Source organism: Mycobacterium sp. Aquia_216 (assembly GCF_026723865.1).
In the GTDB taxonomy this organism is placed as follows: Bacteria; Actinomycetota; Actinomycetes; order Mycobacteriales; family Mycobacteriaceae; genus Mycobacterium.
In genome coordinates this window covers 519044-576714 of the sequence record NZ_CP113529.1, presented here as the reverse complement: position 1 = coordinate 576714, position 57671 = coordinate 519044, and the positions used below count along the sequence as shown (strand labels likewise).

Sequence of the window (57671 nt, the reverse complement as noted above, 5' to 3'; positions counted from 1 at the left end):
AGGTGACCCAGGCGGGTCAGCGATTCCGAGGTGCGGCGGGCGGTCATCCACGAAGTCCTTCGATGGGCGGGGCTGATTCCGAAGGAACCACGATCCACGCCGTGATCGCGTTCACATCTGCGATCGCTGGAGCCCGACCACGATGAGCTCCAATCCGAAGGCGAACTCCTCGGCGAGGGAAACGAGAAGATCGTCGGCAACGGCGGCCGTAGCGGAAAAGCGAGACTGGGCTCGGGCACGGTCGCGTGGGACGCCGGCGACCCGATCTGACCTACGTCGCGGCGTAGCGGTCCCGCAGCCCGGCCAGCGTCGCCTCGATGCCGGACGCGTTGGCCTTCGCGAACCCCATCCGCTCGTAGTACTTCAGCTTCTTCTTCAACGCACCCGCGTCGCGGTAGTCGAACGTCTCGGTAACCCGGGTCAGGGTGGGCGACAGGGCCTCGAATTTCCAGCGCCAGCGATGACCCAGCGGATGGCGCCATTCGATCAATTCGTGCGGCTTCAGCTCGGTCACGGTGCTGGTAATGCGGTACGGCACGCCCAGCATCTTCATGCTCGTGCAGAACTTCGACCCGACCGCCAGTGCCTCCGGCACTTTGATGTTGCCTTGGACGGTGCCCGATCCGTCCAGCTCAGAATGACGTCGGGGGTCGGCAGCCAGCTCGTAGAGCTCCGCGGCCGGCGCGGCGACGTCAACCGAACGGCTGACCTGATGGGGACCCGCGTCGACGATGACGACAGTCATGATGTCTCCTTCCATCTACCCGGCAGCGTAGACCCGCTCAATCTTGCGGCTCCGGAATATTGGGATCCCACACGGGCGAGGGCACGAAGCGCGCCGGCCAAAACCCGGATTTGGTCAGCCGCGCGACCTCTTCGCGCAGCACGATTCCGATCTTCGTCGCGAACTCGCGCGGCAGTTCCAGCGCCGCGGTCGCACCCACCCCGAGCTGATGGTTGATCTCGGGCTCGCAGATCGGCGCGCTGCGCAACCGCCCGGCTTCGACGTCGGCGCCACACGCCGCCGGCGGCAGCACCGTGTACCCCAGTCCCGCCTCGACCAGATGCTTGGCGACTTCCAGCGAATCCGTCGAAAAGCGGGCCGTGATAGCGACTTTCATGCGCAGCGCGGTGTTTTCCAAGGTGTTGCGAATTCCCGTCTGCCCGCTGGGCATGACGAGCGGCAATGCGGCCAGGACCGTGAAGGGGACCGGGCTCGCGGGCGAGAGATCCGATGCGGGACCGCCGACGAGCACGAGGTCTTCGACGACGAGGTTGCGGTAGAAGAGCCGGTCGTCGGATACCGGATTGATCACCGCAAGGTCGATCGCACCTTTGAGCATGCGCTGCACGAGGTCGTCGGTTTCGGCGACGGCGACGTGGAAGTGCACGTTCGGGAATGCCGCGCCGAGGCTGGCCAACAGCGGCGCGGCCAGAACACCGGCGGCGGTAGGCACCATGCCGAACAGCAGCCCGCGCTCGATGCGCGCCAGCGGTGATCCCGCGTACCGGACCGCGAGCTCCAGCTGACGTAGCGGCGCGGCCGTCGACGAACGCAAGCGCTCGCCCTCTTCGGTCAGATGCACGCCGCGGCGAGTCCGCTGAAACAGCGTGATGCCCAGGTCTTCCTCCAGCAGTCGGATCTGGCGGCTCAGCGCGGGCTGAGCGATGCCCAGCACGGTGGCCGCACGCGAGATCGAGCCTTCCTCCGCGATCCGCAGAAAGTACTTGAGCCGGTGGGTATCCATCGCATCAGATCTACCAGCTATACAAAACCGGCATGACTGGTTTCCCGAATTGGTATTACCTGACGCCCCCTATCCGGTCATATCGTCGGCCATGGGGGCATCGCGCCGCCATGCGATGCCGTGCGGGTCTGGCTGCCCAATCGCGTCAAGCATCTGGACGGAGGTCGGCTTTTATGCAAAACGAGACACTGCAAGACGAACAGAACTGGGTGCAATTGCTGGGATTGGACCGGCTGCCGGAGCACATCATCGGCAAGCGGGTGACCGAGCTGATGGACCTGTCCGGCAAGAAGGCCTTCGTGACCGGTGCCGGAGGCGACGGCCTGGGCCAGGCGATCGCGAACCGGCTGGCCGGCTGCGGCGCCGACGTGGCGCTGATCGGCCGGACCTTCGAGAAGGTGGAGCGCCGCGCCAAGGAGGTCGAGCAGCGCTGGGGTGTGCGGGCCGTCCCCGTCAAGGCCGACATGTCCGATTGGGACGAGGTGCACGGCGCGGTCGCGCAAGCGCACGACGAACTCGGCGGCCTGGACATCATGGTGAACAATCCGGTGATGGTCGCCGCCGGCCCTTTTGAGAACCAGACCAAAGAGGAAATCGACTACACCGTGCTGGGCAGCCTCACGATGATGATGTACGGCGCCCACGCCGCCTTGCAGTACCTGCTACCGCAGGGCTCGGGAAAGATCATCAACATCGGATCGGTGGGCGGACGCATTCAACAACGCGGCCTGGTCGTCTACAACTCGTGCAAGGCCGGTGTCATCGGGTTCACGCGCAACCTCGCCCACGAGGTCGCGCTGCGGGGGGTCAATGTCCTGGGCGTGGCTCCGGGCATCATGATCAAACCCGAGATGCGCCAGTACCTGCTCGATCCGCAGGACGACAAGCAGCGCGCCGGTCGCGGCGCCATCCACGAGGCGATTACCAACCAGGTCCAGCTGGGGCGCGCCTCGCTGCCCGAGGAAGCCGCCAACATGGTCGCCTTCCTGGCGTCCGAGGCCGCCGACTACATGTGCGGTCAGACGATCGATGTCGCCGGCGGCCAGTGGATGGGTTGACCATGGCAGCAACGACTTTCGGAGAGACCCGGCCGTGCTGACGATCACCGAGGTCACCGATGAAGCCAGGGCGCAGACCCGGCTGGCCGACTTTGGCGGGGATTCCTACGCCGAAGGGCTCGAGATCCTGCTCCACGCGCTGCGGGACGAGGCGCGCCTCAACGACCGCGGCAGCGCGTTCCTGCACCAACGCATCGTCGGCTACCTGTCGCAACGCCTGCAGGTCGAGGATTGGTATCGCCGGCACCCTGAGATCGACGACGTTGCGATTACCGCGCCGTTGATCGGCTTGGGACTGCCGCGCACCGGGTCCACCGCACTCTCGATGCTGCTGGCTCAGGATCCCGACGTGCGTTATCTGCGGCGATGGGAGTCGTCGCAACCGTGTCCCCCGCCTGCCACGGTGCAGGGCGTGGATCCACGCATCCCGGCCGACAAGGGTGAGATGGTCGGCACCCGCCATCACGTCCCCGGCGACACGCATGGGCCGATGGAGTGCCACGAACTGATGGCGTTGGATTTCAAGTCGCACATCTTTCAGTCTTTCGCGGAAATCCCCTCGTATTCAACGTGGTTGGTCAATCAGGCCGACCTCATCTCGGCCCTGCGGTATCAGCGCCGGGTGATGAAGCTGCTGGCCTGGGGTGAGCCGCCGCGTCCGTGGCGGCTGAAATGCCCGTCGCACGTGTTGTGGCTCGACGCCCTGGATGCGGTGTTTCCCGACGCGCGGTTCGTGATGACGCACCGCGATCCGACCGATGTCATCCTGTCCGTCGCCGATCTGTATGCCGACATCATCGGGACATTCAGCTCCGAGATCGACCGTCCTTACATCGGACGGCTTAATGTCGAGCATTGGTCGCTCGGCATGGAGCGGGCGCTGCGGTTCCGTGCCGGCGGCGCCGAGGATCGGTTCTACGACATCGACTTTCGCGCCATGCAGGACGATCCGATCGGAGAGGTCACCGCTCTGTACGCGTGGTTGGGCGCCCCGGTGGGCGCGCAGTTCGAAGCACAGATGCAAAGCTGGTGGACGCACGCTGCCGCAGATCGCGAGCCGAGTTCGCACGCCGACCCGCAGGAATTCGGCATTGACCTCGACGAGGTGCGGCCTCGCTTCGCCTGCTACGTGGACAGCGCGCGCCGCTGGACTGCGCACTGAAAAGCACACGGACAAAGGATATTCGATGGCTGTTGATCTGACCGGGGGTATCGATCCGGCGCGCGAATACATGCTCGCGCAGCGACCGCAGGACCCGGCGATGCGTGACTCGGTGAGCTTCTGGGTTGTCGACAACCAGGGCGATATTGGTTTGCCGCGCATCGGAATCGAAGCGGTGGGGGCAAACTGGGAGTCGCACGACGTACAGGTCAACGTCGCCTTCCCCGACGGCCGGGTCTATCGGCTGCGTACCAACGAGCCATCACTGCCCGCCGCGGGACCCGACGGGCGGCCCAGCGTGTTGGGCGCCGGCGGGCTGGCGTTCCGCTGTATCGAGCCGTTCCGGAAATGGACGATGTCTTATGACGGCCCGGCGGTGCGCACGTCGTCGTCCGATTTGGTGGAAGGCAAGAAGGCCGGCCCGGGCGTCGACGTCAAATTCCACGTCGAGGCGACGATGACCGTACCGCCGTGGGTGCAAGGGGCGCTGCAACCCGACGCCGACACACAGCTCAAGACAACTGCCGTGGGCGACATCATGGGCGGCCCGCGCTACGAGCAGTTATTCACCGCCACAGGCGAATTCCGGGCTGACGGCAAACAACACAAGTTCACCGGCAGCGGGCTGCGCATCCGTCGTACCGGGGTTCGCAAGCTCGCCGGATTCTGGGGACACTCCTGGCAGTCCGCGGTGTTCGCCAGTGGTCGGGCTTTCGGCTACATCGCATACCCGCCGCGGCCCGACGGCGAACCCACCTTCAACGAGGGGTTCGTCTTCACCGGCGATGGCGGCCTGATCGCGGCCCGGGTGGTGCAAGCCCCGTGGTTGACCCGGCTGCAACCACTCGGCGAGGATGTTTCGCTGGTGCTCGAGACCGTCGACGGCATCGTCGAGATCGCCGGGCAGACAGTCTTGTCCACGCACGACATCCACCACGACGACGACATGTATTCGATGAACGCCCTCAAGCAGGAGATGCCTAGCTTCCCCGCCCTGCAGCAGGCCGGCGTGCGCTATACGTGGGACGGCGAACAGGCCTACGGAATGCTGGAACGGTCCAACCCGCTCGACAAGATCACTCGTGACTAGGAAGGGCCCATGAGCCAATTACTCCCAGGCAAGGTGGCATTGGTGACCGGCGCCGCTCGCGGACAAGGCCGGGCGCACGCCGTGCGGCTGGCCGCCGAAGGCGCCGACGTGATCGCGGTGGACATCGCCGGCCCGTTGCCGTCCAGCGTTCCCTACGATTCGCCGACGCCCGACGACCTGGCGGAGACGGCACGACTGGTGAGCGCGAGTGGACGAAAGGTCGTCACCGCGGCGGTCGACACTCGCGACCTCGACAAGCTCAGGGCGGCGGTCGACGAGGCCGTCGGCGAGCTGGGCCGGCTCGACGTCATCGTCGCCAACGCCGGAATCTGCAGCCCGGCCGCGTGGGATCAGATCAGCGCGCAGGCGTTCCGGGACACCATAGACACCAACGTGATTGGTACCTGGAACACCGTGATGGCCGGTGCGCACCACATCATCGACGGCGGTCGCGGCGGCTCCATCATTCTGATCGGATCGGCCGCCGGCATCAAGATGCAGGCGTTCATGATCCATTACACGGCCAGCAAACACGCGATCGTCGGGATGGCCCGCGCGTTCGCCGCCGAACTCGGCCGGTACAACATCCGGGTCAACAGCCTGAACCCGGGTGCGGTCTCCACTCCGATGGGCACCGGCCGGATGCGTGAGGCACTGCAGTCGGCCGCCGACGACTATCCGCACCTGCGCGGCCTGCACAAACCGCTGCTGCCCGAAGGCATCGCGCAGCCCGAAGACATCTCCGACGCCGTCGCGTGGCTGGCCTCCGACCAATCCAGATTGGTTACGGCAACCCAGGTTTCGGTCGACATCGGCGTCGGATACGTGTGAGCTGCGGCTGATGCGCGGACTGAAGGACAAGGCGTTCCTGGTGGCCGGGGGCGCCACGGGGATCGGCGCGGCCACCGCCAAACGCCTTGCCGAAGAGGGGGCCCGGGTCGCGATCGGCGATATCAACATCGCCGGCGCCACTGCCGCCGCCCAACAAATCAACGAGTCCGGCGGCCGTGCCATTGCGATCGAATTCGACCTTGCCGATGAGCGGTCCGTGCAGGATCTCGTCGACCGGACCATCGGCGAGTTCGGTGGTATTCACGGTCTGCACAACGTCGGTGCCGATCTCTCGGAGGGCAACCTCGGCCGCGATACCACGATCCTCGATACCGGCTTGGACGTCTGGCAGCGCACACTCGACGTCAACCTGCTGGGCTACGTCCGAACCATCCAAGCGGTTCTCCCTCATTTGCTGGAGGCGGGCGGTGGCAGCATCGTGAACACGTCCTCGGGGGCCGCGCTGGGCAGCGACCCGCAACATGTCGCCTACGGCGCCTCCAAGGCCGCCGTCAACCACCTGACCCGGCACGTCGCCGTCAACTGGGGCAAACACAACATCAGGAGCAACGGTGTGATGCCCGGTCTGGTGATGGGCGAGACCCAGGAGCGGCAGAACGACCTTCAACTGCAGCAGGCCTTTCTGATGTTCGGCAAGACCACGCGACTGGGCAAACCCGACGACCTCGCCGCGGTCACCACTTTCCTGCTCTCCGAGGACGCGGAGTGGATCACCGGTCAGGTGTGGTACATCGGCGGCGGATCGCATCTCCGGCAATGATGTTCGACAAGCCATCGTCGACATGATCACCAGCTAAACTCACCGCGATCGTCTGCAGCCCTTAGGCGCAATGTGGTTTAAAGCGCAACGCACGATCGCCGCGCTACCCGTCGTGACCGTACTGTCCAGGGCACGGTGGCATCCCAAGCCGTCTATTGGGACGTCACGGCCGACCAGCGGAACTACTACGGCATCGATCCGAGCGCCGTTCCCGAGGCACCGCCGGAGGGCCGGGTGATGCTGTTGTTGTCACGGCCGTCAACCCGGGCGCCCCGCCACCGACCCCACGCCGCCGAGCAGGCAGAATCGTCGGGACATCTGGCGATGACACGGCCTTGACGAAGATACCCCCTAGGGGTGTATAACGGAGCCGTGGTACGAGTACCCCTGGGGGGTATTAGGAAGGAGCGTCATGACCACGAGTGCGGTCAGCAACCTGGAGCTGGACATCACCGGGATGACGTGTGCCTCCTGCGCGGCGCGGCTGGAAAAGGCGCTGAACAAGCTCGACGGCGTGACGGCGACGGTGAATTTCGCCTTGGAAAGGGCGTCGGTCACCGTCCCGGCGGGGTACGACCCGCAGTCGCTGGTCGCCGAGGTCGAAAAGGCCGGCTACACCGCCGTTTTGCCGCAACGCCGGGAGGAACCCGCGGCGACCGCCGATGACGTCGAGCTGGCCTCGCTGCGCAGTCGGCTGATCACCTCGATCGTGCTCGCCACCCCGGTGATCGCCATGGCGATGATCCCCGCGCTCCAGTTCCGCAACTGGCAGTGGGCATCGCTGGCCCTGGCCGCACCGGTAGTCGTGTGGGCGGGCCAGCCATTTCATGCCGCCGCCTGGGCCAACCTCAAGCACCGCGCCGCCACGATGGACACGCTGGTGTCGATCGGAACCCTCTCGGCGTTCTTGTGGTCGCTGTATGCGCTGTTCTTCGGGACGGCGGGCCAGCACCATCTACACCACGGCTTCTCGCTGACCTTAGCCACTGCGCCCGGTGACGGCGCGGGCAACATCTACCTCGAAGTGGCCGCCGGTGTGACTCTGTTCGTCCTGGCCGGCCGCTACTTCGAGAAGCGCTCCAAGCGCCGCGCCGGCACCGCCTTGCGCGCCCTGATGGAACTCGGCGCCAAGGACGTCGCGGTGCTGGGCCGCGACCTGCTGGGCGGCGAGACCCGCATCCCGATCGAGGCCCTCAAGGTCGGCGAGGAGTTCGTCGTGCGTCCCGGCGAGAAGATCGCGACCGACGGGATCGTCATCGCGGGCTCGTCAGCCGTGGACGCCTCGATGCTCACCGGTGAGTCCGTCCCGATCGAGGTCGGCGAGGGCGACATCGTCACCGGCGCCACCGTCAACGCCGGCGGGCGTCTCGTCGTGCGCGCCACCCGGGTCGGCGGCGACACCCAGCTGGCACAGATGGGCAAGCTCGTGGAAGCGGCTCAATCCGGCAAGGCGAAGGTCCAGCGGCTCGCGGACCGCGTCTCGGGAGTCTTCGTTCCAATCGTCATCGCCATCGCCGTGGCCACCCTCGGGGGTTGGCTGGCCGCCGGATTCCCGATCGCCGCGGCCTTCACGGCGGCGGTCGCGGTGCTCATCATCGCCTGCCCGTGCGCACTGGGGCTGGCGACTCCGACCGCGCTGTTGGTCGGCACGGGTCGCGCGGCCCAACTCGGTGTGCTGATCAAGGGACCCGAGGTGCTGGAGTCCACCCGCAAGATCGACACGATCGTGCTCGACAAGACCGGCACCCTGACCACCGGCAAGATGACGCTCGTCGAGGTCGTCACCGCGCCGGACACCGACCGGGCGACGCTGCTGCGCTACGCCGGCGCGCTGGAGGACGCCTCCGAGCACCCGATCGCCCAGGCGATCGCCAAGTCCGCCACCGCGGAACTCGGTTCCCTGCCGTCGCCCGAGAGCTTCGGAGAAGTGGAAGGCAAAGGCGTGCAAGGCACCGTCGACGGCCATGCCGTGGTCGTCGGGCGCGAAAGCCTGCTGGCCGATTGGTCCCAGCACCTTGACCCAACGCTTTCGGCAGCCAAGGTTCGCGCCGAGAGCGAAGGCAAGACCGCCGTCGCCGTGGGCTGGGACGGCAGCGCCCGCGGCGTGCTGGTGATCGCCGACACCGTCAAGCCCACCAGCGCCGAGGCCGTCCGGGAATTCAAGCGGCTTGGGTTGACGCCGGTGCTGCTGACCGGAGACAACGAGGTCGTGGCGGACCGCATCGCCGGAGAGCTCAGGATTGCGCACGTCATCGCCGAGGTCATGCCCGCCGACAAGGTCGCCGTGGTCGAGCGTTTGCAGTCCGACGGCAAGATCGTCGCGATGGTTGGCGACGGGGTCAACGACGCCGCCGCTCTGGCCACCGCCGATCTAGGCATCGCGATGGGCACGGGCACGGACGTGGCGATCGAGGCCGCCGACCTGACGCTCGTCCGCGGCGACCTGCGCGCCGCCGTGGACGCGATCCGACTCTCCCGCAAGGCGCTGGCCACGATCAAGATGAATCTGTTCTGGGCGTTCGGCTACAACGTCGCCGCGATCCCGCTGGCCGCGCTCGGCCTGCTGAACCCGATGCTCGCGGGCGCCGCGATGGCCTTCTCCAGCGTCTTTGTGGTCGGCAATAGCCTGCGGCTGCGGTCCTTCGCGAGCTCGATCCATTCCGGCGATATGGGATAGTTGGTCTGGCCTACCGGGTTCCATAGCTTTTAAGGTCTCGACGTTTGCCCCAATTCCTTGGACAACTGTCCTTGCTGCACGGCTGGTTGCCGCTCGCGGCGCAAGCACTCGCACTGCTCTTGGCGCTGATCGTGATCGACTGGCGCCGGCGGGGCTGGTTGAAGCGTGCGCTGCCGGTGGCGCTGATCGCCGCGGCCGCGCTGACCGCGCTGGCCTATTGGTACATCGTCTCGATCGGGGTGGCCGGTGACCCGGCACCGACGACGCTGTGGCTGTGGATTGGGATGAGCGGGTTGACCGCCGCCGTGCTGGTGCTGGGGTGGCAAGGCGCCCGCTGGTGGCGTCGCGGGCTCGCGGTCCTTTCGGTCCCGCTGTGCGTGTTGTGCGCGTCCATGGCCCTCAACCTGTGGGTCGGCTATTTCCCCACCGTGCTCGCCGCCTGGAATCAGCTGACGTCCAAGCCGTTGCCCGATCAGATCGACCGGCTGCAGGTCACCGCGATGCAGGTCGCCGGGACAAAGCCGGACAAGGGCGTCGTGGTGCCGGTCAATATCGACTCCGGCGCATCCCACTTTCCGCACCGCCAGGAACTCGTCTACCTGCCCCCGGCGTGGTTCAACACCAACCCGCCGCCCCGGCTGCCGACGGTCATGATGATCGGCTCGGCGTTCAATCTCCCTTCCGACTGGCTAGGGCCCGGCGGCGCCTTCACCGCCATCGACGGCTTCGCGGCGCGCCATCACGGGTTCGCCCCGGTCTTCGTGTTCGTCGATCCGACCGGCTCGTTCGACAACGACACCGAGTGCGTCAACGGGACCCGCGGTAACGCCGCCGACCACCTGACCAAAGACATAGTGCCGTTCATGGTCTCGAACTTCGGGGTCAGCGCCGAGCGCGCGAATTGGGGCGTCGCGGGCTGGTCGATGGGCGGTACCTGCGCCGTCACCCTCAGCGTCATGCATCCGGAGCTGTTCAGCGCGTTCGTGGACATCGCCGGCGATTTCCGGCCCAACATCGGGACTAAGGACCAGACGATCGCGGAGTTGTTCGGCGGCAACACCACCGCCTGGGCCGACTTCGACCCGCTGACGGTGATGACCCGACATGGCCGCTATACCGGGCTGACGGGATGGTTCGACATCCCCGCGCCGCCCGGTGCCCACAACGTCGCGCAAGCGGCCAACCCCACCCTCGGCAGTACCACGGCGGCCAACCCGGAGGGCCAGGACGCCGCGGCCAACGCGCTGTGCACGATCGCCGGCGCCAACGGGATCAGCTGCGCGGTGGTGACCCAGCCGGGCAAACACGACTGGCCGTTCGCCGCCCAGGCATTCGACGCGGCATTGCCATGGCTCGCGTCCACGCTCGGCACCCCCGACGTCGAGCCGGTGCAATTGCCGCAACGTGGTAGCGGCGAACCACACTGATCCGATAGCGGGTCGTGACGCCATCGTGACCTCCGCAGCTCCACGCCATTTTCGCCAGAGAATTCACAGCCGACCCTCCCGTAACGTCACCGACATATTCGGGCTGGCAGTGGTACGGTTCGCTGCTGTGGCTGCGAAGTTTGGCAAGGTCGGCAACCCGGACGCGGGGCCGCCTTACGCCCCCCGCACCGCAAACTCGTTGCCCGGTCGTTCGAGCGGTGGTGCGTCATGGAAGAGATGAAGCGCCGTCGATTCCTCGGGTCGCTCGCCGCCGCCACGGTTGCCGCGGTGGGGACGGCGCGCCTGATCGTCGACCCGCAACCGCGAACGTTTGCCCAAGTGCCTCTCGACTCGGCCGCGACCTCCGGCCCCGTTGCCCCGTCGCCGGTCGGTCTGTTGCCGCCCCCGCCCCTGAGTGCCCGGATCCCGCTACCGGGCGGCGGTGCCCTGATGAAGATTCCCGGAGACGGCGACCTGCTCGCGCTGACCCTCGACGACGGGGTCAACAGCGACGTGGTGCGTGCCTACACGCAGCTCGCCAAGGACACCGGTGCGCGGATGACGTTTTTCGTCAACGGCATCTATGACTCCTGGGCCGAGAATCTGGATCTGTTGCGGCCACTGGTCGAGTCCGGGCAGATTCAGCTCGGCAACCACACCTGGTCGCACCCGGATCTGACGACGGTGTCGCAAAGCAAGGTCGAAGAGGAACTCAAGCGCAATGACGACTTTCTGAAGAAGACCTTCGGCGTCGGCGCGAAACCGTACTACCGGCCGCCCTATGGAAAACGCAACGGCGCCGTCGACGTGGTGGCCAACGAACTCGGCTACACCGTCCCGACTCTATGGTCGGGATCGTTGTCGGACTCGACGCTGATTACCGAGGAATACATCCTCAAAATGATCGACGAGTACTTCACCCCGCAAAACATTGTGATCGGTCATCTGAATCACCTGCCCGTCACGCACGTCTATCCGCAACTCATCGACACCATCCGCGAGCGGAATCTCCGAACCGTCACGCTCAATGACGTGTTCCTCAGAACTCCTTAACGACAACGCGATTGGCCGCAACATGCCCGATCCGGATCGGCTTGGCGGGCTCGGCTGGACACGTCGCACCGGCGGCCGTCTGTCGCGCGCGGAGCGGCGCCGTCTCCTGCTCGTGACCGCGGTGGGGCAATGGACGAACGCCGTCGGACGCATCAAGCTCGCACTCGGCCGGATTCCGGAGGAGGCCACGCGCGTCGACCTGCACGCAACACCCGGAATCACGGTTGACGCCGACGGCGCGATGGGGTGCTATCTGCAATGGGGAGCGATGGTCGACGGCGTTAGGCTGCGCATCTGGGACATCGCTCCCGGTAACGTAGCCGAGACGTTACGACGTTACCCGCGAGGCGATTTCAAACGCGATCTGGTGAGCATCATCCGTGCGGAGGCGGGGGCGGTACCGGCAGGACGCATGGGCCTGCTCGTTCGTTGTGGATTGCCGCTGGCCGTGCGGCTGGCGCCGTTCGACTCCTGATATTCAGGCAAACTCACTATTTGCCGCTTGCTCGGCGTCGGATTTGATCGTGTTAAGCGTCGCACACATGATGTGGGCGACAAACGGACGGACCAGCCACCAATACCGCCGGAACCGCCTGCGCGAATCCAGATCGGTTGTCACAGTCCGGCATTGGTAGCTGAGCAGCGTGTGGCTCGCGCCGTAGGGCACGACCGAAAAGTTGGCGGCGATCTTTCCCCAGCCAGGTTCGGCAAAGGCGGCGAATTCCGCCGGCGCCACGTCACGCCACTCGATCACCGGCTGCCAAAACTTCCCCACCGCACCGAAGGCGATTTCCCGGTCCGGTTGCTCACCGAGCAGTAGCCAGCCCGGCAAGCCGACGCCCTCGGCGACAACCAGTCGGGGCGGCGGCGGGGCGACCTTCCCGCGTAGTCGCGACGGCAAGACGCGCAGCCACATGGACGCCGCCAGCAGCGGCGTGCGCACCGAAAGGAAATCCAGGGACTTGGCCGCCTGTAACGTAGTCGCCGGGTCGGCCGCTACCACTGCATGCTCGACGATCATGGCGTCGAATGTCGGAGCGGCCGATTCGATGCGCATACGTTCTGCACCAATTGTTGACATGGTGCGATTCTCGATCGGAATGCCGCACAGCCCTAGGGTCACAAGTCCTCTAGCCCGAAGGCCGCATGTAAGTATCCGACGAAGCCGCGGATCCGAGAAACCAGTAAGCGACCGCGGCGGCGAAAATCCGGACATACCAATACTTTTGATCAGCCCGTCGGGTCGTGCAACATCCCGTCGATCAGCCGATGCAGTACTTGGCGGGTCTCGCGGCGGGCACGCTTCGGATCTTCGGAGGTGGCGATCAACATCGCCGCCTCGTCGAGCGCCCCGATCAGCACATGCGCCAACGGTCGCACCGGTTGCCGCGCCAGCTGACCGGCCTTGATCGCCTCGGTGAGCATTTGCTCCGTCATGCCCAGGCTGTACCGCTGGGCGACGTCGCGGAAGGCCGCCCAGCCCAGCACGCTCGGCGCGTCCAGCAGAATCAGCTGCCGCACCTCTGGGTCACCGGAGACCTCGAGCCAGGCGTCGACGGCGGCGCGGAGGATGTCTGCCGGTGTTGTCCCTCCCGACGTGGCCACAATCGTGGCCATCCGGGCCATCACATCTTGCTCCACCACCTCTACGACCTCGCTGAATAGCGTTGCTTTGTCGGCGAACTGGTGATACATCGCCCCGCGGGTAACGCCTGCGGTCGCGGCGATCTCGGGCGTTCCCACCTCGGCGTAGCCCCGCTCGCCCCACAGCCGGCGCGCAGCCGAGATCAGCGCGTCGCGGGTAGCCGCGGAGCGCTCCTCCTGGGTCCGCCTCTTGCTTTCCATACAACCTGTTGGTAACTTACGAACAGACAGCCTGTTTGTAAATGACCACCTCTGAGTAGGAGTTATCGATGTCGACGATCGACATTAGCGCCGGAACCATCCATTACGAAGCGACCGGACCCGAGAACGGCAGACCCGTCGTATTCGTGCACGGCTACATGATGAGCGGGCAACTGTGGCGCCAAGTCAGCGAGCGACTCGCCGAGCGCGGCCTGCGGTGCATCGCCCCCACCTGGCCGCTTGGCGCGCACCCACAGCCGTTGCGCCCCGGCACCGATCGCACCATCACCGGCGTCGCCGGCATCGTCGCCGAGACGCTTGCCGCCCTGGACCTCGACGACGTCGTACTGGTGGGCAACGACACCGGCGGCGTTGTCACCCAACTCGTCGCGGTGCATCATCCCGAGCGACTCGGTGCCCTGGTGTTGACGAGCTGCGATGCGTTCGAACACTTTCCGCCACCGATACTCAAGCCGGTGATCCTGGCGGCCAAGTCGAAGACGACGTTTCGGGCCGTAACGCAGGCCATGCGAGTGCCGACGGCACGCAAGCGCGCGTTTGACGGCCTGGCGCATCGCAACATCGACGACCTCGCCGAGGCCTGGGTACAACCGGGGCTCACTGATCCGGCCATAGCCGAAGATCTGCGTCAGCTCACCCTCTCGCTGCGCACCGAGGTGACCACAAACGTCGCGGCCCGGCTGCCGGAGTTCGACAAACCGGCGCTCATCGCATGGTCCGGCGACGACGCGTTCTTCGAACTCGCCGACGGCGAGCGACTGGCCGCGACCATTCCGAACGCCCGCCTCGAAGTCATCGACGGCGCGCGGACGTTCTCGATGGTGGACCGGCCGGATGTGCTTGCCGACCTGTTGTCCGCAATCGCGGTGCGCGCCTAGCGGGCGTTCTTCTCCAGGTGGTGTCATGGCAGCTGCGCCGGACGTATAGCGTTTCGGCCATGTCAGACGTGACAGAAGCTCTCAAAGACCGACGAATCCTGGTGACCGGCGCAGCGACGGGAATCGGTGCGGCCGCCGTCGCAGTTCTGACCGCGGCGGGGGCCAAAGTCGCCGCCACCTATCACCGGAGTCCGCCACCGGATGGCCTCGCGGCCAACTGGATACAGTGCGATGTGCGTGACGCCGATGCCGTCTCGGCGATGGTCCAGCAGTCCGCCGAGCAGCTTGGCGGACTCGATGTCCTGGTGAACGCCGCGGGGCTGTGGCAAGCCGGGATACCGGGCTATATCGGCGCCGACGACATTTCGTTCCTGTTGGACACCAACGTCAAGGCCACCATCCTGACCAATCAGGCTGCGTATGCGGTGATGAAGGACCAGGATCCCAAGGGCGGCCGGATCATCAACTTCGGATCCTCCGAAGCCATTATGGGCAGCCCGATTTCGGCTGTTTATGCCGCGACCAAGGGAGCGGTGCAGGCGTGGACCCGATCGGCCGCTAAGGCCTGGGCGTCCGACAACGTGACCGTCAACGCCCTCGCGCCGGCGGTGCAGACGCCGGGTGCTGACCGGCTGCGGGATTTCCTTGGGCCGGAGGCCGCCGCGCTGATCGACCAGCAGATGAAGATGATGATTCCGCTCGGCGGCACGTTGGGAGACCCGGCGCGCGATGTCGGACCCATGCTGGTCTTCCTGGCCGGCCCGGGATCGGGCTTCATCACCGGGCAACTGCTGGCCGTGGACGGCGGCCTGATGATGGTGGGCGGGTAGCGAGCCACGCGCTCATGCCCGCGGCCGGGTGTGGCGGCAGCGCGTGAATTACTCGCGCCAATCGACCGCTAAGCTAAGACGGACCGTCTCGTCTCGCAAGGATGAAGGTGAATCTCGATGACTGACGACACCATGCAGGCTTTCTTACGCCGCCGCCTGTCGGATTCGAACGTCGCCGTGAAACATCATGATTTGCAATGGAGTTGGAGCCAGCACCTGGCGCAGGCCACCGCGCGAGCGGCGGCCTTGATCGGCGGCGCCGATCCGCGACGGCCGATGCACGTCGGCGCTCTGCTGGGCAACACCCCCGAGATGCTCAACCAGATGGCGGCGGCGGGCCTGGGCGGCTATGTGTTGTGCGGTCTGAACAACACCCGGCGCGGCGAGGCGCTGGCCGCCGACATCCGGCGGGCTGACTGCCAGTTCGTCGTAACCGATGCCGAGCACCGGCCGCTGTTGGACGAATTGGACCTCGCAGGGACGCAGATCCTCGACACCTCGACACCGCAGTGGGCTGAATTCATCGGCGGCGCCGGCGAACTCGTTCCGCACCGTGAAGTCACCCCGACCGACGCATTCATGATGATCTTCACCTCTGGAACGAGCGGAAATCCCAAGGCAGTTCAGGTCTCCCACCTGATGGCGATGTTCGCCGGCACCAACCTGGTCCAGCGCTTCACCCTCTCCGAGCAAGACACCTGTTACGTGTCCATGCCGCTGTTTCACTCCAACGCCGTCGTCGCCGGATGGGCGCCTGCGGTGTGCTCCGGGGCCGCGATCGTGCCGGCGAAGTTCTCGGCGACCAACTTTCTCGAGGACGTCCGCCGCCACGGCGCGACGTACATGAACTACGTCGGCAAGCCGCTCGCCTACATCCTGGCCACCCCCGAACGCGACGACGACGCGGACAACCCGTTGCGGGTGGCGTTCGGCAACGAGGCCAACGACAAGGACATCGAAGAATTCGGGCGCCGGTTCCGGGTCCGGGTCGAGGACGGCTTCGGCTCGACGGAGAACGCGGTCATCGTGGTCCGCGAAGAGGGCACTCCGAAGGGCTCGATCGGCAGAGGCATCGACGGGATCGCGATCTACAACAGCGACACCGTCACCGAGTGTGCCGTGGCCCGCTTCGATGCCACCGGCGCGCTCGCCAACGCCGACGAGGCGGTGGGTGAGCTGGTCAACACCGCGGGATCGGGTTTCTTCACCGGCTACTACAACGACCCCGCCGCGAATGCCGAACGTATGCGCCACGGCATGTACTGGTCCGGGGACCTCGCCTATCGCGACGCCGACGGTTGGATCTACCTCGCCGGGCGCACCGCGGACTGGATGCGGGTGGACGGTGAGAACATGGCCGCCGCACCTATCGAACGAATCCTGCTCCGCCACAATGTGATCAACCGCGTTGCGGTCTACGCCGTGCCGGACGGCCATGTCGGCGATCAGGTGATGGCCGCCATGGTGCTGAACGAGGGCCAGACCCTGGATCCCGATGAATTCGAAGCCTTCCTGAGCGAGCAACCCGACCTGTCCCCCAAGGCGCGACCGCGTTACGTGCGGATCGCCAGCGAGCTGCCCAGCACCGCCACGCACAAGGTTCTCAAACGTCAGTTGATCGCGCAGGCAACGGCGATCGGCGAGGACGAAACCCTCTGGGTGCGCGAACCACGGGGCACGGCCTACCGCGATGCGGCTAGTTCTTGGGTGCCCGACGGCGGATCTGCCCCTTCGCCCGTGTAACCCGTTTGACGGGATCTCGGCTGGTGCCGCTGGCGATCTCGTCCCGCAGTTGCGCGATGTTGGCGATCTCCGCGTACAACCCGCGGATCGCGTAGTCCAGCACGGCAAACGAGAAGCGCTGGTCCGGATCGTCGGTGATGCCGAGTTCCCGGGAACGCTGCCGCGACCACAGCGCCTCGTCCAGCCGGGCCCGGGTGGCGTCGAGATGCCGATCCAGCGTGTCGACGACGAGTTCGGGATCCTCGCCCCGCGCGAGCCAGGTCCGCAGGATGACGGGGTGCTTGATGACGACCTGATCGTCACCCGGGAAGTGTTGGACCCACCGGCGAAGCGCGTCGAGCCCGGCATCCGTGGTCTCGTACAGCGTGATCGCACGCTTGCCGGATTGAGCGGGGATTTCGCTGACCATCCCCCCCTCCAGCAGGCGGTTCAGTTCGCGTCGCACATGGCTGACCGACGGTGACCAGTAGAAGTGACCCACCGTCAGCTCGGCGCGCATCTTGATCTCGCCCGCAGTCAGTTGTTCATCGTTGGCGGCGAGCACACCCAGCACCAGGTAAGCCGTCACCGGTAGGCCGTTGGTGGTGCGCCGGGGACTCACCGTTTTCTACTTTTGACCGGTGAAGTAGGGCAGTGTCACGTCCGGTCCAACGGCCTGGAACTGCACCTGCACCCGCATGCCGATCGCCAGTTTCTCGGGCGCCACACCGACGATGTTGGTGAGCATCTGGTAGCCCTCGTCCAGCGTGATGATCGCCGGTGCGTAGGGCGGTTCGAACTCCGGCGTCACGGGGCGGTAAACCACTGTCCAGCTGTAGATTTCGCCGAACCCGGCACTCTTCGCCCACTGCAATTCAGCCGACAGGCATTGGCGACAGTGCTCGGTCGGCGGGAAGTTGGCCTGACCACACGCATCGCAGCGCTGATACCGCAACTCCTCTGATCGGCATCCCTGCCAAAACGGCACGCTGGCGTGACTGCTCGCGTGTGGCAGCGGACCGGTCTGCGGTTGCAACGACTCGGTCACCGTGGCTCATCTCCGACGATCAGCACCGTGGTGAACAAGGCTCCCGCGCCTCCGTTGCTGCAGAATGCGATATGCGCGTCGGGAACCTGAAGCGCACCCGCCGCACCGCGCAATTGCTGGACGGCCCGAACCGCGCGTTGCATCATTTGCGGATTAGCACCGGCGTGGCTGAAGGACATGGTTCCTCCATCGGTGGTGATCGGATGACTGCCGGCTATGGCGATATGGCCGTCGGCGACGAAGGGGCCGCCTTCGCCTTCGCCGCAGAAGCCGAAAGCCTCGAGCTGGCGGATGATTTCGAACGAGAACGGATCGTAGAGTTCGAGCACGTCAATGTCGTCGGGCCGAATTCCCGCGTGGCGGAACGCACATTCGGCCGCGCGTCTTCCGACGACGCCATTGACGTGGTCACCGCGCCGCCCGGAGAGGTCCCAGGCCGGTGGGTGCTGATACGAGGGGCCGTGAAAGTCCGCCCCGCTGCCCAGCACAAAAATCGGCCGACTGGCCGGGTCGACCTTATCGATGTTCGCCACCACCAGTGCGCAGCCGCCTTCGGAAGTGGTGGCGCAGTCGAGCAGGTGGAACGGGTCGGAGATCGGTCGGGACGCGGTGATGTCGTCCGGGGTGAACGGACCACGTTGGTAGTAAACGGCTTCGGGGTTCTGCGAGCCGTTGTTCCGGATGGTCGCCGCCACGATGGACAGCTGTTCGCGCGTGGTGCCGTATACGTGCATGTGCCTTCGGGCGATCAACGCGAACTCGGCAGTGGTGAACATTCCCCACGGCGCGACGAATTCGTTCTCGGGCCTGGTCCACGGCGCCGTGGCCTCGTGATCGCGGTATTCGCCGGCCTGGGCGGCGACCAGTACCACGACATCGGCCATGCCGTGCTCGATGGCGGTGACCGCCTCGGTGATCATGCCGACCCCGAAGGCCAGGCCCTGCCAGGCGGGGCCGATCCGCAGGTCGTAGATCAACGAGGTCGAATGTGGGCTCGCGCTGATGCCGTCGACGTCGTCGAGCGTGAGGCCGGCATCGTCGAGCGCGCCCAGAATCGCTTTGATCGCCAGTCCGCGTGACGTTTCGCCGTCCAGGCGTCGCCCTTGTCGAGTGTTGTGCACCCCGACGATAGCCGCGGTCCGCTTCGTCGCGCTCACCCCTGCGGCTCTTCAGTTTTCATCCGCTACCACCCCTAAATAGGTGCCTAGTACCTCGCATTGCCGTCCATCCCGAACGACAGTGCCGATCATCGTTGTCCGCACATCGACGGGCGACGTGCCGGCAACAGTCCCACGTTCTACGACGTCGATTCGCACGTCCACCGGTCGCGCGGTTTGCGGGTCGGTGATCTCCACGATCATGGCTACCGCACGTTCTCCGTCGTCCCACTCGACGCCGGTGATCCGGTGCCGCGCAGTCAGTTCCATCACGACCGTGTCCTGACGCACCAGGAACCGCACCGGCGCGCACAGCTCCCCGGGGCGCGGCGGCACGCACAACGTGACGGCCACGTCACAAGCCCGCCGGGCGGGCGCTGGTTGCGCCCTGCACGCGTAACTCCGCCAGCTCTTCCCGGCTGCTCCCCAGGATCCCGCTCAGCACCTCGCCGGTGTGCTGCCCGTACAGCGGTGAGCCGCGGCGGATCCAGCGTCTCGGCTTGCCGACAAAGGTGAATGGCATTCCGGTGCACAGGAACGAACCCGCGACGGGGTGATCGACCGTCTCCCAGAACCCGCGCGCGACCAGCTGCGGGTCGCTCAGCAGCGCGGCCGCCTCGGTCACGCGCGCGGCGGGTATCCGCGCCGCGCGCAACGTGCGGACCACGTCGGCCACCGGGCGAGGCGCGGTCCAATCCGCGATCAGCTTGTCGAGTTCGTCGGCGCGCTCCCGCCAACCGGCCTCATCGACTCCGAGATCGCGGTGGCCGACGAGCGCGGCCAGGCTTTCGCGCGCGGCGTCGGTCAGCGCGGCGAGCGCGACCCACTCGTCGTCGCCCTGGCAGCGGTACAGACCCTGCGGAGTCGCGCCGGGACCCCGATTTCCCTGCCGGCGCATCTGAATTCCGTTGCATGAGTACTCGAGCAGCATTTCGGCGGCCACATTGAGCGCCGACTCCACCATCGTGGATTCGACGTGCATGCCGGTCCCGTCCCGGTCGCGGATGACCAGCGCCGCAATAGCCGCGAAGGCGGAGTGCAAGCCCGCCATCGGATCGCATACACCACGCGGAATCACCGGTGGCCCGTCGGCATGTCCGGTCATCCATGCCATCCCGGTCGCCTGCTCCATCGTTTGGGCGAAGCCGACGCGGTCGCGCCACGGGCCGTCGAGACCGAACGCCGGCATCCGGACCATGACGGCGCGAGGGTTGGCCGCGCGCACGGCGTCCCATTGCAGCCCGAAGTTCTCCATCACCCGCGGCGAGAAATTTTCGATGACCAGATCGCTTGCGGCAATGAGCTTCAGCGCGAGCGCCCGGCCGGCGTCGGTGCTCAGTTCGACACTGACGCCACGTTTGTTGTTGTTGCTGCACAAGAAGACCGGACCCCACTCCCACCACTGGTCCCAGTCGGGCGGGCGGCCCGCGGAGAACCGCATACCGTCGGGGCGGCGAACCCCCTCGAGCTTGATCACGTCGGCGCCCAGGGCACCGAGGAATTGCGTCGCGACCGGCCCGGCCCAGAACGCGGTGAAATCGGTGATCCGGATGTCGGACAACGGAAGTGCGTCCGGGTCGGCACAGCTCGGCCGGTCGGGCCGTGCTGGCCAGTGCACGCGGCCGTTGTCGGCACCCAGCAGCGGGGGCAGTCCGGGCGACCGCGTCGTGATGGTGTCGCTGCGATACGGCACTCGCGGCTGCAGCACCCCGATCTCGGATTCGACGAACACGCCGCGCTGTACGAAGTGGTCAACGGTCGGCAGTGTGGCGGGCGTACCGATCGGCGCCACCGGGATGCGAAATGCCACCGCGAGGTCGACGATCTCTTGCGTGGTCCGGGTCCGGGTCCACCGTGTCACCATGTCGAGGAACTCGACGCGGCGTTCGACGCGACCGACGAACGACGCCAGCTCGGCGTCGTCGACCAGATCGGCACGATCGATCATGATCAGGAAGTCTTGGAACTGCTGGGCGGTGATCGTGCAGAAGCCGACCATGCCATCGGCCGTGGGAACGATCGACGGCAGCTCCAGACTGCGTTGGTGCAGAAGGGAATCCGCGCCCAAGACACTGGCTGACATGGCCGAGAGCCCACCCATCGCGATCGCCATCGCCTCGTAGGTCGAGACGTCGATGACCTCTCCGCGGCCGCCCCGGGCAGCGTGCCGGGCCGCGGCGGCCGCGACCGGGGCGGCGAACGAACCTGCCAACCACTCCCCGAGTTGGCCGCCAGCCTGCACCGGTTCGTCGCCCGGCCAGCCCCGACCGGAGATCGAGCCGCACATCGCCTGCAGGATGAACTCGTTGGCGACCCGATGGTCGTCGACGTAGGGCCCTGTCATTCCGAATGGTGTCACGGTGACGACCACCGCCGACGGGCCGGTGTGCGCCGTGATGTCATCGAGCTTCCAGCCGTCGGTCAAATCGGTCAGCACGATGTCGGCGCCGGCCAGTAGCGCGGTGATTTCCGCGTGGTCTCGACGGACCACCGATTTTTTGCCTGCTGCCAGGTAACCGAACAAGGCCCCGGGCGAGCCGCCGGCTGAACGCTTGCGCAATGAATCACCTTGCGGGGATTCGATCTTCACTACATCGGCGCCCGCGTCGGCGAACATCTTGGCGCAGTAAGAGACCGCGATTCCGTTGGAGAGCTCCAGCACACGCCAGTCGGGGAATGGTGCCTGAGGCGCCACGCTCAATTGCCCAGCGTGGTGGCGCGGCCGGCGATTCCGGCGACCTCGGCCGTCACCGGCACGCTCGCCGAGGCCTGCGCCTGCAGGGCGAACTGCGTCATCCGCGTCCACGCGTCACGATCACGTTGGCTGGCTTGGCGGCCGACGTGGGTGACCACGTCCACATCCGTCGCCTGTGCTCTCAAGTGGCCGGCCCGGGCGTGTTCCTTCGGTATGTACCGGAATGGGTCGAAAGAGTAAGCGGCCATGGCATTTTCGTGAGTGATCTTGTTGATGACCGCATCATCGAGGTGGCCCATCGTCGCCACGATATCCTCGGGCGCAAACGGCCAGTTGCTGTCGGAATGCGGAAAGTCAGACTCCCAGCACAGCATGTCCTCATTGAACCAGTCCATGTTGTGCACACCGACTTTGTCGCTGATGAAGCAGGTGTACAAGTGTCGTTTGAACACGTCGCTGGGCCCCTGGTAGCCGGGCGGAAAGGTCGCGAGCGTCCAGCCCGAGTGACGGTTGTAGACATGCTCGGCCCGCCACAGGAAATACGGTATCCAACCGACATCGCCCTCGGTGAGGGAGAACTTCAGTTGCGGGAAATCGGTCCAGAACTCGGCCCAAATCAGCTCGGTGAAAGTGAACATGCTCATCATCGAGGATGCCGTCATCTGCACACTGGGGGGCGCGTCCGTCGAGACCTGCGGGGATCGCGATGCGGACCCGACATGCGTGCACAACACCGTTTTGTTCTCGCAGACGGCCTCGAACAACGGATACCAGTATTTGGTATGAATGCTGGGCATCTGCAACGCTTCTGGATTCTCCGAGAACGTTACCGCGTGACATCCCTTGTCCGCCAGGCGCTTGACCTCCTTGGCCGCTTCGGCGACATCGAAAAGGGGCAGGATTCCGCAGGGGATGAACCGACCCGGATATGCGGCACACCATTCGTCGACGTGCCAGTCGTTATAGGCCTTGATCATCACCAGGTTGACGCCACGATCGGGACCCTGGTTGAGGACCTGGCCGGAGAACCCGGTGAAATTCGGGAAGTTCAAACCCGCCAGCTGGCCACCGGCGTTCATGTCGCGGACCCGCTCATCGACGTTGAAACAGCCCGGCCGCATCTCGTCGTAGCGGGAGGCGTCGATGTTGTACATCTCGCGGGGCTTGCCCGCGACGGCGTTCAGGCCCATGTTCCGCCCACGAATCTCGCCGTAGTACCACTGCTGGACACCGTCGGGCTCGAGGACGACCCGCGGCGCGAGTTCTTGGTACTTCGCCGGAACGTGCGCGTCGAACATGTCCGCCGGCTCGGCGATGTGATCATCCACGCTGATCAGGATCAGATCGTCTTTATTCATGCCACGCTCCTCGAATACAGTGACTAGTAGACAATGATTTCGGTCAGAGAGTCAATGGCCGTCGTTGCTGCTTCTGGCGAGCTAAAGCCGATACCGCAGCACACAACCGCGGCTGTTGGCCCCGACGTGTAGTGACTATTAGTCCGTGCTAACACGCCGTGGGCCGGGCTTTGAGAATGCGGGATCGCCACTCGCATCGTCGCCGCGTGCCACCATGAATCATGGCTGGGCCCGAGGTGCACACGAACAAGGTGGTGCGGCCCACCAATGCTGACGTGGCGCGTTTGGCCAGCGTGTCGACCGCGACGGTCAGTTATGTCTTGAACAATGCGGCGGGGCGCCGAATCTCGGCGCAAACCCGGGAGGCCGTGCACCGCGCCGCTGAGTTATTGGGCTATCGCCCCAACCTGGCCGCGCGCAATCTCGCCCGGGGCAAGAGCGGCGTGGTGCTGTACGTGGTGCCGCATGTGGCGGTGGGCGAGATGCCGATGATCGCCGGCAGCCGGATGACCACCGAACTCGCGCGGCTGGGTCTGCTTCAAGTGCAGATCTACGAGACCGACGACGATCAACACGTCGTCGATGCCATCGAGAACCTCGACCCGATCGCTGTCACCAGCCTGTTTCCGCTCAGCGCGGCCGCCTCGAACTCGGTGAGGGCCGCAGGCATACCGAACATCGAGATCGGGACGCTGCCCGCACTCGGAGATCCGCACCTCGCCATCGGTGAGATGCGGGTCGAACATCTCGTCTCGCGCGGCCACCGCCAGATCGCCTTCGCCTATACCGGAATTCAGAGATGGCGCACCCTGGGCGAGTACTGGTTCGAGGGCGTCGCGCGCGCGGCCAAGTCGCGCGGCCTGCCACGGCTGGCCGTCGCAGAGGTGACCGTCGACAGCGCCGCGGACGTGGTGAGCGGGTGGGTTCGCGGCGGCGTGACGGCCGTATGTGCGCAAAGCGACGAGATCGCCTGCCTCGTCTTGCACGGTATTCACGAGGCCGGGCTGCGTTGCCCGCGCGATCTTGCCGTCATCGGTGTCGACGCCAGCCCGATGGGTGTGGTGAGCAGCCCGCCGCTGACCACCGTGCAATTCGTTTCGCGCGCCGTCGCCGATATCGCTCTCGCTGCTCTGCTTGACCGGTTGGGCTACCCCGCCCCGCCATCGGGTGGGTCGACTGAGATCGCCCATCTGATCGTGCGCTCGTCGACGTAGACAGCTGCGGGGTGGCGGTGCAGAGATAACCCACTGGCATACTCCCGACTGAGCAAGACGGCCGGACAGGAGCAATTCGATGGACATTGTCGACGCCCAGGTGCACGCCAACATGCTCGGCACCGAGGTCACGCTGGCGATCATGGATGCCCTGGGCATTGCGGGCGTGCTGTTCGACGAGTTCGACAGGTTTACCGCGGAGGGGTTGCTGCCCGGCTATCGTGTGGCCAACGGCGCCTTTCGCTGCGTGGGGCCGAATGCCGAGGCCGCGGCCATCAGTCATCCCGAGCGATTCGCCTTCCTGATGCGGGTGGCTCCCACAGACCCGGGCATCGAATCCTGGATTGAGACGCTGACCGCCGCGCCCGGGTTCAAGGCCCTGCGCACCACGATGTTCACCCCGGCCGAAGCTGCGGTGTTCGAGCAGGGCGGGCATGATCGGCTGTTCAAAACCGCACGGGCCCACGGCTTGCCGGTATTCGTCACCTGTCCTGGACGAGTCCCGCACCTGGTGCAGTACGTGCAGCGCTTTCCCGACGTTCAGTTCGTCATCGATCATTGCGGCGCTGCGTTTGATGCGCCGCCCGGGCAAGCCGGCATCGACGACGCGGTGGCGATGGCGAGCTATTCCAACGTGGCCTACAAATGGGCGCACGCGGCATCGTTTCTGTCGACCGAGCCCTACCCGTTTCCCGACCTCGAACCGAAGCTGCGCCGCGCGATTGATGCCTTCGGACCCCAGCGCGTGATGTGGGCCAGCGACTACACCATGACCCGGAAACGCGCCACGTGGGCCGAGACTCTGTTCAGCATCCGTGACTCTACCGCGCTGTCGGAGGACGAGAAGGCCTGGATTCTCGGCGGAACAGCTCGACAGATTCTGAAATGGCCAGCGCCGCAAGATAGCTCGTAGTCGCGTCAGGATATCGCGATCGCCGCCAGGCCCTGGCGCACCCGGTCAGGCAGCGATCCGCCGTCGCTGAGCCAGTCGTCCAGGGCGATGCGGACGGCCGCCATCGCCAGCGCACCGATCAGACGAGGCCTGGGATCGTCGTGAGTCAGTCCGGGCATGCGTGGTGCGACCAGCTCGGCGATGGCCGATTCGTAGCGCACATAGATGTGTAGGTTCCAAGCCTCCAGCGTCTCCGAAGACCTTGTCAGCATGCCCAATTCACGCACGTGGCCCTCGATCTCGGCGAATCCGAGGGCGAGATCGCCGAAAGCCGCGACGACGGCCGCGGCGGCGGTCAGGTGGTCCGGTTGGGCGGCCAGTGCGCTGGTGATGCGGTTCAGCCAATGGACATTCATCCCCTCGGCGACGGCGTCTTCCTTAGAGTTGAAGTAGCGAAAGAAAGTTGCCCGGCTGATGTCGGCGGCATCGGCGATGCGGTCCACGGTGGCCCCGGCCAAGCCGTGCTCCCCCACCAGTTGCGCGGCAGCCGCAGCGATGCGCTGTCGGGTCACCGCCCGTCGGCGCTCGGCGGGCGAACTGATGCTAGACAAGGCGTGAGACATAGTCTAATCATAAGACTATGACTCAAAGTCCGGCGGAGACACTGGCAGCGTGGCAGTTCTTCCAGCAGATGATCGCCGACGTCACCAAGATCGTGGCCGAGGACGCCGAATCGGAGCGCGAGCTGCTCGAAGGGCTGCGGGTGATCGCCCGGGTGTCGTCGCTGTGCTCGCAAATGGCCGTCGAGGCCGACACCGCCCGGCCCGCCTTCTTCGATATGTGCTCGGACACCAGGATGATCGGCGGACCCAACCCCGACGGCAGCTACTTCCTGGCGATGATCCGCGGCGATCGGCGCTATCGGATCACCGGCACCCGCGGCACGACGGCCTACCTCGGATTCCAGATCCTGGCCGGCACCGGCCTGACTCCGCGGCGAATGTCCAACTATGTCGGCGACACCAACCTGGATCTGAACTCCGGTGAATTCGCGTTGGTGCTTTCGGCCGACGAGCCTGCCGATCTGGCCGGCGCGCAATGGGTGCAAATGCCCGAGGACGCGTCGTCGGTCGTCGTCCGCGAGTACATCGGCGAGCGCGACTCCGAGGAACCGGCCACCATGCGGATCGAGGCGCTCGACCCCGACCCGGTGACCGCGCTGACCGACGAAGAACTGGCCGAGCAGTTCACCGCGATGGCGTGGTCGCTGATGAAGCTCACCACGCTGCACCGCACCATCAAGCCGGAGCTGCTGCAGAACCCGAACACGCTGCTGACCGCGGAGGCCGCGGATCTGGGTGCGGCCGACACCACGCCGGACAACCTCTACATGATGGGCACCTATCGCCTCGAGCCCGGCCAGGCGCTGGTGCTCGACATCGAGCCACCCGACACCCGGTACTGGAACGTAACCCTGGAAAGCATCTGGCACGAGTGTCTCGAGCCGCGGCGCCGGCATAGTTCGGTGACCAATCGCGCCGTACAGCCGGATGCCGACGGGCGGGTGCGTATCGCTATCTCCGCACAGGACTTCGGGTTTGGGCATTGGCTCGACACCGGCGGCCGGCATCGCGGGTTTGTGATCGTGCGCTGGCTGGACAATCCCAGCCCGCCCGACGTCAAGGTCTCGGTGCGCGACAGCGGGGCGCGGGCGTGACGCTGCGGGAGCGTTTCAAGCCCGAAAGCCTCATCGCCGCCGCGTGCGAGGAGGCCGGCAGCGACGACTTCGGCGCTGACGGTTGGCAACCGGGACTGGAACGCGTCGCCGATGGGCTGGTCAACGATGCGCGGCTCTCGGTGATCGGAGTGGAGGTCGCCCATCTCGACTTGATGCGTTCCCTCAAGAACCGACTCGGCGTGATCGCCTGGCGCAAGCAACATCCCGAGATCGCGGACGAGCCGATCACCGCGCCGATCTTCATCGTCGGCCAGCCTCGCACCGGGACCACAATCCTGCACGACCTGCTCGCCCAGGATCCCGAGTTGCGCGCGCCGTTGACCTGGGAGGTCGACGAGCCCTGTCCCGTACCGCAACCCGAGACCTACCAAAGCGATCCGCGAATCGCGCAGGCGCAGGCCAGCATCGAGATGTCCGAGCAGATCGTTCCCGGCTTCCTGGCCTTTCATCCGATGGGCGCGCTACTCGCACAGGAGTGTGTTCGCATCACGGGCAGCGAGTTCACCAGCATGATCTACACGGTGCAGTACCGGCTGCCGAGTTACTATCGCTGGCTGCTCTACGAGGCGGACCACACCGGCGCCTACCGCTATCACCGAATCTTCCTGCAGCACCTTCAATCCGGTGTTCCCGGCCAGTGGCTGCTGAAGTCGCCGGCGCATCTGTGGCAGCTCGACAAGCTCCTAGCCGAATACCCCGATGCGTTGATCGTGCAGACGCACCGCGATCCTCTCAACGTGATCTCGTCGATCGCCGCGCTCACGCACCACCTGCGGCGGATGGGCAGCGACGAATCGGACATCGCCGAGTGTGCGGCCCAGTCGTACGAGGAGATCACCGTCGGCCTCGACCGCGGAATGGCATTGCGTGACAGCGGCGTTGTCCCCGACGGTCGCGTGATCGACGTCCAATTCACCGATTTCGTGAAGGACCCCTGGAGCACGATCGGCGACATCTATCAGAAGCTGGGCCGCGAGCTGCTACCCGAGGCCGAGCAGAAGATGCGCGACTTCCTGGCCGCCCATCCCGGCGACGGTGGCCACGGCCGCTACACCTGGGCGGACACCGGGCTGGACGCCGGCGAAGTGCGTGAGCGGGTGCGTGCCTACCAGGAGCGCTACGACGTCCCGACCGAACAGGTGAAGTGATTTGTCACGTCGAGCGTGCGGCTGGCCGCACACTCACGGTCGAGCGTGCGGCAGGCCGCGCAGTCGTGGCCGTGCGTGCCCGTCGGCCGACCTACTCCGGGGCGGGCTCGTAGCGCAGCATCGTGACCTCGTGCTCGGGATAGTCGAAGAACACCGGCCGCACCCGCATCCCGACGCTGAGATCCGCCGGATCGACGTTGACCATCTCGGTGGAAAACCTTGGCCCCTCATCCCATTCAACGATCGCCAGCAGCTGCGGCACGGCATCCGCGAAGTGCGGGCTGATGGGACGGTACGCGACGGTGAAGGAATACAACGTGCCCATGCCGGATATCTCACGCCATTCCAGGTCGTCGGCCAGGGTGCGCGGCGCGCGTACCCGCGGATAGAACACGTACGCGTCTGACGACGGCGAGTACTGAATAACGATGCGATGCTGGGCCAGCGCATCCCAAAACGGTGCGGTGGTAGGCGTTTTGACCGGCATCGGGCGTTCGAATGTCACCATGGGTCCCTAGTCTCCCTGCAGGATGAGCGTCGTCTGCTCGGAAAGAATTCCGCCATTGCCGGACACGAAGGCACGATTGCAGTCGGCGACCTGCGCCGCCCCGGCGCGGCCCATGATCTGACGGGTGGCGTCGCAGACATGGTGCATGCCGCCCGCCAAGCCCGCCTGACCGAAGCCGAGCTGACCGCCGGCGGTGTTGAGCGGAAAGTCGCCGCGGAAAGTCAGGTCGTGGTTGGCGACGAACTCCATCCCGGTGCCCTTCTCGCAGAAGCCGGCGTCTTCCAGCGACAACAGGACGGTGATCGTGTAGCAGTCGTAGATCGACACCATGTCCATCTGGTCGCGGGTCAGATCGGTCATGGCGAATGCGGTGTCGGCGGCCGCCGCGATCGGCGTGTGCAGCAGATCCTCGGCATAGGTCGGGGTCTTGAACGGCACGTGCTCGCCAAAGCCCTTGATCCACACCGGGCGATTGCGCCCCCGTCGGGCGAGGTCTGCGTTGGCGACGACCACAGCGGCGCCTCCGACACAGGGCATGACGATCTCCAGCATGTGCAGCGGGTCGGCGATCACCGGGCTGGCCAGCACGTCCTCGACGGTGAGCGGCTTGTCCTTCCAGATCGCGTCGTCGGTGTGATTGGCATTGGTGCGCGTATCGACGACGATCTTGGCCATCGCCCGTTCGTCGTATCCATAGATCGCCGCGTAGCGTTGTGCCACCTGGCCATACGGCCCGTTCTGGCCGAGGTTTCCGTAGGGGATCTCGAATTCGGCTTGCGGAGAGCCATACTGGTTGCTCGACGATCCGAAGAACATCGCGTCGATAATCGGCCTGGGTTTCTTTTTGGACATCGGCGTGATGTAACGGGCCGGAAGTGCGCACAATACGGCGTCGCAGATGCCCAGCTCGACAGCAGCCGCCGCCCGCCAGACCATGGCCGCGGCGCTGGCTCCGCCAAGGTCCACGTGCTCGGCGAATCGTGCTCCCACGCCGAGGTATTCGGCGATCGTGGAGGGGACGAAGATCTCCGACTCGGCGAGGTGGGACGCGACAATGCCATTGACCACCTCAGCCGGCAATCCCGCATCGGCGAGTGCGGCCGCGGAGAGGTCTGCCCACTGTTCGAGGACGAACGGAGCGGGTGAAGCCTTGTTCAGCCGCTCCGGTGGCAGCTCGACGTATCCGACGATCGCGGCCTCTCCACGTAATCCCATGGCGTGTCCTTATTTTCGGGGTTTACTTGCGCGGCAGGCCGAGAATCATCTGCGCGATGATGTTCAGCTGGATCTCCATCGTTCCGCCGCCGATCAGCTCGGCCGGCAGGTGTAAATAGGGCTCAACAACCGCGGGTTCGGAATCGGTGACCATGACCGTCTGTCCGGTCAGGCGCAACGTCTCCTCGAACGTGCGCCGCAGTAACACGTTCATCGCGACCTTGGCAATGCTCGACGCCGGACCGGATGCTTGGCCATCGAGCAGACGAATGGTTTCCCGCACGCCGAGCGCTCGGATGGCGTTGGTGTAGGCGTCGAGCTCACCCAGCGCCCGCTCGGCGTCGTCACGCTCGGGGCCGGGTTCGGTCGCCAGCTGACGCAGGGCGACAGCCCGGTCGAACTTCACGTATCCGCTGATGGCGGAACGCTCTTCAGCCATGGTGGCGATCGCGAGACTCCAGCCGTCAGTCGGACCGCCGAGCAGCATGTCGTCGGGGACGAACGCGTCGTTGAGGAAGACCTCGTTGAAATGCGCCTGGCCGGTCGCCGTCTTGATCGGCTGCACCTCGACCCCGGGCGATCGCATATCGAGGATGAAATACCCGATGCCGCGGTGCTTGCTGGCTTCGGGGTCGGTGCGCGCCAGCAGCGCACCGAGGTCGGCGTACTGTGCCAACGACGTCCAGATCTTGTGGCCGTTGATCCGCCAGCCGCCGTCGACCTTGGTCGCTCGGGTGGTCAGCGACGCGAGGTCGGAGCCCGCACCCGGTTCACTGAACAGCTGGCACCACAGGATGTCGCCACGTTGTGTCGCCGGAATCAGGCTCTCCTGCAGCTCTTTTGGCGCGGCCGCCAACACCGAAGGCAGGATCCACTCGGCGATGTTCAACGATGGCCGAACCAGTCCGGGTCGCTTGGCGAACTCCTCGTCGATGATGAGCTGTTTGAGGGGACCCGCATCGACGCCCCACGGCGCCGGCCAGTGCGGCGCCATGAGGCCGGCGTCGGCGATCAAGGTGCGCTGCGGCCCGGTGGCCTGGTCCTCGTAGTCGCCGTGCGGTGCGGGTGTGTCATTGCGCAACTGCTCGGCGGCATCGAGTGTTTCGGCGACCCAGGCCCGGAACTCCGACTCCGCGTCACCCAGATTGACCGACATGTCGCGCTGCTGGGCACAACCCAGCTGCCCCAGCAGTCGGGCCCAGCGACTGGCCGGACCGATCGACCCCGCCAGGCTGATGGCCCGCCGCCAATACAGGTGCACGTCATGTTCCCAGGTGAAACCGATGGCACCGAGCATCGTCAGGGCGTCGAGCACCAGGTCCGGCACCGGCGAAACCGCGATCGTCGCCGCCCCGGCCGCGGCGAGCCGGTGCTGGTCGGTCGACTCATCCGCGGCTCGTACGGCGTCCCAGGCCGCCGCGGTGGCCAACTCGCTGTTGACCAACAGCATCGCCGCGCTGTGCTGTAGAGCCTGGAAGGTACCGATCACCTTGCCGAACTGCTCGCGGGTGCGCAGGTGCGCGGTGACGACATCGACGCACCACTGGGTGATACCGGCAGTCGTGCTGGCCACCAGGCCCACGACCGCGCATGCCGCGCGGTCTTCGTCGATTCCGGTCAGAACGTCGGACTCGGCCGCGCGATACCCGTCGAGCCGCAGCACCCCGACATCCAGGACGAGGTCGGTGCCGGGCACGGATTCGACTGTCGCAGCAGGCTGCCCGGTGTCGACCGGCATCCAGATAACCTCGTCATCGCCGGTGCGGGCGCCGACCAGGATCACGCGTGCCGCACATGCGCCCGCGGTGACCTTCGAACTCCCGGTGACCCGCCATCCCTGACCGTCGGCGCGAGCCTGGAAATCTGCGTCGCCGGGCAGGACGATCGCGGCGGGTGCGCCCGAAACGAGATCGCAGATCAGCGATTCAGCGGCCGGCGTCGGATCGGCAAGAAGCGCGACGGCGCCAGTTGCGACGGTGGGCAGCAGCGGGCCGGGCAGCAGCGCCTTACCCGCCGACTCGAGCACGCACGCCGCATCGATCAGCTGTCCACCCTGGCCTCCGCGATCCTCCGGCAGATGGACTGCGTGAAAGCCATTGGCGACCAGCGCATCCCACCAGTCGGGGAGCTTGCCGGCTGCCAGGGCGTCGAAGTTGTCGCGCGTCGTGGCGATCGGGGCGTGCCGGGCGGCGAATTGCCCGACGGCTTCGCTCAGATCCTGCTGCTCGGGTGTCAGTCCCAGGGTCATGACCGCGGCCGCGCACTGGCGAACATGGGCTTCGGCCGCACCGGCTGATATCCTCTCGTCTTACAAGACGAACCGTCTCGTCTTGTGGAAGATTACCGGGGCGGGTCGAGATCTGTAAACCCGGGGCCCGGCGGCCGGCGGCGAGGACGGCGAGGGACCTGAGAGACGAGGATCACCAGATGCCAACCGATCTCACTCAGGCGAATACGCCAAGGCGCCGCAGCGAGAAGTCCCGCACGGCCATCGTGACCGCCACGCGTGAGCTGCTTCTCGAGCGTGGATTCGACGGGCTGACCATCGAGGCGGTTGCCGCACGCGCGGGTGTGGGCAAACAGACGATCTATCGCTGGTGGCCCAGCCGCCCGGCTCTGGTCGCCGACGTGATGCTCGAAGACGCCGACAAGATCCTCGCTTCGGTCGACCACACCGACGATCTGGCCGCCGACCTGGTGGGCTGGGTACGCAAACTGACCGCGACGCTGACAACGGACCGCGGGTCGGCCATGCTGCGGACGCTGACCGTCGCCTGCATGGAGCATGAGGAGACCGCGCTCAAATTGCGGGCGGGATTCAGTTTGCCGCTGCACGACAGCGTCCGCACCAGGCTCCTGGCCGACGGCATCGATGCGGACACCGCCGAGTCGGCGGCCGATGCCATTGTCGGCGGCGTGGTATATCCCATCCTCTCCGACGCGCGGCGGTATTCACGTCGGCGGGCCGAATTGACCACGCAAATCATCGTCGAGGCGTTGCAGCGCAAACGCTGAACACACCGATTGTGTGATTGGGTCCGGGACCGAAATGTGCTGCCCGGATCCGCGGAAAATAGTTAGATTAGCGAGGCATCTGGCGGAGCTGCCGCGAAATTGACGGCCCCGCAAAACGTTGCGCACCTGCGCCTTGTGGATTTTGAAAGCGGCTGGGCTACAGCATCATCAATACGGATTGCCGGCATCACGAATTCGGATTGGACCTCGATCCGGTCGGATGTAAAGATCCGATCAGTACTTCGACCGGTCGACAATCCAGGAGCCCACCGATGGATCTGTCTATTGCGCGAGCGTGGAACTCGCACACAGCCACACCGAACCGACCGAGCAACTGCATCGGTGACTATCCAGATAACGAAGGTGGTAGTCGCACGACCACCTTAAAACGGGCACAAGCGAATTAGGCTCCGGATTATGACGAACCGGCCGAGTCCGTGGGGGAATGAGCGAGGCAGATTCTCGCATCACCTGGACATACGCGGTGACGCTCTCGGCCGCAGACGTGCGCGGCGGCTTTGCCACCGCTTCGCGCGCGTCGGCGTCGACACTTCGCCGGACCGACTCAGAGCGATGCTGGCCGGCGCACCCTGCGCGGCCAGTGAAGAAGTCAGCGTCCGATTCGCGTTGATCGCGGCCGAAATCGACCGTGAAAACCGCAGCGCAAAGTACCGGCAGATGAGGCGCGAGGGCGCGCGGTCGCTGTTGATCGCGGGCATGACTCTGCTCGCCTTGAACTTCCTGCTCTGCGCCGCCTACGCGCTGTTGAACCTGGCCCAACAGTCGTCGCCCTATTAGAGGACTCGGCGCCTGTTGTTCGTTGAGACGCTGCCGAAGCAGTACGGCGGGTTAATGATCGAGTTTCATCCCACGGCGTCGAGCTGGTGGTCCGCATGGATATACCCGAATGTCACTGGTATAGCAGTGATTAACTGACCAGACCACGCGTATTGACGTGTCTGTGTTGCCAACTCCGCGGGCTGACGCACGACGACTTTGTAGCGCAGATGACAGTCGTGTGCGCAATGTCCGTGCTTACATCTATTGTCCTGGAACGATTTACGCAATCTATCGAAACTTCTGCCACATTCCGGCGACCCACCTGTGATCGAGAGTTAATGCACCGGTTACTATCGGTATCGGTTCGGTAACACGCGAAATCTATTGTTAGCAAATAACATTGGTCGTCACGCCAATTCACGCAATCTGAAACATCCTCGCAGACAACGGCGTTTAGGCGCGCGAGCGTGCTAACTAGATGGAGAGTCAGCAGTGGAATTTTCGGTGTTGCCGCCGGAGATCAATTCAGCACGGATGTATGCGGCCGCGGGCAGAGATCGAGGTCAACCGGGTGCTGATGTCGGTGTTATTGGTTGCCAACGTTTTTTGACAGAGCGATTCACGATCACGGCCCCAGATGCAACACACCGACATGTGGGCTCAGGATCCCGCGGCAACGTACGGCTATGCGGGAGGCGCCGCGGTCAATCGGTCCGCTGCTAACACGAGCCGCGCGAGCGTCCAATCGGTGCTCTCGGCCGCGCTCAACCTACGCAATTCGAAACGGAGAACGACATTGAGTACCCACACAGACGCTTTGGACGGCACAGCCGCACCTACAGCGCCGACCATCACAGGGAACCGCTGGCTTCAGCTTGGTCTTGGCCTTGTTTGCATGATGGCGATATCGAGTCCGCAGTATGTGTGGACGCTGATGACCAAGCCGCTTGGCGCCAAGCTCGGCATTGGCTTGCCCGAATTGCAGGTTACCTTCTCGATTCTCGTGGTGTTGCAGGCCTTCTTCTCACCACTTCAGGGCGCGCTGATCGACCGCTTCAAGCCACGCCTGCTGATCTCAGTCGGCACGCTGATGGCCGGCGCGAGCTGGGTGCTGGCTTCCTACGCGCATAGCGTGCCGATGCTGTATCTCACCTATGGCGGTGTCGGTGGTCTCGGCACGGGCATTGTCTATGTCGGCGTCGTCGGACTGATGGTCCGGTGGTTTCCCGATCGACGCGGTTTCGCCGCCGGTGTGGTAGCCGCCGGCTACGGGATGGGCGCGATTCTCACCACCTTTCCGATTGCCTCATCGCTGGCCGCGCGCGGTGTGGAGTCGACGTTGTGGCTCTTCGGTATCGTCTTCGCCGCGGTCGGCTTCATTGCCGCGCAGGGGTTGCGCATGCCCCCGGTGGATTTGGGGCTGAGCGTGTCGAGCGCCCAAACGCCTATCACTTCGCGTGATTATCGACCGTCCGACATGCTCAAGCGGCCGCTCTTCTGGTTGATGTTCCTGATGATGACAATGATGGCCACCTCAGGCCTGATGGTGACGTCGCAGATGGCGACCTTCGCGACCGACTTCGGTGTGAGCAAGGTCTTGGTGTTCGGGCTCGCGGCCCTGCCGCTGGCCTTAACGATCGACCGCTTCACGAATGGCCTGACGCGGCCATTGTTCGGTTGGGTGTCGGATCGAGTAGGCCGTGAGAACACCATGGCGTTTGCCTTTGCGCTGGAGGCCGTTGCCATGACGCTGTGGTTGCTCACGCGAGACAACGCCGTGCTGTTCGTGCTCCTTTCAGGTGTGGTGTTCTTCGGTTGGGGCGAGATTTTCTCGCTGTTCCCGTCCACCTTGACCGATACCTTCGGCACCCGTTACGCCACGGCGAACTACGGCTGGCTCTACATCTCGTTTGGGATTGGTTCGATCTTCGGCGGTCCGCTCGCCGCGCTGCTGCATCAGCAAGCCAGGAGCTGGATTCCGGTATTCGGGTGTGCGATTGGGCTGGATGTGGCAACCGCAGCGCTGGCCGTGTTCGTGTTGAAGCCGGCGCGCGGACGCTTCATCGGCGCCGAGCGCTGAGAAAGCTTCGGTTCGGCACCCCATCGCGCTTGCGCGGACTTGTGCACCCGCACCTGTAGGCCGCTCTTGGCACCAGAGGCGATAGACCTTCTGGTAGTCGCCTTCTCGAAGGACTCGGACCTCCGGCACATCACCAAAGTGCGGACCCACCAACCTGTCGGCCCGACGACCACGTCGCGACGACGGCAGCCATGGGCTCGGCGCGCACCGCGACCAGGTCGGCAGGCTGGCCCGGCGCCAGCGCCCCGGTGTCGCAGCTCGAGGATGCGACAACCCGGCGCGGATGCGTGGTGAGCATAGCCACCGCGGAGTCGATAGACGCCACCCGCGCGTCACTGATGGCCACCGCGGCCCGGACCAGTGACCCGCTGTGGTAGTCGGAAGTGAGCACATCCACCACACCGGCTTCGACCGCGTCGCGGGCGGACAGATTCCTCAAGTGCGAGGAACCTCGCCATGCGTTAGGTGCGCCCATCACGACCGTGAGTCCGTTATGGCGGGCTGCGGCAGCGGCATCAAGGGTCAGCGGGAACTCGCAGATGCTGGCACGCATCGCGGCCGCCTCGGTGACGGCGCTTTCGCTGTCCGGATCGTGCGTGGCGAAGACGGTGTCGTGTGCGGCGGCGAACCGGGCGATCTGCCGGCGGCGCAACGGGGTTCCGGTCGCATGCCGGTGCAGTGTCGCCAGCCAGCGATTGAGCTCGTCGTCATCGATGCGCAGCCGAGTGCCCATCGCCTGACGCCAGGCCCGTTCGGTTTGGTATTGCCCCTGACCGGGGGTGTGATCCATCACCGACAGCAGCCCGATCCGCCGGCCATGCCGGCGCAGCAATTCGGCTGTGCCATCGACGGATTCTGGGTCGCTGACATCGACCCGAAGATGGACGGCCATTGGCACCGCCAGCTCACCGGCTACGCGGTGCAGGGTTTTCAGCACGGCGTGCGCGCGACGATAGCCGTCGGCCGTGTCGGGCCCTTCCCCCACCGAGATACACAGGTAGGGACGAACGACGCCGTGGGCGACGGCGTCCGTGGCGAAGTCCTGCAATGCGGCCTCGAGCGGAATCAGCGTCCCCGGCCGGGGAGATTCGAACCGCGGCAACGAATCCGCGTGCAGGTCGGTGAACGCCGGCCAGAGCTGCAATGGTCGCAAGTCGACTCGCGTCGCGTGCGGTGATGGCTCGGTACCGATGGCGCTGATGCGGCCGTCTTCGATCGTGACCCACCGTGACGCAAAGACTTCGTCGTTGTCCGCGTGTTCCGGGGACCCGGTGATCACCCGGGCGGCATGCAGGCTAATCACCATGTGGGGCAAACGGATTGGCGCAGCGATTGGGATGTCGCTGCCCTGCGCAACGCATCGTCGAGGTGATCCAGATCCGCCGCTGGCGCCACCAGCTCGGCGAAGGGGTAGCGGTCATGGTGAGCGGCCAGGAAATCGATGGCCGCCCGAAGATGCAGGGGGCGGTAGTTATGCACACCGGTGATTGTCATGAGATTGCGAACCAGATACTCGGGGTCGATCGATATGGGCTTACTGGCGGCCACGGACCCCGCGAGAACGGCCCGGCCGCCGACATCCAGACTGGCGATGCACACTTCGACTGCCGTCGGGCTGCCCGACAATTCCAGCGCCACGTCGACCGGGGGCACGTCCTCGCCGTCACCGACAACGAGGTCGGCACCGAAGCTATATGCCGTTTCCTGTCGGGCCGGGTCGGGATCGCACACGGCCACCCAAGCACCGAGCGCATCGGCCATCGCGGCCGCGGTGACTCCCAACATGCCCGCGCCGGTGATGAGGATTCGCGTGGGATCCCGGTGTCGATCGAGTTCGGCGGCGTCGAGCACGGCCGCGACCGTCGCGGTGGCGCACGACGCGGGTGCCGCGACCGTGTCCGGCACGCTGTCGGGTACCTCGACAATCGTGGTGCCCGGCAACAAAACGCAGTGACTGGCGAAGCCGCCGTTGAGCGGCCAGGAGCTGTCGAGCGCCTCGTGACCGTACTTCTTCAAATGCAGACATTTCTGTTCCAGGCCCCACACACAATTGCGGCATCGTCCGCAGGACGCCGTAATGGACCACACGACCCGGTCGCCGATGGCCACCTCGGCGTCGGTCGAATACCGCGGACGCGCGCCCGAACCGATGGCCACCACATGGCCGACCTGTTCGTGGCCGAGGATGCCCGGGTGCGGGGCGTCCCTGCGTCCATGCACGGTGTGCAGGTCACTTCCACAGATGGTGGCCAGATCGATCGCGACCAGCACCCGGCCGGGACCGGGGTCGGTCGCCGCACTGGTCGTCACCACGGTGATTGGCCGTCCGACCCCGTCCCAACGCGCATACCGTGCGGCGACGGCGCTGTTGACTGCCGTCATGCCGACACCGGCTGAGAACCCGTCGGGGCGATGAGGTTGCCCGCGCGCCGTTTCCGCCCAGCGGCATCGGTGTCTAAGGGGTCCAAGGCGTCCAGCTTGGTCCCCTTGGGCTCGGCGAGCAGCATCGTCGCGACGATGCCGAGTACAAAGCACGCACCGGCGATCAGCACCGTCGGCCGCAGGCCGAGGTGGGCGAGGGCGACCGGGGTGATCAGGGCGCCGAGGAAGGCGCCAACCTTGGCCGTGCCAGCCGAAATCCCGTGTGCCGTACTGCGGATCGAGGTTGGGTAGGATTCCGCGGCCAGCAGCATTGTCGTGTAGTTGGGTCCTACGGCGATGCCGAACAGCGACAATCCGAAGACCACGGCAAACGGCGTCACCGTCGACGTCAGGCCCGGTATCGCGGCGATCAGCACCATCGACAACGCCGAGAGACTGAATCCGGAGATCTGCAGCGGTTTACGGCCGATACGGTCCAGCAGGGCCAGGCCCACGAGTGCGGCCACCAGGCTGAAACACACCACCAGTGCGGCGTTGATCGCGATGTTCATCACGATGCTGGTATGGGGCGCAATGCTATTGATCAGCAGCGGCTGGCTCACCGAGTTCCCGTACACGGCGACGTTGAAGAACAACCAGCTTCCGGCGGTGCCCAGCAGCGTGAGCTGAAATGACCGGGAGCGCAGCGCTTTCCACAGGGTCACCGATTCAGGCGCCCGGTCGGTATCGGCCGCCTCCACCACGCGGCCGGAGAAAACGCTGAGATCGCGCGCCGCTTGCTCGGCATCGCCGGTGGACGCGAGGGTCCATCGCGGGGATTCCGGCATGTGCCGGCGGTTCCACAGCACCAGCAACGACGGGATTGCCCCGAGGCCGAGGATCAGCCGCCAGGCCGGCCCCGGCGGTGTGCCCAGACCGACGATGATCAGCGCGACGACATAGGCGGCGACCTGTCCGAAGACGTAGAACAGGAAGGTCAATCCCACCAGCCGACCACGATTTCGCCGGTTGGCGTACTCGGTCATGATCACCCCGGAGGCCGGGTAGTCGCCGCCGATGCCGATGCCGAGGACGACGCGGGCGATGAGCAAGCTGATGAAGTTCGGGGCGAAGGCCGAGGCGAGCGCACCGACGATCATCAGCACCGCCTCCAGCCCGTACACCCGCCGGCGGCCCAACAGGTCACCGAGGCGCCCGAACAGGAATGCGCCCACCGCGACCGCCAGCAGGGTCGAGCTGGTCAACGCCCCGACCTGGCCGGCCGACAGATGAAACTCGGGTTTGACCAACAAGATCACCGTGCCGATGACGTTGAGGTCGTAGGAGTCGGTGAAGAATCCCATGCCGGCGGTCACGGCGGCTTTCAGGTGAAACCGGCTGACCGGGGCATCGTCGAGCCGCTCGCGCACTCCGGCGGTGTTCGGCGTGGTCATCGCGACACCGCCCGGTCATGAGTGTCGATGCAGGCGACCAGGTCGGCGACCGAGTCCAGCACGTGGGTGTGCGGCACGGTGGCGAAGTCGGCGTCACTGTGTGCCCCGGTCCGGACGCCGGCAACGATCGCCGCACCGGCCCGGGTACCTGCCGTCAGGTCGCTCGTGGTGTCGCCGGCGACGGCGATCTGGCCGACGGCGTCGGTGCCGGTGCGTAGCAAAGCCGTGAGGACCATGTCCGGGTACGGACGTCCGCGGCCAGCGTCGGCGGGTGACAACGCTAGTGTGATCAGCTCGCCCCACCCCAGGGCGGCGATGATGTGGTCGCGAGTGGTCGGGGCAAAGCCCGTGGTGAGCACGACGGCGCAGCCCGATCCGCGGAGCTTTTCGATGGTCTCCGCGGCGTGCGGAATCGGTGCCACGCGGTTGCTCTCGATGGCGTCGAGGTAGGCCGCTTCGAACGCACTGTTTGCCGCTTCGGCGCGGTGCGGATCGCCATCGAAGATCGACCGGAATACCTCGATCTTCGACTGTCCCATCGTCTTGTGGACGTAGCGGATGGCCGCCCGATAATCGGTGCTGCCGGTGGATACTCCCGACGCCGACAGGGACGCGTCGAACGCATCCGCGACGGCGCCGTCGTCGAGCACTGTGGTGCCCGCCATGTCCAGGCAGGCCAATCTGATCATGTCCGTCTCCTCGGGTACCGGCGTTGCTGAAACGGTCTGGCCGAGCCCTGGCGCGACGGCTTCGCGAAGGTGTACGAAAGGTGAACGTTGACAGCCGATCTCATCGCGGTTGTCCGAACAACTCTGCGATCGTCGGTCTCCGGCAAACCGGGAGATTCCGGGCGGCGTTAGGCTGCGCTGTGGTGCACGACCCGAAGTACCGTTCGATCGCCCGAATCCTGGAAGAAGAGATTCGCGGCTTCGACGACGGGCAACGGGTTCCGAGCGAGAACGAGGTCGCCCAACGGTTCACCGTCGCCCGCTCGACCGCGCGCGCGGCGCTGCAATACCTCACCGCGCGCAACGTGATACGCCGGGTGCGCGGCGCCGGCAGTTTCGCCAGTCACCGCATCGACTATCCGATCGATGCGGAACGCGCCCCCTCGTGGAGCGCCACGGTGCGTGCGGCCGGCGCGTCTCCCCGAAGCGTGGTGCGCTCGTGTACCCAGCGGCTGGCATCCGCGGAGATAGCCGCCAAACTGCAACTGCTCCCCTCGGATCCGTGCCATCGCCTGGTGCGGCTGTCCTTCGTCAACGATTTGCCCGCCGCGTGGGGAATCGAATGGGTGCCTGCCGCATTGGTTCCCGACCTCACGTTGGCGATGCGGGCCAATGACTCGCTGCACGAGGTCCTCACGAATGCGGGGCTGTTCCCGCGGCGGTCATGGGTACACGCCAGCTCCGACATATTCGAAGGTGAAGTCGCCGACCAACTTGACGCGCCGCAGTCCAGCCTGGGTTGGTACATCGAAAGTCTCAACGTCGACGAAGCCACCTTGCGGCCGGTGTCCATCACGCAGCGGTGGCTGCGCGCCGACACCGTTCGCGTCACCTTCGACAGCGCCGTCAGCAGCCGGCTCAGTCGCTAGCCAACTCGTCTTGCCCGATCAGCTCGCCGATACCGGTCGCGCCCCGTTAGGACGAGCGTCATCGCAAAGATCAGTCCGGTGCTTATCACCGCGATGCCGAGCCGTCGGCTTCGCCGTTGCATGTCGCGCAAGGCCGCGAACAGCATGTTCAGACGCTACCGCCGCCCACGGTCGGTTGACCAGGCCCTGCCGCCGTGCCGCGGGCATTGCTGCGCCCGGTTGCGGCTCGAAGTCGGGATGGAGTTCGCCTCCCCCGGCGCGGCTGCGGCGTCACGGTGAGAACCTGCCGGTCGGCGTGTACTCGTGCGAAAAGTCCGCTGCGCCTTGTGGATCGGTGCGCGTTCCGCGGCGATGTCCATCGATCCCGCCCTAGCTGCGCGGTCAGTACGCATGCGGTAGTCAAGGGCCTAGGTCCGCGGGCCGGTGAGCGTGGAGAGCAATCGCAGCCGCTCCTCGGCGGTGCTGCCGGGTGCGGCGTAATAGGTAACGAGTACCTGCCTGGTTTCGGGAAGCACGAAGGTGCGGTAGCGCAACTCAAGCAAGCCGACCTGGGGGTGGTCGAACACGGCTGGCCCGGTGGTCTTCTGCTTGACGTCCTGGCGAGCCCACAGGGTCCGAAACCGTTGGCTGGCAATGCTGAGCTCGCCGATCAACGACTGCAGTTCTGGATCATTGGAGTTTTCTTCGGCGATGTTGAAGCGCAGCGAAGAAACCAGAATGGCAGTGACCTCTTCCCAATTACGCACCCAGGCGTTCAGTTCGGGTTCCAGGAATACCGACCGCATGTGGTTGATGCCCGGGGCAAAGAACGGCGTCAGCGCGCACGCCATCGCGTTGGCGGCCAGGATGGTCATCTGCCGGTTCTGTATGTACGCGGGGGTCTGGTGCCAATTGTCGATCAGCGTCTGCAATCCGGGATCGAATTTTTCAGCCGACGCCGCGCCGCGCCGTCGCCGACGGGGCGCGGGGCGAGCCAGATTACGCATGTAGTGGGTCGCATCGTCATTGAGCTGTAGCGCACTGGCCAAGCCTTCGAGCACCTGGTCGGATGGTTGGCGCTCCCGACCTTGCTCGAGTCTCAGGTAGTACTCGGAGCTGATTCCCGCGAGCATCGCGACTTCCTCGCGGCGCAAGCCTGACACCCGCCGGCGTTCGCCCTCGACGAGTCCGACATCGGCGGGCTTCAGCAAATCGCGGCGGGTCCGAAGAAACGTCGCCAACGACTGCGGATCGGGCATACGCCCGACGATAGCTCCAGCTCGGCCGTGGTGGGTAACCCCGTTGCTACCAGGATGGGTACGCGACTTGATTTGGGAGGCAACACGTTCCGGTCACCGCAAGATCCACTAGGAACCGACCTGTGTATCACCTTGGTGCGCAGCACCGGACTTACTGGGCCACAGCGCCATTCGATCGATGAGTTTGTCCCGCAGCACGAGCGTGTGAAACAAGACGGCGCACATGTGGGCGGTGAATGCCGCGAAGAGCAGGAAGGCGAAAACTCCGTGGCACTCTCGTAGCACCGCATACAGATCGAGGTTGCGCGGTGCGATACCGGGTAACCGGACCGGCCCCACCAGGGTCAGCGAAAGTCCGGCGGCCGACAGCGTGGCCCATCCGATCACGGGCTGGACCAGAAGCAAGGCATAGAGCGCGTATTCCGACCAAGTCGCGATGCGCCGCTCGGCGCGGCTCATCGTGGCCAAAAACGCTGGCGGCCGGTGGGTGAGCCGATTCGCCAGCCGCACCACGGCGAAAATCAGGATTAACACACCCATTGGCCGGTGGATGGCCAACAGCAGCGGGTAATAGCTCAGCGAAGCGATCATGGTCACGCCAATGAGCAGTTGCACGACGACCATCGGCGCCATCGTCCAGTGCAGGATCCGGGAAAGGATCGTGAAACGCGCTGATGTGCCCGCTGTTTCGACCTTCGCGTCGGTCATGAGAGCACCCGGCGGACGTTGACCTCGCTGGGCGACTTGGGTTCCTCGGCACGGCGGGTGAACGAGCGCGCGTACACGGCTGACCGTGCAGCCAGCAACGGGTCGTCGGACACGGTGATGCCGTCGGGTAGCACGGTCGGGTCGAAGTTGATGTCGCGTGCATTGCCGGCTTCCTCGGTCTGTACCGCGGTGATGGTGATGGTGCCGGCGTCAATCGACCGCCGCGATTGCGGCCAAGGTTTGGTGGCGTCATTGGTCGGATCGCCCGGTTCACCGATCGCGAGAAGGAGCTTCCACGTGAGCGGCCGCTGCGCTACCGCACGGATCAGGTCGTCGAATAAGTAGTCCTTGCCGACCGAGGCCGGTGGGAGTGGCGGGCCGCCGGCTTGCTCCGGAACCACCGACCAGCGCACCGGGACAGTCGCCCCGGCGCCGTTGGTGAAGTAAAAGGCATTCAGACCGTGAAACGTGCTGTCCGCGAACCCCGCGCTCGGCGGCGACTGCTTGATGATTTTCATGGCCGCGACTGTCTCGGGGTGCCGATCTAGAAACGCGGCCATCTGCTGGGGATCGGGCTTGCCCGTCGCGGCAACGGGTTTGGACGCCAGCAACCGCTCGTAAAAGCCTTGCGGAGTGCGATCGGTGAACACCGGAAAATTGACCATCGCGGTGCGCCACTGCTGCCCGTTGGCCAGCTGGAACAACAATCCCAGGCCACGGACCGTATCGGGCTTGTCGCTCTGTTCCGGCAGACCACCGCCCAGCGAAAATCGGCCGACCAACCCAACGTTTCCCGGTTGGAAGACCGCCGCCCGGCAGATAGCCGCGGCCGCCCCCGTACTCGCGAACGATCCCGTCGCGCTCAGCCCTTTGGCGTGATTTCGCCGAAACCCGTCATGGCGGCCGAAGACGTGTTCGAACCGATCTGCGAAGCGCGGCGGGGTCAGCGCGTCGGGGCGCAGCCACCCGCCCGCGTAGGCAAACCCACCGATGTCGACGGCGGCCACACCGGCCACCGCGCCCATCCCGAGCAGTGCGCCGCGCCGGGTCAGTGCGCCGAAGCGACTGGGCTGTGTTTCGGCGGGCCGGTCCTCCGGCTCGCGATCGCGATCAGCGGGCTCCATGGCCCACCGTCCTTTCCGTACTGCCGCGCAGCGTGGAACTAAGTCGCTGAAGGCAATTCATCCATGGGCTGTTGGGGTGCGCAACTCATAGGGGCTACCGATGCACACAATGCGGACTACGACGCCGAGTCGGAATAGGTTCAATGATCAAGGAGGCGGCGTCTTCCAGGCCCTCGTATTGGCAATGCGCCATCGGTAACTCCCTAGTAGGCGTTGACCTCCTGATGCGGCGTGTTCGCGGTGACGCCGTAGGTCTCGCCGCCCTGATCGGTGCAGACCAGTACTTGATGGCCCGGAAACCATCGCGGCGCTGACCAATTCGATGCGGTTGGCCCTGCGGGTGACGCCGCGAACAAGGAGGCGCTGCCAGTCGCGCGGGGCCGACCCGATGCGTCTTGATGCTGGCGGGGATAACACCGATGGGCCACGGTGCTCTGCACGGGGGCCCCACAAAAAGCGTCATACCGGGGTGCGGAGTCGCGTTACGCTCGGTAGCGGATCACGGTCGGCTAATCGACCACTCCAGAACGCGTTACCGATAAAGGAGTCCGAGCTGATGGCGAACCACCAACCAGAGCAACCACAGATAGCTGATGAGCATCCGGGTGGGGCGCTATTGCGGCAGGCGGATCGGCTTCAGTCAGCATTGGATGATTACCGATATCAGGAGACCACATTCTTCAGCGGCTCAGACGAAACCAAGACCGTCAGCGTGACAGTGGATGGGAGCAAGAAGCTGGCTGACGTGTACATCGAAGCGGGCTTGCTGAGGCTGGGCAGCGAAACGGTGGAGCAGCGGCTCAACGAGGCGTTGCGGAATGCAAACGCCGCGGCGACCAGCGCCCTCGCCACCGAGCGGGAGAAGCTTTTGGAGACACTGGGTTTGAACGCCGAGGTTATAGAACGACTTGATTCGGTAATAAAAGATCTACAGTCGGGCTTAGTCCAATCAGACTGACATGCTGCAGGCTTGCGCCGCGGGTGCACGGGAACGCCGCTGCGGCTGGGGCCTTCCCTCGAGCCGTCGCACCATCCTGGCGGCGGCGAACAGTGTTGGACGGCGCCGGCGGTAACTCCCCTACGGTCTAGTACTGCAGCCGTAGATTGCGGCTGACGGTTCTGGGCATGTCTGCGCTGGTCAGAGCGGTGACCGCGCATCGTTTGATGGTTGTGAAGCCAATCGAATTGGCTGCGGTCACCACGGTTCACCGCGTAGGCCCCGATCGGTGGTCGACAGAGTACTCGATGATGATCGACCGGATCGCGCCGAGCTTCGCCCACTACGAACCGTGCGGCATGCCGGCGCGCTCATCCCCTGGGGCTGGCCTCGGGCCCGCGGGCCTGACCACGTTCGCGGTCAACGAGTTTCGCCGACTCTTCGATGCGCTCTTGTTCGACACCAACCACGAGCGCCGAAGACACAATATCCCGACCTACGGCTCCAGTATTAAGTCTTCGTGGCGTGCGTCTTTACTAAGCCCAAAAATTAGTGCACAGGACACCAAACACCCGGTGTTAGCGTAAGAGGCACGTCGAACTAGGCGGGTAACGCGAGGAGTAGGTAAGCCACGATCAGCTCCCCGTCTGTGCCCTCAAAGTATCGGCGCCGCAAGGCTTCAATGCGGAATCTGTAGATCAGCCGGACTGACGAGGCGCAGGAGCGCCACACCCGGTGGTCACGGCTACAGAACTCGACATCAGACGGTTGATCCGAGCAGTTGGGAATAATTCATGGCAAATTTGGTGGTTTCACCCGAATACCTCACGACCCTGTCAAAACAAGTGAGTGAATGGAGCAACAGCGACGTCGGATCGGCCGTCGCCGCAGTCCCCGGGGATTGGACAACCGAAGGGATAGTGGGTCTCGCGACCGGGGGTGCAGCCGCAATTGCCGTCGGCGGCATGGCCGCTTACAAGTACTCCGACTTTGCCGCGAAGAAATTCACTGTCAAGGGAACGTCCTTCACCGGCGAGGAAGTCGTTCTAATCGCGAGTTTAGCCGCGACTGGCTACTCTATTTACAGCGACCTCGCAAGTGGCAACTATTGGGCCGCAGCCTTGGATACGCTTTCTCTCGTCCCCCAGGGCATAAACCTTGCCATGACACACTCTGGCTTAAACGATCTCATCAAGACGCTCGGGACCACGACGGTCATACTTCAGAGAACTGGCACTTGCCTGCAGGGTCTTAACTTCACCGTCGGGCTTGCCAACGACGTCGGGGAGGACTTTACCGACGGGGCCGAGCAGTTCAATAATGGCAGCGCTGCGGTGCGACAACTCATGCCGACATCCGAATGGACTGGTATCGCGTCGGATAGCTATGCCGAGACCGTTGTGCAACTACAAACGCTTATGGGCGACATGGCAAGAGTGGACGCCCAAATGGCGGATGTCTTTCGAGCGGAGATGGACCAGCTCATCATTACGCGGAATCTCATCGCCACCGCGAGGAAGCTGATCGAGGTAGCCATACCTATTGCCATAGCACTTGATTTCATCCCTGAAATCGGCCCCGAGATATCGGAGGCCTTCCAGGTCTCGGTAGCGGCCATCGCGCTTTCCACAGCCGTTGGCGCTATAGCCAGTCAGATGCTTTTTTCCGCGGACAACGGTGCGCAGGTGGACACGCAGAAGGCGGAATACGAGGCGGTACAAAAGCGAGCGGACGCGCTATATGCGAAGCTTCAGCCCGCTCCGCCGGCCACCAGCCCCTCAGCCGGCGTGCAGCCATCGCCCACCGGCACGGGCGGCGCGTCGGGCAGCTCCGTGAACAGAGACGCTGCCCAGAGCAGTGCGGGGCGCCGGTCCACGTCGGGCAGCGGATCGCGCGACTCGGCGGACGCGGGTGAGGTGCCGGCCGCGTCGGGTGGCCGGCGCGACTACCCGGTGGGTGGCGGCGCTCCGGCCGGCGTCATCGGGGGCATGCCCACGGTGGCCAGCGGGCAGAGCGGTTCAGGCCAAACTGTTTCCAGCGGCGGCAAGGCGGCGCGTCACTCGGCGTCGGTCAAGCCGGATACGGGGGCGGCCGCCGACAAGGCGGGCGCCGCCGAGGCCGATGCAGGCCCGTACGCACAAGCCGCCGCGGGCGGGGCAATAGCCGAACGTGCGCCTGTCGACACCGAAACATCCGCACGCAAAGAGACGCGAGAGGGTAGCACCCTTGACCGGACTAGCGAGTCAAAACCGTAGCGCGCGAACGCCGTTGCGGTTACGAAGCGCCGAACCTTCAGGAGGATACAAATGGCTTACCTTGATTACTTTCCCCACCACGTGACGCTCTGGTATTCCCATGGCCCGGTCTGCGGTTGGACCAATGTCGCGGCGGCGAGGGCGGAGAGCGCCCGCGCCGGCGCGGGCGGAGCGATCGCGCACGCCGCGACGGCCCTCGCCGCGACGCTGCAAGCAGCCAGCGCGGCTTACGCGACCACCGACGAAGAGCAGCGGGACATCCTGGGCGAACAGATGCAGTTGTGATTTCCCGACGGCGCTGGGGATGCGGCCCCAGAACATGCTCTTGAATTCCACCGAATAAGCCGCGGTGAGGCCGACCGCCACCAGCCTGTCTGGTGGCGCGGGTCCCGTTGTTGGAAAGGCTCATCGACTGGATCAATCGCCGGGAAGCGCTTCACTATTTACGGTACGGGGCGTAGCGTAATGGGCGGCCGAGGCCGGGCGTTCCCCGGTCTCGTGTCCACCAGCTTCGGCCAGCCAGCCCATGGCGACCCCGGAAGACTCGGAGGAAACTCGTGTTCGACCTCAAAATCACCGGTGGCACTGTCGTCGACGGAACGGGTGCCGAGCGTTACCAGGCCGACATCGCCATCAAAGACGGCAAGATCGTCGACGTGGTGCGCCGCGGTGCCAGCGATCCCGCGATGGGCGGTGAAGCGGCCGAAACCATCGACGCGACAGGGCATGTGGTGGCCCCCGGTTTCGTCGATATCCACACCCACTACGACGGGCAGGTCAGCTGGGACAGCCTGCTGGAGCCGTCCAGCGGCCACGGTGTCACGACGCTCGTGACCGGCAACTGCGGCGTCGGCTTCGCCCCGGTGCGTCCGGGTAGTGAGCAGTGGTTGATCGAGTTGATGGAGGGTGTAGAGGACATCCCCGGCACCGCGCTGACCGAGGGCATCACCTGGGACTGGGAGACCTATCCGGAGTACCTCGACGCGATCGGCAAGCAGAACTACGCGGTCGACGTGGGTAGCCAGGTGGCGCACGGGGCCATTCGCGCCTACGCGATGGGCGAGCGGGGCGCCCGCAATGAGCCGGCCACGCCCGAGGACATCGCGGCGATGGGCCGCCTGGTCACCGAAGCGATCGAAGCCGGGGCGCTCGGCTTTTCGACGTCGCGCACGATGGGACACCGCGCGATGGACGGCGAGCCGGTGCCCGGCACGTTTGCCGCCGAGGACGAACTGTTCGGTCTCGGCCGGGCCATGGCGGCCGGGGGACAGGCGGTGTTCGAGCTGGCCCCGCAGGGATCCGCGGGCGAGGACATCGTCGCCCCGAAAAAGGAACTGGACTGGATGCGCCGGTTGAGCGGCGAGATCGACCGGCCGGTGTCGTTCGCGCTGATCCAGGTGGACGCCGATCCGAAATTGTGGCGCGAAATGATGGACCTCTCCGCGGACGCGCACGCCGAGGGCGCCCGACTGTACCCCCAGATCGCGGCGCGCCCGTTCGGCATGATGTTCGGATTCCAGGGCCACCACGGCTTCAGCCACCGGCCCACCTATCGCCGGCTGAAGGCCGAGTGCGGCCGCGAGGAACTCGGGCAGCGGCTGGCCGACCCCGCGGTGAAGGCCGCCATCCTGTCCGAAGACGACCTGCCCGCCGACCCGACCCTGTTGTTCGACGGCATGTTCGCGATGGTGCAACACTCCCTGAAACGGCTGTACGCTCTCGGCAACCCGCCGGACTACGAGCCCACCCCGGACCGCACCGTGGCCGCCATCGCCCAAGCCCGCGGCGAAGACCCGTTGTCCACGCTGTATGACCTGATGCTCGAACAGAACGCGACCGCGATGCTGATGCTGCCGCTGTTCAACTACTCCGACGGCAACCACGATGCGATCCGCGAGATGATGCTGCACCCGGCCGGCGTGCTGGGCCTGTCCGACGGCGGCGCGCACTGCGGAATGATCTGCGACGCTTCCTATCCCACGTTCCTGCTCACACACTGGGCGCGCGACCGGCACCGCGGCGAGAAGCTGTCGCTGGAACACGTGATCCGCAAGCAATCGCATGACACCGCCCACCTGTTCGGCCTCACCGACCGCGGCACCATCGAACGCGGCAAGAAAGCCGACCTCAACGTCATCGACATGAACGCGCTGACGCTGCACCCGGCCGCAATGGCCTGGGACCTGCCCGCCGGTGGCAACCGGATTCTGCAGGGGGCCAGCGGATACGCGGCGACCATCGTCAGCGGAACCGTGACCCGCCGCAAAGACGTCGACACCGGAGCACGGCCCGGGCGCTTGGTGCGCGGAGCACGCTAGGGCCCGCACACATGAAGGCAGCCGCGGGCAACCCGACGCGCAGCCGCGACGAGGACGCCATCGGCACCCCGCTGCCGGGCCCGACTTTGGTGCCGGCCGAGCGCTACTACTCAGCGGCGTTCGCGGCGCTGGAGATCGAGCGGATGTGGCCCAAGGTCTGGCAGCTGGCCTGCATGATCGACCACGTCGCGCAGCCGGGCGACTACTTCGAATACCGCTGCGGCCCATACGGGGTGCTGATCGTCCGCGGTGACGACGGCGTGCTGCGCGCATTCCAGAATGCCTGTCGCCATCGCGGCAACTCGCTGTGCACCGGCTCGGGTTCGGGATTGCGCGAGCTCAAATGCGGCTATCACGGTTGGGCCTGGGATCTGGCCGGCGTGCTCAAGCGGGTTCCCAATCGCAAAGGCTTCGGCGCGCTGCACATGTCCGACTTTCCGTTGCTGGCGGCCAAGGTGGAAAGCTGGCAAGGACTGGTCTTCGTCAACCTCGACGTCGACGCGATGCCGCTGATCGAGTACCTGGAGGCGGTCCCCCATGATATCGCCTGGTGTCAGCTCGAGGACTTCCGCTGCTACGCGACGCTCACGGTCGAGGTCGCGGCGAACTGGAAGACGATCGCCGACGGGTACAGCGAGACCTACCACATCCAGACCCTGCATCCGGAATTGCTGCGTTGCGTCGACGACATCCACGCGCCACAACAGATTTGGGGCCATACCGGCAAATCTGACCAGCCCTACGGCGTTCCGAGCCCGCGCTTCGAGGGCGCGCTGAGCGACGAAGAGGTCTGGGACGCTTACGTTTACACCCAGGGTGCGCTGATGGGGGCCGCCGAGGGCACCCCTTTCCCTGCCGACGAACGCCGACCCGGACAGACGGTCCAGGATCTGATCGCGGCACGCACCCGAGATTTCGCGGCCAGCCGGGGAGTCGACCTGGAGTGGGCCGACACCGACCGGGTCACCCGGCTGCACCAGTACAACGTGTTCCCGAACATGAGCTTTTTGGCCAACGCCGACCACTTGACGATCCTGTCCTCGCGTCCCGGCCCGGATCCCGATCACGGCGAGCTGGTCATGTTCCTGATGACGCGGATGGCGCCGGGCGCACCGCGCACCAAACCGACGGACGTGCGGATGTCCGCCGGGGAAGCCGAACCCGGCGTTGTGCTCACTCAAGACATTCAGGTGCTGCCGGGGTTGCAACGCGGCATGCACCAACCCGGGTTCACTCACCTGGTCCTCTCCGGCGAGGAGCGCCGGGTGATCAACATGCACCGCAATCTCGAGCGCTATCTCGACCTGCCGGCATCCGACCGGATGCGCGGCGGCATACCGGAACCCGGCGAATTCACGCGGCCAATTTAATCTGCGTCAGGTGCCCGAAATGGCCCCAACGGGTTTAGACTTCCCGCTTGTGACGACCGCGTCGAATCCCCGTGGTGACGAATCAGGACAGCTGCCACACCGATTGCATATGCGATATCAGGTCGTCGGCGAGCGGCGCGCGCGGCGCATGTGCCGATCATTCGCGGACGTGGGCGTCGACACCGGGCCGGTTCGCCTCCAGCAAATGCTTGCGGGCATGCCGGTTTCCGAAGAGGAAGTGACCGATGTCAATTTCGCGCTGATCGCGACGCAGCTGAAGCGCGACGAGCGCAACGCGAAACGCAAACAACTCCAGCGCCAGGGCACCCGCTCACTGATGTTTGCCGGAATGATCCTGCTCGTGCTCAACTTCCTGTTCTGCCTCGCCTACGTCATGCTCAATCTGACGGATCAGGCCCCGCTCTGAGCTTTCGGAGCGATCAGCGCGGCGCGACCACTGCGCTGCCGGTGTGCGCGTAAGTCAGCGCCACTGAAAGGGCCGGGGCACGGTGATTGTCCGCTCCGCAGGCTGATACCAACCCTGGGAGGCGTGCTGATCGGTGTGTAGGTAGCACTGCACGCTTGCTTGACAGCTGCCCGGTGTGAAGGTCAACAACCTGCTGATGGGCAGCGTGGTCAGCGGCATGTGGTGACGGCTCAGCGAGGCGACGTTGAGGAACCACGTTCCCCAGCGTCGTTCGATGTGGGTCTTGCCGCCGTAGTTGTCGTCGGGGTGAGTATGCGTGTGTCCGGCGATCCACACCGCCACGCGGCCAGGGTGTTCGGCGAGGAAGCTCTCGAATAGCGCGGAGTCTGGCCGGCTATCGACCCAGTAGAGATAGGACGCTCCGTTCGGCGTGCCTGCTGCGAAGGGCCGGTGGTAATGCTCGTGCCATTGCCCGTCGGCCCCCTTGCGAACCCCTTCCCATTCACCCGAAGCGACGGTCGTGTTCTTGAGGACGTAGTGATGCACCGAGACGACGTTGAGATCGGGGTGTCGCAACACCATGTCCCGCCACCATTGGTAGGTCTCACCGCTGACCACGCCGCCGGGATTTCCGCCCAGCGTCCCGCGGCCGATCCGCTGGGTCGGCTCGTTACGGTCGCTCATCATCAGGAAGAGCAGATTGCCTACCTGAAACGAGTACCGCTCCCAGGACCCCGTGATCGGAAAGCGACGCGCTTGCGGATCGACGCCGGAGGTCTCGGTGTGCTCGCCCAGCGGATCGATCCATTTGCGCCACCACCAACCCTCGGGCTCGTCCAGGCCGCTGCGGTCGTGATTGCCGCACACGCTGTAGATGTCCTCGCGGCGGTGCCCGCGCAGCGCGCCAAACTGTCGGGAGACTTCCCGTCCCTCGTTGTCATCGGGCAGGCTGTGGTGGGCACCCGACATGTCTCCGACGTCGAGGGCCAGATCCCACTCGAACGGTGGCCCACCAGCCGAGCCGCCGCGCTCGGAGTGAATGATGGCTTCCGCCAAGCTGTCACGGCCGTAGTGCTTATCGGTGCCCACGTGCGCATCACCGAACGCCCACAGCCGAAACGGTGTCCGCCCCCCGTTCTCGTCAGGCGTCATGGTCGCCCAGCAGACCCCACCGCCGCCGGACCTGCAGGTCCGCGAAGCTGAAAACGGCATCGACGACGATGCCGAGCACGAGGATCACGGTCATGATGGCGATCGCCGAAGGCATGTCAGTCAGATTCTGCGCGTTCTCCAGCAGCACGCCGATCGAGGAAGTGTTGGCGACCAAGACGACGAGCTCACCGGCCATCAAGCTGCGCCACGCGAAAGCCCAGCCCTGCTTCAGTCCGACGACGAACATCGGCAGGGCGCCCGGCACTATCACGTGTCGGTATAAGGCGATTGATCGCAGCTGCAGTGTTGTCGCCGCCCGCAGTAGCAGCGGCGAGATGTGATCGACACCGGAGATCACTCCGATCGCGACGGACGGAGCGGCGCCGATAACGATGACGAACAGGATCGCCGAGGTGTTCAAGCCGAAGAAGATGATGGCGAACGGAAACCACGCGATCGCGGGCATCGTCTGCAGGCCGGTGATCAGGGGACCGACGGCGGTGCGCAGCAGTCGGTTTCGGGCGATGAGCGCCCCGGCCATGGAACCGATCAGGGCAGCGAGGGCGAAGCCGACCACCGCGCGGCCCATCGTCGTTGCGACAGCCTGCCACAGCAGCACGCCGCGCAGCTGATGCCACAAGTTTTCGGCAACTGCGGCGGGGCCGGGTAATACGAACGAAGGCTTCCACCCGCTGAGGACGATCAGCTCCCAGACGGCAAGAACCACGGCAATTGCCAATAGTTTCGGCCCAAGAGCGGCCGCGAACCGGTGCATAAGTCCGCCGTGAGCCGGTCCGGCGTCGCCCGGCTCCGCGGCCCGGACGACATCGCCCAGATCGGCTGTCATTGAGCACTTCCGCTTCGATTGAGTCGCTCGGTGATGTGTGCCGCAAGTTGCGCCACCGCCACGGTATTGATGTCGCGCGGGCGGGGCAGCGCCACGGTGAATTCCTCGAGGACCGTTGCAGGCCGTTCACTCAACAGGACAACACGATCGGCGAGGCGCACCGCCTCGCGCACGTTATGCGTGACAAAGAGTACTGTCAGGTTGCGGTCCAACACAATTCGCTCCAACTCGCCTTGCAGTCGGTCGCGGGTCAGGGCATCCAGGGCGGCGAACGGCTCGTCCATGAGCAGCACGTCGGCGTCTTGTGCGAGGGCGCGCGCCAGCGCTACCCGCTGCTGCATACCGCCGGACAATTGGTGCGGCCGTTTGTCGGCGAAGTCCGCCAGCCCAACGGTGTCCAATATCTCGCGGGCACGCTCACGCCGTTGCCGGCGCGGCCCCACCCGCGTTCGCAGGGCCAACTCCACGTTGGCCGCGGCCGTCAGCCACGGGAACAGTGCGGGCGCTTGGAACATCATCGCGATACGGTGCGCGTCGGTGTCCACCGATCCACCCGAGGGTTTGTCGAGCCCGGCGACCAGCGATAACAATGTGCTCTTGCCGCAGCCGGAAACACCGACGACACAGACGAACTCCCCAGCCCGTACGCTCAGGGACAGTGGCCCCAGCGCAGCGATGTACCCCCGACCTTTTCCGTAGCGCTTGATTACCCGCTCCAGCTGCACTGCGAGGGCTGGCTGCGACGAATCTGGTCCGGCTGCAAATTGATTCGGCACGTCTCTACCCAGAATCATTGCGCCATTCACGCCGCTACCGCCGGCTTACCCGCCGCCGCAAGCTCGCGATTGAGCGGACCGAAATCAAAAATGCCGTCGAGGTTGAGGGGCTGCAACAAGCCCACGGCGACACCCTTACGAATCTGGTCGTTCAGAGACTGCACGCCCGGGTCGTTGGTGAACGTCGTCTCCTGGAACGATGCGCTCAACACCTCGGGTGCAAGCCCGTTACCCAAGGCCTTGGTCAGGGTGGCGTTGGCCGCTCGGGCCGCCGCATCGGGATTGCCATGGATCGCGTCATTGGCCTCGATCTGGCCGCGCACCAGGCCCGCGACGGCATCGGGATGCGCGGACAGAAATTCTTGCCGGACAACCAAAATGGTGATGGTGTTGGGGTCCGACCAGAGGCGCACTCCGCCGGCGTTGACCAACTGCACATCGTAGGGGGCAGACTCGAGGGCACCGTCGATCTGATTGCTGATGAACTGTTGGATGATTGCCGACTCGGGGGCCGTCGGTTTGATCGCGACGTCCCCGCCGCCTTGCGGGTTTGTTTTCAAGCCGTTCTTCAGCAGCCACTCGCGCAGGCTGACATCCTGGGCGCCGCCGAGCGCGGGATCGGCGACGGTCTTGCCGCGCAGGTCCGCCGCGGAGTTGATGCCGGGCTTGACGACCATTGAGGTCCCACCCGCGGCGGAGCCGGAGACGATCTTGATCGCGGTGCCGTTGGACTTCTGCCAGGCGTTGAACGCAGGGTTCGGGCCGATGTAAGCGGCATCGAGTTGGCCCGACAGCAACGCGGTGGTTTCCGCGGTCCCTTGGCTGAACGGCTGCGGCTCGAACTTGACCCCCGGCCCGAGGCTCCTGGCGAACGCGCCGTTGTCGATGCCAACGAGCGCGGACGCGTGGGTGATTCGGGTCAAGTACCCCACCCGCACGGTGACACCGGACGACGTGGGCGTCGGGGCATTGCTGGAGCACCCGACCAGGACCGCGGCTGTGGTTAGCGCGGAAATCATTGCCGCATAGGCAACTTTTGAGTGAGACACGGGTTCTCCAGAGGATGAGGGGTTGGAACGGTCCAGACGACCGGATTGGTCAAGCGGCGACAAACGAACTCGGACAGGCCGCTGAGGTCATGCGGCCGAAATCAACGTGCCGACGCCGTGTCAGGACCGGTTGGCCCATCATCTTTCCCATCAGCGCGGCTCCGTTCGGGGCCGAGCTATGAAGAGCGGACTGGTCCACACTTGATGACCGTCACTTTGCCTGGCGCGCAGATAGATCGCGCTGTGTTCCGGTGGTAGACCCACCGTCAGCGTCCCGGTCACGCTACTAGGCAGTCTCGATGGATCGGCGATGCGCTCAGCCCGGATTCGCAGGTTGAGACCGCCCGCGCTCTGTTCCTGCCAGGACTGTGCGATGAGATCCGCACCGGTGACGGTCATCGTCGTTCGATGATCGTCTTCAATGACTGTGGCATCGATATGCAATCGTGCCCGCGCGACGTCGCCAAGGCGCATGATCACACCGATGTCGGCACCGTAGGTGACGGTACGCCAGCTGACCGTTTGGCCGGTCGTCTCGATGATCTGCTCGGGATGTGTTGCGGCCCAGGGTGTCACCGCATCGACGCTGGCGCCACTGACGCTGAGTTCGCCCGCCCACGTCGCCCAGCGGTAGCGGTCCCGGTGCCGGGCGCCGCCCCAGCGAATCCGCACCAGCGAGTCCGACAACCCGGTCTCGGCGTTCATGTCGCGCCGCCAGAGTAACCCCTGGGTGTCGTAGATAAGCAGATCTTCCCAGCCGGCGCCACCGTAGATCGCGTAGTTGACGTCGAGTTCGTCAGCGGCGGTGAGGATCTCATCGCCCATCCAATTATCGCCGCTACGCAGCAGCGCGACCGCGCGGGTGCCCGTGGTCGCCCAGGTCCGCCGCGAGCGAAGTGCCCGACCGACGTGTTCGGCGGTCAGATCCGGGGCGAGCACGCCGGTCAGGCCACCGTGGCCACCGAAAATGTTGGCTCCCGGAACGCCGCCGCCCGGCCGGCCGCGATGTTCGTCGCTGGCGGCGCTGGCACCGACCTTGAGCCCGCGAGCAAGCGCATCCTCGAGGAACCACGGGCTGCTGCCCCAGCTGGAATGCACCTCGATCAAACGCTCCAATTCGGGATGATGCCAATCCAGCACGGCGCGCCGGCCGCCAACGTGCGGGATCAGCAGATAGGAGTCTGGATCTTTTTCGTACGCGGCATACAGCTGTGTGATAGGCCAGGTTTGCGGAGTCGGCGCGGTGGCGGTCATGCCTTGGCGCCACTCCAAACTCCTTGCGACCGTGGTGTCCTCGCCGAGAAACACCACATTGTGATCACCGCCCACGCCGGCGTTTCCGCACCATTCCACACCGGGGAAGCAGACGAACTGGCCGTCTTGGGACGCCGCGCGGCAGGAGGCGACAACTTCCGACCAGGCGTCGTCGGTGATCTGAAAGTCGTTGGCGGTGTAGCCGAGGACGTCGAGGGCGCCGATATCACGACCGTACCGGAGGTTCCAGTCCGTGCTTTGTGTTCCGACCGTGTCGTTGGAATGCACATGGAGATCGCAGAAATAGGCCCGCGGCGCGGGCAGATCCCCGACGACATCGATCTCGGCGATCGCCGGCCCGAATGTCGCGGTGCCGATCTGCGCGCTTACCCGAATAGAGCCCGAATGCGCCGGCACGCTCACCACGGCGTGAGCCCAACCGCTCGCCGGTGTCTGTGCGGTGGCGAGGTTCGGACCGTCGACGGCGGCATGATCCTCCGCGCGCACAATTGCGGGCACGTCACGGCAGGCGTTACCCCAGCGGTCCTGCAGGTGGGCGTGCAACTGCACCGTTGTCGTGCTCGGGCCGACCACACGTGGGCCCTGCACCACCAGGTTCGCCGGCGGCCCCGCAATGATGGCGATTTTCGCCACGGCGGCGTGCGCCATGCGGGACGTGCCGAGCGGATCGACGAACAGATGCACCTCGAAGTCGTCCTCGACAAAAGTCTGCACCCGGGTGCCGGGCCCGCCGTAACGCCGGTCACCGAGTCGGATCTCGATGACATCGCCGGGGCGCAGGTAGCCGTCCACCACGTGAATTAACAATGACT

Annotated in this window: 55 protein-coding genes and 1 pseudogene (2 of these 56 running past the window's edge); 28 read left to right on the top strand and 28 right to left on the bottom strand. The window is 65.4% G+C overall.

Annotated features, from left to right (window positions below; translation table 11 throughout):
• From OK015_RS02740 to OK015_RS02730, 3 genes are all read right to left on the bottom strand, one after another.
• Positions 1-47 carry the start of a DUF417 family protein gene (locus OK015_RS02740; RefSeq protein WP_268129071.1) on the bottom strand. The gene continues 430 nt to the left of window position 1, outside the view, so only the first 47 of its 477 coding nucleotides appear in the window; its start codon is at positions 45-47; its stop codon lies off the left edge, out of view.
• Between the two features lie 224 nt (positions 48-271).
• Positions 272-745 carry an SRPBCC family protein gene (locus OK015_RS02735; protein WP_268129069.1) on the bottom strand — a complete coding sequence of 158 codons (474 nt, stop codon included), beginning with the start codon at positions 743-745 and terminating at the stop codon, positions 272-274.
• Between the two features lie 37 nt (positions 746-782).
• Positions 783-1748 (bottom strand): LysR family transcriptional regulator, encoded by a 966-nt coding sequence (locus OK015_RS02730; RefSeq protein WP_268129067.1) that lies wholly within the window; start codon positions 1746-1748, stop codon positions 783-785.
• A 173-nt stretch (positions 1749-1921) separates the two neighbouring features.
• Between OK015_RS02730 and OK015_RS02725 the strand changes: the two genes are divergently transcribed.
• From OK015_RS02725 to OK015_RS02680, 10 genes are all read left to right on the top strand, one after another.
• Positions 1922-2806, top strand: a complete 885-nt coding sequence (locus tag OK015_RS02725) for an SDR family NAD(P)-dependent oxidoreductase (RefSeq protein WP_268129066.1) — start codon at positions 1922-1924, stop codon at positions 2804-2806.
• A 34-nt stretch (positions 2807-2840) separates the two neighbouring features.
• Positions 2841-3968, top strand: coding sequence for a sulfotransferase family protein (locus OK015_RS02720; protein ID WP_268129065.1), 1128 nt, complete (start codon positions 2841-2843; stop codon positions 3966-3968).
• 25 nt (positions 3969-3993) lie between these two features.
• Complete coding sequence (locus tag OK015_RS02715) at positions 3994-5058, top strand: hypothetical protein (RefSeq protein ID WP_268129064.1); 1065 nt, start codon at positions 3994-3996, stop codon at positions 5056-5058.
• A 9-nt stretch (positions 5059-5067) separates the two neighbouring features.
• Positions 5068-5889 carry a mycofactocin-coupled SDR family oxidoreductase gene (locus tag OK015_RS02710; RefSeq protein WP_268129063.1) on the top strand — a complete coding sequence of 274 codons (822 nt, stop codon included), beginning with the start codon at positions 5068-5070 and terminating at the stop codon, positions 5887-5889.
• A gap of 10 nt (positions 5890-5899) precedes the next feature.
• A complete protein-coding gene (locus OK015_RS02705; protein WP_268129061.1) occupies positions 5900-6670 on the top strand; it encodes an SDR family NAD(P)-dependent oxidoreductase in 771 nt (256 codons plus the stop codon).
• Between the two features lie 135 nt (positions 6671-6805).
• Positions 6806-7009, top strand: a complete 204-nt coding sequence (locus tag OK015_RS02700; RefSeq protein ID WP_268129060.1) for a hypothetical protein — start codon at positions 6806-6808, stop codon at positions 7007-7009.
• A gap of 73 nt (positions 7010-7082) precedes the next feature.
• Complete coding sequence (locus OK015_RS02695; protein WP_268129058.1) at positions 7083-9347, top strand: heavy metal translocating P-type ATPase; 2265 nt, start codon at positions 7083-7085, stop codon at positions 9345-9347.
• A 44-nt stretch (positions 9348-9391) separates the two neighbouring features.
• Positions 9392-10774: an alpha/beta hydrolase gene (locus OK015_RS02690; RefSeq protein ID WP_268129057.1), complete on the top strand. Its 1383-nt coding sequence runs from the start codon at positions 9392-9394 to the stop codon at positions 10772-10774.
• Positions 10775-11011: 237 nt separating this feature from the next.
• Positions 11012-11827 carry a polysaccharide deacetylase family protein gene (locus OK015_RS02685; protein WP_268132388.1) on the top strand — a complete coding sequence of 272 codons (816 nt, stop codon included), beginning with the start codon at positions 11012-11014 and terminating at the stop codon, positions 11825-11827.
• A 22-nt stretch (positions 11828-11849) separates the two neighbouring features.
• Positions 11850-12302 carry a hypothetical protein gene (locus tag OK015_RS02680; RefSeq protein ID WP_268129055.1) on the top strand — a complete coding sequence of 151 codons (453 nt, stop codon included), beginning with the start codon at positions 11850-11852 and terminating at the stop codon, positions 12300-12302.
• 3 nt (positions 12303-12305) lie between these two features.
• Here OK015_RS02680 and OK015_RS02675 read toward each other — a convergent pair whose 3' ends face one another.
• Together OK015_RS02675 and OK015_RS02670 are read right to left on the bottom strand one after the other, a co-directional pair.
• A complete protein-coding gene (locus OK015_RS02675; RefSeq protein WP_268129054.1) occupies positions 12306-12908 on the bottom strand; it encodes a hypothetical protein in 603 nt (200 codons plus the stop codon).
• Positions 12909-13057: 149 nt separating this feature from the next.
• A complete protein-coding gene (locus OK015_RS02670; RefSeq protein ID WP_268129053.1) occupies positions 13058-13672 on the bottom strand; it encodes a TetR/AcrR family transcriptional regulator in 615 nt (204 codons plus the stop codon).
• A 68-nt stretch (positions 13673-13740) separates the two neighbouring features.
• Here OK015_RS02670 and OK015_RS02665 point away from each other — a divergent pair, with 68 nt between their 5' ends.
• From OK015_RS02665 to fadD1, 3 genes are all read left to right on the top strand, one after another.
• On the top strand, positions 13741-14571 hold the full coding sequence (locus OK015_RS02665) for an alpha/beta fold hydrolase (RefSeq protein ID WP_268129051.1): 831 nt from the start codon (positions 13741-13743) through the stop codon (positions 14569-14571).
• 59 nt (positions 14572-14630) lie between these two features.
• Positions 14631-15401, top strand: a complete 771-nt coding sequence (locus OK015_RS02660) for an SDR family NAD(P)-dependent oxidoreductase (protein ID WP_442791191.1) — start codon at positions 14631-14633, stop codon at positions 15399-15401.
• Between the two features lie 117 nt (positions 15402-15518).
• Entirely contained in the window at positions 15519-17144 is a 1626-nt protein-coding gene (fadD1, locus tag OK015_RS02655) for a fatty-acid--CoA ligase FadD1 (RefSeq protein WP_268129049.1), read from the top strand.
• Here fadD1 and OK015_RS02650 read toward each other — a convergent pair.
• Genes OK015_RS02650 through OK015_RS02625 form a run of 6 tightly spaced genes read right to left on the bottom strand, consistent with a single transcriptional unit; the run spans position 17098 to position 23381 of the window.
• Positions 17098-17745, bottom strand: coding sequence for a PadR family transcriptional regulator (locus OK015_RS02650; protein ID WP_268129047.1), 648 nt, complete (start codon positions 17743-17745; stop codon positions 17098-17100). The two genes, fadD1 and OK015_RS02650, sit on opposite strands and share 47 nt — an antisense overlap.
• 6 nt (positions 17746-17751) lie before the next feature.
• Entirely contained in the window at positions 17752-18171 is a 420-nt protein-coding gene (locus OK015_RS02645; protein WP_268129045.1) for a Zn-ribbon domain-containing OB-fold protein, read from the bottom strand.
• A complete protein-coding gene (locus tag OK015_RS02640; RefSeq protein WP_268129043.1) occupies positions 18168-19328 on the bottom strand; it encodes a thiolase family protein in 1161 nt (386 codons plus the stop codon). Before OK015_RS02640 ends, OK015_RS02645 begins: the two co-directional genes overlap by 4 nt.
• A 12-nt stretch (positions 19329-19340) precedes the next feature.
• The gene (locus OK015_RS02635) at positions 19341-19682 is read right to left on the bottom strand and encodes a hypothetical protein (RefSeq protein WP_268129042.1); all 342 of its coding nucleotides are present in this window, start codon (positions 19680-19682) and stop codon (positions 19341-19343) included.
• Position 19683: 1 nt separating this feature from the next.
• The gene (locus OK015_RS02630) at positions 19684-22023 is read right to left on the bottom strand and encodes a CaiB/BaiF CoA-transferase family protein (protein ID WP_268132385.1); all 2340 of its coding nucleotides are present in this window, start codon (positions 22021-22023) and stop codon (positions 19684-19686) included.
• A 2-nt stretch (positions 22024-22025) separates the two neighbouring features.
• Positions 22026-23381 carry an amidohydrolase family protein gene (locus OK015_RS02625; RefSeq protein ID WP_268129040.1) on the bottom strand — a complete coding sequence of 452 codons (1356 nt, stop codon included), beginning with the start codon at positions 23379-23381 and terminating at the stop codon, positions 22026-22028.
• Positions 23382-23602: 221 nt separating this feature from the next.
• On the opposite strand from OK015_RS02625, the gene OK015_RS02620 reads away from it, so the two are divergent.
• Positions 23603-24595, top strand: a complete 993-nt coding sequence (locus tag OK015_RS02620) for a LacI family DNA-binding transcriptional regulator (RefSeq protein WP_268129038.1) — start codon at positions 23603-23605, stop codon at positions 24593-24595.
• A gap of 79 nt (positions 24596-24674) precedes the next feature.
• On the top strand, positions 24675-25508 hold the full coding sequence (locus OK015_RS02615; protein WP_268129037.1) for an amidohydrolase family protein: 834 nt from the start codon (positions 24675-24677) through the stop codon (positions 25506-25508).
• Positions 25509-25513: 5 nt separating this feature from the next.
• Here OK015_RS02615 and OK015_RS02610 read toward each other — a convergent pair whose 3' ends face one another.
• Entirely contained in the window at positions 25514-26110 is a 597-nt protein-coding gene (locus tag OK015_RS02610; protein WP_268129035.1) for a TetR family transcriptional regulator, read from the bottom strand.
• Positions 26111-26127: 17 nt separating this feature from the next.
• Here OK015_RS02610 and OK015_RS02605 point away from each other — a divergent pair, with 17 nt between their 5' ends.
• Together OK015_RS02605 and OK015_RS02600 are read left to right on the top strand one after the other, a co-directional pair.
• The gene (locus OK015_RS02605; protein ID WP_268129033.1) at positions 26128-27204 is read left to right on the top strand and encodes a DUF1214 domain-containing protein; all 1077 of its coding nucleotides are present in this window, start codon (positions 26128-26130) and stop codon (positions 27202-27204) included.
• Positions 27201-28373, top strand: coding sequence for a sulfotransferase family protein (locus OK015_RS02600; protein WP_268129032.1), 1173 nt, complete (start codon positions 27201-27203; stop codon positions 28371-28373). The genes OK015_RS02605 and OK015_RS02600 overlap by 4 nt, the downstream gene beginning before the upstream one ends.
• 91 nt (positions 28374-28464) lie before the next feature.
• Here the strand turns inward: OK015_RS02600 and OK015_RS02595 are convergent, their stop codons facing one another.
• Genes OK015_RS02595 through OK015_RS02585 form a run of 3 tightly spaced genes read right to left on the bottom strand, consistent with a single transcriptional unit; the run spans position 28465 to position 32344 of the window.
• A complete protein-coding gene (locus tag OK015_RS02595; protein ID WP_268129030.1) occupies positions 28465-28881 on the bottom strand; it encodes a Zn-ribbon domain-containing OB-fold protein in 417 nt (138 codons plus the stop codon).
• 6 nt (positions 28882-28887) lie between these two features.
• Positions 28888-30096 (bottom strand): thiolase family protein, encoded by a 1209-nt coding sequence (locus OK015_RS02590; RefSeq protein ID WP_268129028.1) that lies wholly within the window; start codon positions 30094-30096, stop codon positions 28888-28890.
• Positions 30097-30118: 22 nt separating this feature from the next.
• Positions 30119-32344 (bottom strand): acyl-CoA dehydrogenase, encoded by a 2226-nt coding sequence (locus OK015_RS02585; protein WP_268129027.1) that lies wholly within the window; start codon positions 32342-32344, stop codon positions 30119-30121.
• A gap of 179 nt (positions 32345-32523) precedes the next feature.
• Here OK015_RS02585 and OK015_RS02580 point away from each other — a divergent pair, with 179 nt between their 5' ends.
• The 3 genes from OK015_RS02580 to oxlT all read left to right on the top strand — a co-directional run bounded on the left by OK015_RS02580 (position 32524) and on the right by oxlT (position 35971).
• Entirely contained in the window at positions 32524-33111 is a 588-nt protein-coding gene (locus OK015_RS02580) for a TetR/AcrR family transcriptional regulator (RefSeq protein WP_268129026.1), read from the top strand.
• A 573-nt stretch (positions 33112-33684) separates the two neighbouring features.
• The gene (locus tag OK015_RS02575; protein ID WP_268129024.1) at positions 33685-33909 is read left to right on the top strand and encodes a hypothetical protein; all 225 of its coding nucleotides are present in this window, start codon (positions 33685-33687) and stop codon (positions 33907-33909) included.
• 619 nt (positions 33910-34528) lie between these two features.
• The gene (oxlT, locus tag OK015_RS02570) at positions 34529-35971 is read left to right on the top strand and encodes an oxalate/formate MFS antiporter (RefSeq protein WP_326498514.1); all 1443 of its coding nucleotides are present in this window, start codon (positions 34529-34531) and stop codon (positions 35969-35971) included.
• Positions 35972-36101: 130 nt separating this feature from the next.
• On the opposite strand, the gene OK015_RS02565 is transcribed toward oxlT, so the two are convergent.
• Genes OK015_RS02565 through OK015_RS02550 form a run of 4 tightly spaced genes read right to left on the bottom strand, consistent with a single transcriptional unit; the run spans position 36102 to position 40475 of the window.
• Complete coding sequence (locus tag OK015_RS02565; RefSeq protein ID WP_268129022.1) at positions 36102-37277, bottom strand: alpha-D-ribose 1-methylphosphonate 5-triphosphate diphosphatase; 1176 nt, start codon at positions 37275-37277, stop codon at positions 36102-36104.
• Positions 37271-38353 (bottom strand): zinc-binding dehydrogenase, encoded by a 1083-nt coding sequence (locus tag OK015_RS02560; protein WP_268129021.1) that lies wholly within the window; start codon positions 38351-38353, stop codon positions 37271-37273. Before OK015_RS02560 ends, OK015_RS02565 begins: the two co-directional genes overlap by 7 nt.
• Complete coding sequence (locus tag OK015_RS02555) at positions 38350-39786, bottom strand: MFS transporter (protein ID WP_268129020.1); 1437 nt, start codon at positions 39784-39786, stop codon at positions 38350-38352. The genes OK015_RS02560 and OK015_RS02555 overlap by 4 nt, the downstream gene beginning before the upstream one ends.
• Entirely contained in the window at positions 39783-40475 is a 693-nt protein-coding gene (locus tag OK015_RS02550; RefSeq protein ID WP_268129019.1) for an HAD family hydrolase, read from the bottom strand. Before OK015_RS02550 ends, OK015_RS02555 begins: the two co-directional genes overlap by 4 nt.
• A 182-nt stretch (positions 40476-40657) precedes the next feature.
• Here OK015_RS02550 and OK015_RS02545 point away from each other — a divergent pair, with 182 nt between their 5' ends.
• Positions 40658-41383, top strand: coding sequence for a GntR family transcriptional regulator (locus tag OK015_RS02545; protein ID WP_268129018.1), 726 nt, complete (start codon positions 40658-40660; stop codon positions 41381-41383).
• Positions 41384-41424: 41 nt separating this feature from the next.
• On the opposite strand, the pseudogene OK015_RS02540 reads toward OK015_RS02545, so the two are convergent.
• The 4 genes and pseudogenes from OK015_RS02540 to OK015_RS02525 all read right to left on the bottom strand — a co-directional run.
• Positions 41425-41529 (bottom strand): annotated as a pseudogene (locus OK015_RS02540) (ABC transporter permease); the annotation flags it as partial.
• A 261-nt stretch (positions 41530-41790) separates the two neighbouring features.
• Entirely contained in the window at positions 41791-42621 is an 831-nt protein-coding gene (locus OK015_RS02535) for a helix-turn-helix domain-containing protein (RefSeq protein WP_268129016.1), read from the bottom strand.
• Positions 42622-42729: 108 nt separating this feature from the next.
• On the bottom strand, positions 42730-43329 hold the full coding sequence (locus tag OK015_RS02530) for a cytochrome b (RefSeq protein WP_268129014.1): 600 nt from the start codon (positions 43327-43329) through the stop codon (positions 42730-42732).
• Positions 43326-44453 carry a catalase family peroxidase gene (locus OK015_RS02525; RefSeq protein ID WP_326498513.1) on the bottom strand — a complete coding sequence of 376 codons (1128 nt, stop codon included), beginning with the start codon at positions 44451-44453 and terminating at the stop codon, positions 43326-43328. Before OK015_RS02525 ends, OK015_RS02530 begins: the two co-directional genes overlap by 4 nt.
• 556 nt (positions 44454-45009) lie before the next feature.
• Between OK015_RS02525 and OK015_RS02520 the strand changes: the two genes are divergently transcribed.
• The 7 genes from OK015_RS02520 to OK015_RS02490 all read left to right on the top strand — a co-directional run bounded on the left by OK015_RS02520 (position 45010) and on the right by OK015_RS02490 (position 51760).
• Positions 45010-45411 (top strand): YbaB/EbfC family nucleoid-associated protein, encoded by a 402-nt coding sequence (locus OK015_RS02520; RefSeq protein WP_268129012.1) that lies wholly within the window; start codon positions 45010-45012, stop codon positions 45409-45411.
• Between the two features lie 167 nt (positions 45412-45578).
• Complete coding sequence (locus OK015_RS02515; protein WP_268129010.1) at positions 45579-45977, top strand: hypothetical protein; 399 nt, start codon at positions 45579-45581, stop codon at positions 45975-45977.
• 207 nt (positions 45978-46184) lie between these two features.
• Positions 46185-47645 carry an EspA/EspE family type VII secretion system effector gene (locus OK015_RS02510; protein ID WP_268129008.1) on the top strand — a complete coding sequence of 487 codons (1461 nt, stop codon included), beginning with the start codon at positions 46185-46187 and terminating at the stop codon, positions 47643-47645.
• A gap of 51 nt (positions 47646-47696) precedes the next feature.
• Positions 47697-47930, top strand: coding sequence for a type VII secretion target (locus OK015_RS02505; protein WP_268129007.1), 234 nt, complete (start codon positions 47697-47699; stop codon positions 47928-47930).
• Between the two features lie 272 nt (positions 47931-48202).
• The gene (locus OK015_RS02500; RefSeq protein WP_268129005.1) at positions 48203-49963 is read left to right on the top strand and encodes an N-acyl-D-amino-acid deacylase family protein; all 1761 of its coding nucleotides are present in this window, start codon (positions 48203-48205) and stop codon (positions 49961-49963) included.
• Positions 49964-49974: 11 nt separating this feature from the next.
• A complete protein-coding gene (locus OK015_RS02495) occupies positions 49975-51333 on the top strand; it encodes an aromatic ring-hydroxylating oxygenase subunit alpha (RefSeq protein ID WP_268129003.1) in 1359 nt (452 codons plus the stop codon).
• A gap of 49 nt (positions 51334-51382) precedes the next feature.
• Positions 51383-51760: a hypothetical protein gene (locus OK015_RS02490; RefSeq protein ID WP_268129001.1), complete on the top strand. Its 378-nt coding sequence runs from the start codon at positions 51383-51385 to the stop codon at positions 51758-51760.
• A 54-nt stretch (positions 51761-51814) separates the two neighbouring features.
• Here OK015_RS02490 and OK015_RS02485 read toward each other — a convergent pair whose 3' ends face one another.
• The 5 genes from OK015_RS02485 to OK015_RS02465 form a co-directional block, all read right to left on the bottom strand.
• Positions 51815-52912, bottom strand: coding sequence for a metallophosphoesterase (locus OK015_RS02485; protein WP_268128999.1), 1098 nt, complete (start codon positions 52910-52912; stop codon positions 51815-51817).
• On the bottom strand, positions 52902-53759 hold the full coding sequence (locus OK015_RS02480; protein WP_268128998.1) for an ABC transporter permease: 858 nt from the start codon (positions 53757-53759) through the stop codon (positions 52902-52904). The genes OK015_RS02485 and OK015_RS02480 overlap by 11 nt, the downstream gene beginning before the upstream one ends.
• Positions 53756-54484, bottom strand: coding sequence for an ABC transporter ATP-binding protein (locus OK015_RS02475; protein WP_326498540.1), 729 nt, complete (start codon positions 54482-54484; stop codon positions 53756-53758). The genes OK015_RS02480 and OK015_RS02475 overlap by 4 nt, the downstream gene beginning before the upstream one ends.
• A 77-nt stretch (positions 54485-54561) precedes the next feature.
• Positions 54562-55554: an ABC transporter substrate-binding protein gene (locus OK015_RS02470; protein WP_268128995.1), complete on the bottom strand. Its 993-nt coding sequence runs from the start codon at positions 55552-55554 to the stop codon at positions 54562-54564.
• A 180-nt stretch (positions 55555-55734) separates the two neighbouring features.
• Positions 55735-57671, bottom strand: the 3' portion of a protein-coding gene (locus tag OK015_RS02465) for a hypothetical protein (RefSeq protein ID WP_268128993.1). 442 nt of this gene lie beyond the right edge of the window; the window shows 1937 of its 2379 coding nt (coding positions 443-2379); its start codon lies beyond the right edge, outside the window; it ends in the stop codon at positions 55735-55737.

Bases quoted from the DNA above. Each gene is read 5' to 3' on its own strand.
- OK015_RS02735 (WP_268129069.1), bottom strand. From the start codon at position 745: ATGACTGTCGTCATCGTCGACGCGGGTCCCCATCAGGTCAGCCGTTCG.
- OK015_RS02730 (WP_268129067.1), bottom strand. From the start codon at position 1,748: ATGGATACCCACCGGCTCAAGTACTTTCTGCGGATCGCGGAGGAAGGC.
- OK015_RS02725 (WP_268129066.1), top strand. From the start codon at position 1,922: ATGCAAAACGAGACACTGCAAGACGAACAGAACTGGGTGCAATTGCTG.
- OK015_RS02715 (WP_268129064.1), top strand. From the start codon at position 3,994: ATGGCTGTTGATCTGACCGGGGGTATCGATCCGGCGCGCGAATACATG.
- OK015_RS02710 (WP_268129063.1), top strand. From the start codon at position 5,068: ATGAGCCAATTACTCCCAGGCAAGGTGGCATTGGTGACCGGCGCCGCT.
- OK015_RS02705 (WP_268129061.1), top strand. From the start codon at position 5,900: ATGCGCGGACTGAAGGACAAGGCGTTCCTGGTGGCCGGGGGCGCCACG.
- OK015_RS02695 (WP_268129058.1), top strand. From the start codon at position 7,083: ATGACCACGAGTGCGGTCAGCAACCTGGAGCTGGACATCACCGGGATG.
- OK015_RS02685 (WP_268132388.1), top strand. From the start codon at position 11,012: ATGAAGCGCCGTCGATTCCTCGGGTCGCTCGCCGCCGCCACGGTTGCC.
- OK015_RS02680 (WP_268129055.1), top strand. From the start codon at position 11,850: ATGCCCGATCCGGATCGGCTTGGCGGGCTCGGCTGGACACGTCGCACC.
- OK015_RS02675 (WP_268129054.1), bottom strand. From the start codon at position 12,908: ATGTCAACAATTGGTGCAGAACGTATGCGCATCGAATCGGCCGCTCCG.
- OK015_RS02670 (WP_268129053.1), bottom strand. From the start codon at position 13,672: ATGGAAAGCAAGAGGCGGACCCAGGAGGAGCGCTCCGCGGCTACCCGC.
- OK015_RS02665 (WP_268129051.1), top strand. From the start codon at position 13,741: ATGTCGACGATCGACATTAGCGCCGGAACCATCCATTACGAAGCGACC.
- OK015_RS02660 (WP_442791191.1), top strand. From the start codon at position 14,631: ATGTCAGACGTGACAGAAGCTCTCAAAGACCGACGAATCCTGGTGACC.
- fadD1 (WP_268129049.1), top strand. From the start codon at position 15,519: ATGACTGACGACACCATGCAGGCTTTCTTACGCCGCCGCCTGTCGGAT.
- OK015_RS02625 (WP_268129040.1), bottom strand. From the start codon at position 23,381: ATGAATAAAGACGATCTGATCCTGATCAGCGTGGATGATCACATCGCC.
- OK015_RS02620 (WP_268129038.1), top strand. From the start codon at position 23,603: ATGGCTGGGCCCGAGGTGCACACGAACAAGGTGGTGCGGCCCACCAAT.
- OK015_RS02615 (WP_268129037.1), top strand. From the start codon at position 24,675: ATGGACATTGTCGACGCCCAGGTGCACGCCAACATGCTCGGCACCGAG.
- OK015_RS02610 (WP_268129035.1), bottom strand. From the start codon at position 26,110: ATGTCTCACGCCTTGTCTAGCATCAGTTCGCCCGCCGAGCGCCGACGG.
- OK015_RS02605 (WP_268129033.1), top strand. From the start codon at position 26,128: ATGACTCAAAGTCCGGCGGAGACACTGGCAGCGTGGCAGTTCTTCCAG.
- OK015_RS02595 (WP_268129030.1), bottom strand. From the start codon at position 28,881: ATGGTGACATTCGAACGCCCGATGCCGGTCAAAACGCCTACCACCGCA.
- OK015_RS02590 (WP_268129028.1), bottom strand. From the start codon at position 30,096: ATGGGATTACGTGGAGAGGCCGCGATCGTCGGATACGTCGAGCTGCCA.
- OK015_RS02585 (WP_268129027.1), bottom strand. From the start codon at position 32,344: ATGACCCTGGGACTGACACCCGAGCAGCAGGATCTGAGCGAAGCCGTC.
- OK015_RS02580 (WP_268129026.1), top strand. From the start codon at position 32,524: ATGCCAACCGATCTCACTCAGGCGAATACGCCAAGGCGCCGCAGCGAG.
- OK015_RS02575 (WP_268129024.1), top strand. From the start codon at position 33,685: ATGCTGGCCGGCGCACCCTGCGCGGCCAGTGAAGAAGTCAGCGTCCGA.
- oxlT (WP_326498514.1), top strand. From the start codon at position 34,529: ATGCAACACACCGACATGTGGGCTCAGGATCCCGCGGCAACGTACGGC.
- OK015_RS02565 (WP_268129022.1), bottom strand. From the start codon at position 37,277: ATGGTGATTAGCCTGCATGCCGCCCGGGTGATCACCGGGTCCCCGGAA.
- OK015_RS02560 (WP_268129021.1), bottom strand. From the start codon at position 38,353: ATGACGGCAGTCAACAGCGCCGTCGCCGCACGGTATGCGCGTTGGGAC.
- OK015_RS02555 (WP_268129020.1), bottom strand. From the start codon at position 39,786: ATGACCACGCCGAACACCGCCGGAGTGCGCGAGCGGCTCGACGATGCC.
- OK015_RS02550 (WP_268129019.1), bottom strand. From the start codon at position 40,475: ATGATCAGATTGGCCTGCCTGGACATGGCGGGCACCACAGTGCTCGAC.
- OK015_RS02535 (WP_268129016.1), bottom strand. From the start codon at position 42,621: ATGCCCGATCCGCAGTCGTTGGCGACGTTTCTTCGGACCCGCCGCGAT.
- OK015_RS02530 (WP_268129014.1), bottom strand. From the start codon at position 43,329: ATGACCGACGCGAAGGTCGAAACAGCGGGCACATCAGCGCGTTTCACG.
- OK015_RS02525 (WP_326498513.1), bottom strand. From the start codon at position 44,453: ATGGAGCCCGCTGATCGCGATCGCGAGCCGGAGGACCGGCCCGCCGAA.
- OK015_RS02520 (WP_268129012.1), top strand. From the start codon at position 45,010: ATGGCGAACCACCAACCAGAGCAACCACAGATAGCTGATGAGCATCCG.
- OK015_RS02515 (WP_268129010.1), top strand. From the start codon at position 45,579: ATGTCTGCGCTGGTCAGAGCGGTGACCGCGCATCGTTTGATGGTTGTG.
- OK015_RS02510 (WP_268129008.1), top strand. From the start codon at position 46,185: ATGGCAAATTTGGTGGTTTCACCCGAATACCTCACGACCCTGTCAAAA.
- OK015_RS02505 (WP_268129007.1), top strand. From the start codon at position 47,697: ATGGCTTACCTTGATTACTTTCCCCACCACGTGACGCTCTGGTATTCC.
- OK015_RS02495 (WP_268129003.1), top strand. From the start codon at position 49,975: ATGAAGGCAGCCGCGGGCAACCCGACGCGCAGCCGCGACGAGGACGCC.
- OK015_RS02485 (WP_268128999.1), bottom strand. From the start codon at position 52,912: ATGACGCCTGACGAGAACGGGGGGCGGACACCGTTTCGGCTGTGGGCG.
- OK015_RS02480 (WP_268128998.1), bottom strand. From the start codon at position 53,759: ATGACAGCCGATCTGGGCGATGTCGTCCGGGCCGCGGAGCCGGGCGAC.
- OK015_RS02470 (WP_268128995.1), bottom strand. From the start codon at position 55,554: ATGATTTCCGCGCTAACCACAGCCGCGGTCCTGGTCGGGTGCTCCAGC.